Here is a 56,094-nt window from a genome sequence, read left to right on the forward strand (position 1 = left end):
GGGTTTTTTTTGGTGGGGGGGGGGGGGGGGGCCCCCCCCCCCCCCTACGGTTCGTGCCACGAAAAAAAACGGCAAGCCCTCGGGCTTGCCGTTTTTGCGTTCAAGAAGCCGAAGCTTAGAACGAGTGGCGCACGCCCACGTTGAACACCGACGGATCCGCGCCCAGCGCGGTCGACGGCGGCGCGAAGGTGCCGCCGGCCGAGCTCAGGCCGAAGGCCGCCAGGCTGTTGTTACGCACCTTGCCGTAGCTGCTGTACAGGTTGGTGCGCTTGGACAGGGTGTAGGTGTAGGCCAGCGAGAAGCCGTTGCCGCGCGCGCCCGATTCGATGCGCTGCTGGTGCACCGAGGCGTAGAAGCGGTTCGGGCCGGTGGTGTAGGAGCCGCCGATGGTGGTGAACTTGAACTCGTTGTTCGGACCGGTCAGGTCGGCCACCAGGTAGGCGGCGCGCAGGTCGAAGGCGCCCAGGGTGTAGCCGGCGCCGAAGGCGTATTCCTTGTCGTCGCCGGTGGCCAGGCGCTCGACCTGCTGGTAGCCCGCGCCCAGGTACAGCGGACCGTTCTTGTATTCGATCGCCGCGCCGGCCAGGTCGCCGGACGGGTCGTTCGAACGCTCGCCCGCGCTGTAGGCCGCCAGGACGGTGACGCCGCTGACCGGGTCGCTCTTGTAGTTGACCGAGTTCGACAGGCGGCGGGTCATGCGGCCGGCGCCGAAACCTCCCAGGGTCGAACCGTAGAAGCCGTGGCCCAGCGGGTCGGCCGATTGGGCGACGGCTGCGATTGGACCGTATTCGCGGCCGACGGTGATGGTGCCAAAGGCGCCCTGCAGGCCGACCACGGCGCGGCGCTGGAACAGGCCGGCCGCATCGCTTGCGCCGTTGTCGAGGGCGACGCCGGCTTCGAAGTTGAACAGCGCCTTCAGGCCATTGCCCAGGTCCTCGGTGCCGCGGAAGCCGACACGGCTGGTCGACTGGGTGCCCGAGCTGACGACGAAGCGGTTGTCTTCGCCTGGCGCATCGGTGTCCTCGATGCCGATCGAGGCGTCGGCGACGCCGTAAATCTGGACGCTGGTTTGCGCCTGGGCGAACAGCGGCAGGGTCGACACGAGTGCGGCTGCAAGAATCTTGAACTTCATGGATGTTCTCTCCAGTAGTTGGTTTTGATATTGCCTATCGATCATGACATGAAGGACGGCAGTTTGTCATTGTTCCGCCTGAGAGAGGGCGGACCGAGTTGCGAAAAAGTAAGCACTGCCCGTACCTTAACAGCTGAGCAATTGCTTAGCCAATAATCCTTGGCACTATGCTTATGCTAATTGTGTCTCCTCAAAACGGGCGTTGCAAATCGTATACAGAGTCGCTTACTACAAGCTTTCTAGCGATAGCGCTAACATCATTATACTCGGCCGATGATACTTAAATCGGTATCGGAACGGCGGAAAAATTGATTGGATCGTTCTCGGTGCAGCGCCTAACATTCCTCTCGAGCATGTAAAAAAAGCAGCCGCGAGCAGCCAGCGCCGGCGCATCAAAATAACGACAGAGGAGACGTATGAAACGCTTCGCATCGGGCCAAGCTGCGCCCACCCGTACCTTCATGTTGCGCGCCACCGTTGCTGCACTCGCCGGCGCCGGACTGATCAGCGCCGCCACGGTCGGCGCCCAGGAAATCTCCCCCACCGCGGCCACCGAAGCGGCGACGGAGCCGAGCGACACGCAGACCGTGGTCGTCACGGGCGTCAAGGCATCGCTCATCAAGAGCCTGACGAACAAGCGCCTCAACGACCAGGTCGTGGAATCGGTCGTTGCCGAAGACATCGGTAAGCTTCCCGATAACAATGTCGTCGAAGCGCTGCAGCGCGTGACGGGGATCCAGGTCACCAACCGCGCCGGCGGCGAAGTCGGCACCTTGTCCATCCGTGGCCTGCCCGACGTCCAGACCACCTGGAACGGCCGCAATATCTTTACCGCCTCGGGCACGCAGGTCGCGCTTCAGGACATTCCCTCGACCCTGGTGCGCCAGATCGACGTGTTCAAGACGCGCGACGCCAGCCAGCTGGAAACCGGCATTGCAGGCCAAATCGACGTCAAGTCGCTGCGGCCCTTCGATTTCAAGGGTTCGCAAGTGTCGATCTCGGCGCGCGAGACCTATCTGGATCCTGCGAAAAGGTGGAACCCGCAGCTCAGCGCCATGTTCAGCAACCGCTGGGAAACCGGCATCGGCGAAGTCGGCGCCCTGGTCAATCTTTCGGGTACCCAGACGAAATACCGCAACGAAAGCGTGACGCCGGGCGCCATGGTGCCGTTCACCAGCCCGAATGCCGCCGAAGTGCCGCCAGGCTACACGCCTTTGCAGCGCATCTTCGACAACAATATCTGGGCGCCCGGTACCCGTACCGGCTTGCCGATGGCAGCGGGTTCGACGCTGAATTTCAACGGCCAGGCGTATCCATACTACCTGGCGCGCGACGCCGTTTTCCAGAGCGACGTCCAGGGCGAACGCAAGCGCCCCGCCGCTAATCTCGCCTTGCAGTGGAAGCCGAACAGCGATGCGGTCTACACCTTCGAGTCGATGTACAACGGTTATCGCGACAAGGCCTTCAACCAGCTGCTGTTCAGCTTCGTCGACTGGTGGGGCGATCTCGGCAGCAATCCTGCGGGGACGATCACGACCTTCCCGGGAACGAACGTCATCAAGACCCGCCACGTCAATAACGTCTATGGCTTCAACAGCGGCGACTACACCACCTCGAAAACCGATTCCTACGTCTATGCGCTGAACGGCAAGTGGAATATCGGCGACCGCCTGAAGCTGGATGGCGATCTGTCGTACCAGACGAGCGAGTTCGACACGCAGTTCACGGCCACCCGGATCGATCGCGTCGCACCGTCCATCGACGTCGACTTCAATGCCGGCGGCGATACGGCCTTCCGTTTCAATAACAATGCCGACCTGGCCGACCCGAGCAAGTGGAATGTGGCGGAGTTCTACGATAACGCCAACCGCAACAAGGGCAGCGCCGCGACGGCCACCCTGGCGGGCGTCTTCGATGCCGGCTGGGGTGCGCTGGACACGCTCCAGTTCGGCGTGCGCCACGACGTGCGCAAGGCGTCGGAGGCCAACCGGACGCAATCGGCCTTCCTGGGCCGCAACCTCGCCTCGCTGGGTTCGCAGTATGCCATTACCAACTCGAACTTCGGCACGGACATCTCGGACGTTCCGCGCTCGTGGGTGGAGCCGAATGCCTACTATATCCGCGACAATATCGACGAGTGGCGCAAGCTCTATAACTCGGTTAACGGAAACTTCCTGACCACGGACAAGCTGAGTCTGCAGAAGACCTTCGAGATCGAGGAAAAGACGAGCAATCTCTACCTGATGGGGAATTTCCAGAGCGAGCTGTTCGGCAATCGCCTGCGCGCCAATGCCGGCGTGCGCTACACCAAGGTCGATACCGACATGGAGTTCTACAAGGTCGACGCCACCACCAAGGCGGTCACCACGTCCGGCGCCAGCAAGTCGACCAGCAAGTTCCTGCCCAGCCTGACCCTGACCTACGACCCGGCCAAGGACGTCGTGACGCGCTTCAACTTTGGCAAAACCCTGCGCCGTCCGAACTTCGGCGACCTGAATCCTGTCCTGCAACTGGCTGACGACGTGTCGCGGGTGGGGTATGGCTCGGGCACCGGCGGCAATCCGGACCTGAAGCCGACGCTGTCGACGAACTTCGACCTGACGGGCGAGTGGTATTTCCAGAAAGACAGCGCGCTCTACGGCACGCTGTTCAAGCGCAAGATCGACGGCCTGGTCGTGCCCCTGCGCCGCAAGATCCACGTCGACCCGGCGGACGACCCATTCCGCGACTCGACCTCGGGCGGCGACCATTCGAACGGCTACGACTACGTGATCAACTCACCGGTCAACGCTTCCGACGGCACGATCAAGGGTGTCGAGATCGGCCTGGTCTACTTCCCGAAGTGGCTGCCGGGCCCGCTGGAAGGCCTGGGGTTCCAGGGTAGTTTTACCCGACTCAGCTCGTCGCAGAACGTTCCTGAGGCCAATAGTGCCGGCGAGATCATCGCGCAGCTCGAGACGCCGTTCTTCGGAGTGTCCGACCGCTCCTATAATGCCACCCTGGCTTACGAAAAGGGCCCGGTCAGCGCGCGCTTGTCCTATGTCTGGCGCTCCGGCTTCCTGGCCGCCAACGAAGCCGCCTTGTTTGCGAATCCGATCGGTATCTGGCGTCATCCGGAAAAGAGCGTGGACATGCAGGTTTCCTACAAAATCAACGACAGGACCTCGGTCGATATCGCTGCGATCAACTTGACGAACGAAATGCAGCGGCAGTACTACCACTTCGGCAATGCGGGTAATGAGCAGTTGACCAATTTCGGTACGGTCCAGATCGGACGTTCGGTCTCGGTCGCCTTGCGCTGGAAGATGTAAGGCAAAGCAGCAGAACAGGGGCACTGCACGGTAGGATCCGGCAGTGCCCCGAATCGTTTGGAAGGGACCGCGAATCATGCAAACTCAAAAACTCTCCACCCTCGAAAAAGTGGGTTTCGGCGCAGGCGACATGGCGCTCAACGTGGTGATCTCGTCGATGATGCTGATCATCACTTTCTTCTACACCGACATCTACGGCCTCCGGACCGCCGACCTGGCGGCCTTGTTCGTGGCGGTGAAGGTGGTGGGAGCGATCGCCGACCTGATCATGGGGCAGATCACCGATGGCGTCCTGACGCGCTGGGGACGCTACCGTCCGTGGCTGCTGCTGCTCGCGGTGCCTTACGGCCTGAGCGTGTTCCTGGTGTTCTCGACGCCGGACTGGAACTACGACGCCAAGCTGGTCTGGGCCTATTCGACCTACATCCTGATGACCCTGATGACCGCGGGCGTGGGCATTCCCTACATCTCGCTGATCAGCGGCCTGACCTCGGACCCGCAGGAGCGCCTGTCGGCCAACGGCTACCGCCTGTTCTTCGCCAAGATCGGCGCCTTCATGGTGACCATCATCGTGCCGGTGCTGGCCAGCTGGTGGGACGGCGCCAACCCGGCGGCCGGCTACCAGGCCGCGATGGCGGTGATGGCGGCGATGGGCGTAGGCCTGTTCCTGTTCTGCTTCTTCACCACCACCGAGCGCGTGGTGCACAAGGTCGAGAAGCAGCCGCTGATGGAGCAGGTAAGGGTGCTGCTCAAGAACGACCAGTGGCTGATCCTGTGCGGCGTGTGCGTGACCGGCACCATCGGCTACGTGATCCGCGGCTCGGTCGCGATCTACTACGCCAAGTACTACCTGCACGGCGACACCGCCACCGTCTCGGCCTTCCTGTCGACCGGCGTGGCGGCGGCCATCCTGGCCATGGTGGTATCCACCTGGACCACCAAGTTCTATTGCAAGGTCAAGCTGTTCCGCTACACCCAGCTGATGGTGGCGGTGCTGAGCGTGATGATCTATGTGCTGGTCAAGCCGGGCGACATCGTGCTGGCCTTTGTCCTGTATTTCGTGCTGTCGCTGGTGGTGGACCTGCATGCGCCGGTGTTCTGGTCGGCCATCGCCGAGACCATCGACTACGGCCAGGTCAAGACCGGCAAGCGCGTCTCGGGCTTCGCCTTTGGGGGCATCTCGGTGTGCCAGAAGGCCGGCATGGCGATCGCGGGCGGCATGGTGGGCATCCTCCTGAACTATTTCGAATACCAGCCGAACCAGGAACAGTCGGCGCTGGCGCTGCAGGGCATCGCGCTGATGCTGTCGGTGATTCCGGGCGTCTTCCACTTCCTGATGGGGGCGCTGATGTTCAAGTACCGCATCAGCGACTCGTACTACGACACCGTCAAGAAGGACATGCGCACGCACGGATATGTGGCGACGTGACGCAGGTGAAGATTGAACGCGTCGGCGGCGAAGCCGCCAACCCTACCGTAGGGTCGGCGGGTCTCCCGCCGACGCGGTGATAGGCAAACTTTGAATCGAGACCGACCATGCAAGAAACCGTCCTGAAACCCCTGATCGAACAACGCGCCGATCCCTACATCTACAAGCACACCGACGGCTACTACTACTTCACCGCCTCGGTCCCCCTGTACGACCAGATCGAACTGCGCCGCGCCACCACCATCGAAGGCCTGGCCACGGCCCCCACGGTTACCGCCTGGACCAAGCCCGAGAGCGGCCCGTATTCCGAACTGGTCTGGGCCCCGGAAATCCACTTCAACCAGGGCGCCTGGTACGTCTATTTCGCCGCCGCCCCGAGCCGCGAGATCAAGCACAAGCTCTTCCAGCACCGCATGTACGCGATCCGGAATACCAATGCCAACCCGCTCGAAGGCGAATGGGAGTTCATGGGCCAGGTCGACACCGGCATCGACAGCTTCTGCCTGGACGCCACCACCTTCACCCACAAGGGCCAGCTCTATTACCTGTGGGCGCAGAAGGACTATGAGATCGAAGGCAACTCGAATCTCTACATCGCACCCATGAAGACTCCCTGGCAAATCGAAGGCAAGCCGATTCTGCTGAGCAAGCCGGAATACGATTGGGAAACCATCGGCTTCTGGGTCAACGAGGGGCCCTCGGTCCTGCGCCGCAACGGCAAGATCTTCATCAGCTACTCGGCCAGCGCCACCGACCACAACTACGCGATGGGCCTGCTGTGGGCCGACGAGGACGCCGACCTGCTGAACCCGGCCTCGTGGACCAAATCGCGCGAGCCGGTTTTGCGAACCTGCTACGATCATGGCATCTACGGCCCGGGCCACAATAGCTTCACCTACGCCGAAGACAACGACACCGTCATGCTGGTCTACCATGCGCGCACGTACACCGAGATCGTCGGCGATCCGCTGTGGAATCCGGACCGCCACACCTTCGTGAAGCCGCTGCGCTGGGATGAGGCAGGCATGCCGGTCTTCGGCCGGCCGTCCACCTATTAAGAAGGACAAGAACAACGTGCAAACCGGTATTACGCAAGCGCCCTTCGGCCAGCTGCCCGACGGCACGCCCATCACCCAGTTCACGCTCACCAATGCCAGGGGCATGGTGGCGAAGATCATCGACTTCGGCGGCATCATCACCGAGCTGCACGCGCCGGACCGCAACGGCAAGCTGGCCGACGTCGTGCTGGGCTTCGACACGCTCGAACCCTACCGCGGCGACAGCCCTTACTTCGGCGCCCTGATCGGCCGCTACGGCAACCGCATCGGCAAGGGCCGCTTCATGCTAGACGGCCGCGAGGTCCAGCTGCCGGTCAACAACGGCAACAACCACCTGCACGGCGGGCCGCAAGGCTTCCACAAGGTCAAGTGGCATGCCACGGTGGAGGGCGGCAGCCTGCGCCTGGCTTACCGCAGCATGGACGGCGAAGAGGGCTATCCGGGCAACCTGGACGTCACCGTGATCTACACGCTGAATGAGGACAACGAGCTGGTGGTGCGCTTCCATGCCGTCACCGACGCGCCGACGCCGGTCAACCTGACCCAGCACAGCTACTTCAACCTGGCCGGCAAGGGCGACATATTGGGGCACGAGCTCGTGATCGACGCCGACGCGTTTGTCGCCATCGACGCCGAATCGATCCCGACCGGCGAGCTGACCCCGGTGACGGGCACGCCCTTCGACTTCCGCATGCCGCGCCCGATCGGCGAGCGCATCGGCCAGCCGGACAAGCAGCTGCGCCACGGCCTGGGCTACGACCACAACTTCGTGCTGAACAAACCGAACGGCAAGTCCATGACCCGCGCCGCGCGCGTGGTCGAGCCGGAGTCGGGCAGGGTGCTGGAACTCTGGACCGAGGAGCCGGGCGTGCAGTTCTACAGCGGGAACTTCCTCGACGGCTCGCTCGAGGGCAAGGGCCAGAGCTACGAGCACCGCACGGGCTTTTGCCTGGAGCCGCAGCACTTCCCCGACTCGCCCAACAACCCATCCTTCCCGAACGTGATCCTGCGCCCCGGCCAGGTGTACGAGACCGAATCGCGCTTCCGCTTCGCGGTGGAGGAATGAATTCGATGGACTTGTTCATCGACGGCGGCCATGAGCTGGGCGAATGCGTGCTGTGGTGCGAGCGCACCAGACGCCTGCTGTGGACCGACATCCCGGCGGCCACCCTGTGGTCGCATTCGCCGTCCACCGGGCGCACCACCAGCTGGAAGATGCCGGAGCGCCTGTGTTCCTTCGCCCTGACCGGCAGCGACGACCGCCTGCTGCTGGGGCTCGCCTCCGGGCTGGCCTTCTTTACCTTCTCGACCGGGAAGGTGACGCGCATCTGCGATGTCGAACCGGATATTCCTTCGACCCGCCTGAACGACGGGCGCTGCGACCGCCAGGGTCGCTTCGTGTTCGGCATGTTCAACCAGGAGGAGAACCCGAAGCCGGCGCTGGGCGGCTTCTACCGCCTGAACCTGGACCTGACGCTCGAACGCCTGCCGATCGGGAACGCGGCCATCGCCAACTCGATCTGCTTCAGTCCCAACGGGCGCCGGATGTATTTCGCCGATTCGGCGACGCGCGCGATCCGCTTTGCCGACTACAACCCGTGTAGCGGGGAAGTCGGCGCGACCCATACTTTCGTCGCGGCCGATGTGGCGCCGGGAGAGCCGGATGGTTCCTGCGTCGATGCCGAAGGCTATCTGTGGACCACGCGCTGGGGCGCCGGCAAGGTGATGCGCTTCGCGCCGGACGGCCGCCTGGACCGCGTGCTGGAACTGGCCGCGCCGCAGCCGAGCTGCCCGGCCTTCGGCGGGCCGGATTTCTCCACCTTGTATGTCACTTCGGCGCATCTTGGCATGACGGCCAATGATCGCGCCGCCGCGCCTTTGTCGGGCGCCGTGTTCAGCCAGTCGCTCGACGTCCGCGGCTTGCCTGAAAACCGCTTCCTGCACGGCTGATCGGCCAATCTCCGTAGGGTGGGCGGGTCTCCCGCCCACGCGTTCAAACCCGGCGAGAGCAGCCCGCTCGGCTATTCAACCGATACCTACCACCGCGTGGGCGGGGAACCCGCCCGCCCTACGGATGGGTGCGTTGGAGAATCCGCCCACCCAGCAAGCATAAAGCCCTGTATTGATACTAAATCCGGTATCAATGATGCCTAAAAATTGATTGGAAAGTTATCTGGGCGCATTTTAGACTTCTTCATCGCTGATCGGGAGACACCAGGGTGGTGCCAACTACCCTAGGCCGTAGAAAAACGAGGAGAAACTAAGAATGTCCGAGCAAAAGAAGAAAACCACCTTGCGTTCCGCCGCGTGGTTTGGAACCCAGGACAAGAACGGCTTCATGTACCGGAGCTGGATGAAGAACCAGGGCATCCCCGACCACGAATTCCAGGGCAAGCCCATCATCGGCATCTGCAATACCTGGTCCGAACTCACCCCCTGCAACGCCCACTTCCGCAAGCTCGCCGAGCACGTCAAGCGCGGCATCCTGGAAGCCGGGGGCTTCCCGGTCGAATTCCCCGTCTTCTCGAACGGCGAATCGAACCTGCGTCCGACCGCCATGCTGACCCGTAACCTGGCGGCGATGGACGTCGAAGAATCGATCCGCGGCAATCCGATGGACGCCGTGGTACTGCTGGTGGGCTGCGACAAGACCACCCCGGCCCTCCTGATGGGCGCGGCCAGCGTCGACCTGCCGACCATCGTCGTCACCGGCGGCCCCATGCTCAACGGTAAGCTGAACGGCAAGGACATCGGTTCCGGCACCGCCGTCTGGCAGCTGCACGAGCAGGCCAAGGCCGGCCAGATCACGATGCACGAATTCCTGTCCGCCGAAGCCGGCCACTCGCGCTCGGCCGGCACCTGCAACACCATGGGCACCGCCTCGACCATGGCCTGCATGGCCGAGTCGCTCGGCACTTCGCTGCCGCACAACGCCGCGATCCCAGCCGTCGACGCGCGCCGCTACGTGCTGGCGCACATGTCGGGCATCCGCATCGTCGAGATGGTGCACGAAGACCTGAAGCTCTCGAAGATCCTCAAGCGCGAGAACTTCGAGAACGCGATCCGCATGAACGCGGCCATCGGCGGCTCGACCAACGCCGTGATCCACCTGAAGGCGATCGCCGGCCGCGTCGGCGTGCCGCTCGAGCTGGAAGACTGGACCACCATCGGCAAGGGCACCCCGACCGTGGTCGACCTGCTGCCTTCGGGCCGCTTCCTGATGGAAGAGTTCTATTACGCCGGCGGCCTGCCGGCCGTGATCCGCCGCATGGGCGAGGGCGGCCTGATTCCGCACAAGGACGCGCTGACCGTCAACGGCAAGACCCTGTGGGAGAACTGCCAGGACGCGCCGATCTACAACGACGAAGTGATCCGCAAGCTGGACAACCCGCTGATCGCCGACGGCGGCATCTGCATCCTGCGCGGCAACCTGGCGCCGCGTGGCGCCGTGCTGAAGCCGTCCGCCGCCTCGCCGCACCTGATGAAGCACCGCGGCAAGGCCGTGGTGTTCGAGGATTTCGACCACTACAAGCAGCGCATCAATGATCCGGACCTGGACGTGGACGAAAACTCGATCCTGCTCATGAAGAACTGCGGCCCCAAGGGTTACCCGGGCATGGCCGAAGTGGGCAACATGGGCCTGCCGCCCAAGCTGCTGGCGAAGGGCATCACCGACATGGTCCGCATCTCGGACGCGCGCATGAGCGGCACCGCCTACGGCACCGTGGTCCTGCACGTGGCGCCGGAAGCGATGGCCGGCGGTCCGCTGGGCATCGTCCAGGATGGCGACATGATCCAGCTGGACTGCTACAGCGGCTCGTTGAACGTCGAGCTGTCGGACGAGGAAATCAAGGCACGCCTGGCCGACCGCGCGGAGAAGAACAAGCCGGTGCAGCATAGCGGCTACCAGCGGCTCTACCTCGATCACGTGCTGCAGGCGGACGAGGGCTGCGACTTCGACTTCCTCGTGGGAAGCCGCGGTTCCGCGGTGCCCAAGCATTCTCATTGATCGATCGGGAGCTGAACGCGTCGGCGGGAAACCCGCCAACCCTACGTAGGGTTGGCGGCTCTGCCGCCGACGCGTTCAACGCACGTATCCTGACCTAACAACCCATAGGAGACCGGGCCATGCTGCTCGTACAATTTCTGACCGAATCCAAGGAACGCCGCGTCGGCATCCTGCACGACAACATCATCCGCGTCATCAAGGGCTACGCCACCACCCTGGACCTGGCGCGCGCCGCCATCGCGACCCAAGCAGGCCTGGCCCAACTGGCCGACACCTCGGCCAGCGCCGAGACCCTCGACTACGAAGACGTGGCGAAAGCCGGCCGCATCCTGCCCCCGCTCGACCACCCGGACGCCGCCCACTGCTACGTCACCGGCACCGGCCTGACCCACCTGGGCAGCGCCGATACGCGCGACGCCATGCACAAGAAGATCGGCGGCGACGTCGAGACCTTGAGCGACTCGATGAAGATGTTCCGCATGGGCGTCGAAGGCGGCAAACCCGCCGCCGGCACCGCGGGCGTGCAGCCGGAATGGTTCTACAAGGGCGACGGCTCGATCGTGCGCGCCACCGGCCAGGACCTGGACATGCCCGATTTCGCCCTCGACGGCGGCGAGGAACCGGAGATCGCCGGCCTCTACCTGATCGGCGACGACGGCCAGCCTTACCGCCTCGGTTTCGCGATCGGCAACGAGTTCTCGGACCACGTCACCGAACGCCAGAACTACCTGTATCTCGCGCACTCCAAGCTGCGCAACTGCGGCGTCGGCCCGGCCCTGCTGGTGGGCGAACTGCCGGCCCACGTCGAAGGCGTCTCGCGCATCTACGACAAGAGCGGCCAGGTGCGCTGGGAGAAGGCTTTCGTGAGCGGTGAGCAGAACATGTCGCACACCATCGCCAACCTCGAATACCACCATTTCAAGTACGGCCTGTTCAATCGTCCGGGCGACGTGCACATCCACTTCTTCGGCACCGCCACCCTGAGCGTGGCCGACAACATCGTGGTGGAAGCCGGCGAGACCTTCGAAGTCCAGTCGCCCACCTTCGGCCCGGCCCTGCGCAACAAGCTGGCCGTCCACGCCACCCCATTTGCGAAAGTGAAGACCTTATGAGCATTACCGGAGAAGCCATTATCGGCGGCGCCCAGGAACGCGGCGCCGGCGGTTCGTTCAAGGCCTGGGACCCGAGCCGCCGCGAATACCTGGAACCCGCCTTCCACATGGTCACGCCCGACCAGATCGACCGCGCCTGCCGCCTGGCTGGCGAAGCCTTTGACACCTTCCGCGCCACCAGCGACCAGGAACGCGCCCAGTTCCTCGACACGGTCGCCGAGCAGATCCTGGCCATCGGCGACGAACTGATCGAACGCGCGATGGCGGAATCCGGCCTGCCGCGCGTGCGCCTGGAAGGGGAGCGCATGCGCACCGTGAACCAGCTGCGCATGTTCGGCGCCCTGCTGCGCGAAGGCTCCTGGGCCGACGCCCGCCTGGACACCCCGCTGCCGGAACGCACGCCGCCGCGCCCGGACCTGCGCATGCGCCTGATCGGCCTGGGCCCGGTCGCCGTCTTTGCCGCCTCCAACTTCCCGCTGGCCTTCTCGGTGGCCGGCGGCGATACCGCCTCCGCCTTCGCGGCCGGCTGCCCGGTGGTGCTCAAGGCCCACTCGGCCCATCCCGGCACCTCCGAACTGGTGGCGCGCGCCGTCACCAAGGCCGTCCAACTGTGCGCACTGCCGGCCGGCGTGTTCACCCTGCTGACGGGCACCGGCAACGGCATCGGCCAGGCCCTGGTCGGCCATCCGGCAATCCAGGCGGTCGGCTTCACCGGTTCGCGCTCGGGCGGCACCGCCCTGATGGCCGTGGCCGCGGCGCGCAAGCAGCCGATCCCGGTCTACGCCGAGATGAGCAGCATTAACCCGGTGTTCCTGATGCCGAACGCACTGGAAAACCGCGCCGAGGAGATCGGCAAGCACTTCGCCGCCTCGCTGACCCTGGGCGTCGGCCAGTTCTGCACCAACCCCGGCCTGGTGCTGGCTGTGGACGGCCCCGGCCTGTCGACCTTCTGCAAGGCCGCGCTTGATGCCCTGCACGCCACCCAGGCGGCAGTGATGCTGAACCAGAACATCGCCGACAGCTACCGCAAGGGCGTCGACGCGCTGGCGAACAACGCGGCCATCACCACCCTGGCGCGCCTGGAGCACGAGGAAGGCAAGGGCGCCGCGGCGCTGTTCCGCGTCAGCGCGGAAGAGTTCCTGACCCGCCACGAGCTGCACGAGGAAGTCTTCGGCCCGGCCTCGGTGCTGGTGGTATGCCAGAACCTCGGGCAGCTGCACGAGGTGGCGGAAGTGCTGGAAGGCCAGCTGACCGCGACCCTGCAGATCGATCCGGAAGATTACGCGGATGCCAAGGCCCTGCTGCCTGTGCTCGAGCGCAAGGTCGGCCGCATCCTGGCCAACGGCTACCCGACCGGCGTCGAAGTGTCGACCGCCATGGTCCACGGCGGTCCTTTCCCGTCGACCGCCGACGGCCGCAGCACCTCGGTGGGCACCGGCGCGATCAGCCGCTTCCTGCGTCCGGTCTGCTACCAGAACATGCCGGCCGAGCTGCTGCCGGAAGTCCTGCGCGACGGTAACCCGCTGGGCACCTGGCGCCGCCGCGACGGCGCGTTGACCAAAGAGTAAAAACGGCCGCACAATAAGAACAGATGGAGACAGTGATGAGTCAGTTGGCGAAGTATCCCAGCTTGCGGGGCAAGCGTGTATTCGTGACCGGTGGCGGCACCGGCATCGGCGAGGCGATCGTGAGCGCCTTCGTGGAGCAGGGCGCCGCGGTGGCCTTCGTGGACATCGCCAGGCAGCCCAGCGAAGCCCTGTGCGCGAGGCTGGCGGCGGCAGGCCACGACGCGCCGGTGTTCCGCTATTGCGACATCACCGACATCCCCGCGCTGCAGCGCACGGTGGCCGAACTGGCCGCCCAGCTGGGCGACTTCGACATCCTGGTCAACAATGCCGCCAACGACCAGCGCCACGACATCAAGGATGTCTCGCTCGACTACTGGAACGAGCGCATCGCCATCAACCAGCGTCCGATGTTCTTCACCATCCAGGCCGTCCTGGAGGGCATGAAGAAGAAGGGCGGCGGGTCGATCATCAACTTCAGCTCCATGTCCTGGCATGCCAAGGGCGCCGGCTATCCGGTCTACGCCACCACCAAGGCGGCCGTCATCGGCCTGACCCGCAGCCTGGCGCGCGACCTCGGTCCGTTCGGCGTGCGCGTCAATACCGTCACCCCGGGCTGGGTCATGACCCAGCGCCAGATCGAGCTGTGGGTCGATGCGGCGGCGGAAGAGGAAATCAAGAAGGCGCAGTGCCTGCCGGGCAAGCTGATGCCGGAGGATGTCGCCAACATGGTGCTCTTCCTGGGCGCGGACGACAGCAAGATGTGCACGGCGCAGGATTTCGTGGTGGATGCGGGTTGGACTTGACGATGTAGTGCTCTAAGGGTTGGCGCTTTGCCGGCCCGTGTCGTATCCGTCCAGTCGTACCCGCCCACCTACCACCGTCATCCCGGCGCAGGCCGGGATCCAAGTTCGCAGCTTTGCCAGCAAACTTGGGTTCCGGCCTGCGCCGGAACGACGGGGTGTTTTGGAGTCCGCCATGAATGCATACTGCCGTATCCCGCTGGCCGCCATCGCCCTGCTGTGCACCCACGCGCACGCCGCGGCACTGACCAGCCCCGACCGCCACATCAGCGTCGACGTCGTCGTATCGAGCACCGGCACGCTGACCTACGCCGTTTCGCGCGACGGCAAACCCGTCATCCTCCCATCCGCCCTCGGCCTCCAGCTGAAGGGCGCCGACCTGTCCGGCAAGCTGAGCCTCGCGGCCAGCTCGCCGGTCAAGCCGGTACGCGACACCTACGAACTCGCCACGGCCAAGAAGCGCAGGATCACCTACAGCGCCAACGAGCAGACCCACACCGTCCGCAACGCGGCAGGGCAGGCGATGGACGTGACCTTCCGCGCATCGAACGACGGCGTGGCATTCCGCTACGTGGTGCGCGAACCGAAGCTGGGTCTTAAGCAATTCGTTTCCGAATCCACCAGCTTCGCCTTCGACCCCGCAAGCAAAGCCTGGCTGCAGCCGATGTCGGTCGCCCAGACCGGCTGGAGCAACACTAACCCGTCCTACGAGGAACACTACCAGCGCGAGATCGCGGTGGGTACGCCTTCGAAACTGGGCGCCGGCTGGGTCTTCCCGGCCCTGTTCCGCACCGGCGACACCTGGGTGGCCCTGACCGAAGCCAGCATGGACGGCAGCTTCCACGCCTCGCGCCTGGCTTCCGAGTCGCCGAACGGCGTCTACCGCCTGGCGCCGCCGGCGGCGCCCGAGGTCTTCACCAATGGTGCGCTGCTTGCCAGCGCGAAGGGTGATCTCGTTACCCCCTGGCGCATCGTCACCCTCGGCTCGCTCAAGACCCTGGTCGAATCCACGCTCGGTACCGACCTGGCCGCGCCCAGCATCTCCTTCTCCAAGGCGCGCGTCCAGCCCGGCCATGCTTCCTGGAGCTGGGCGCTGCTGAAGGACGACGGCACCGTCTTCGACACGCAAAAGCGGTTCGTCGACTTCGCCGCCGACATGAAATGGGACTACACCCTGGTCGACGCCGACTGGGACCGCAAGATCGGCGTCGACAAGCTGCGCGAACTGGTGAAGTATGCCGACGGGAAGAAGGTCGGCATCCTGGTCTGGTACAACTCGTCCGGCGCCTGGAACAAGACCGAGTACAGCCCGAAAGGTGCGCTACTTACGCCAGCCCAGCGCAAGAAGGAATTCGCCCGCCTGCGCGAGCTCGGCGTCAAGGGCGTCAAGATCGACTTCTTCGCCGGCGACGGCCAGTCGATGATCGCCTATTATGTGGATCTCCTGAAGGACGCGGCCGACGCCGGCCTGCTGGTGAACTTCCACGGCGCCACCTTGCCGCGCGGCTGGTCGCGCACCTATCCCAACCTGATGACGGTGGAAGCGGTGCGCGGCTTCGAGTTCGCCACCTTCGAGCAGGCCGACCAGGACGCCGTGGTCGCCCACGCGGCCATGCTGCCTTTCGCCCGCAACCTGTTCGACCCCATGGACTTCACGCCGATGGTCTTCGGCGACATCCCCAAGATCAAGCGCGCCACCCGCAACGGCTTCGAGCTGGCCGAGTCGGTGCTGTTCCTGTCCGGCATCCAGCACTTCGCCGAGCGTCCGGAAGGCATGGCCACCGCTCCCGGCTATGTGAAGACGCTGCTGCAGGACCTGCCGCGCAGCTGGGACGATGTGCGCTTCATCGACGGCTATCCCGGCCGCTACGCCGTCATCGCGCGCAGGAGCGGCGACAGCTGGTATGTGGCGGGGATCAACGCCGACGGCGCCGCGCGCAAGGTCGACCTCGACCTGTCCTTCCTCGGCGCGCGCAGCGGCACGCTGATCGCAGACGGCGACACCGAACGCAGTTTCACCCAGGCCCCCATCAAGGCCGGCAAGACAACGATTAGCATCAAACCGCAAGGCGGCTTCGTAGCCGTATTCAAGTAAAACACCAGGAGACACGCATGAACGTATTCAAGCCCACCCTCGTCGCCTTGGCCATGGCCGCACTGCCGGCCTTTGCCCAGGTGAGCGTCACGGTCGACACCACGAAGCCCGGCCCGGTCATCAACAAGAACGTCTACGGCCAGTTCGCCGAGCACCTCGGCACCGGCATCTACGAGGGCCTCTGGGTCGGTCCACAGTCCAAGATCCCGAACACCCGCGGCTGGCGCAACGACGTGGTAGGCGCACTGAAGGAACTCAAGGTGCCGCTGGTGCGCTGGCCGGGCGGCTGCTTCGCCGACGAATACCACTGGCGCGACGGCATCGGCGCGCGCAACAAGCGTCCGGTGAAGGTCAACACCCACTGGGGCGGGGTGGCGGAAGACAACGCCGTCGGCACCCACGAGTTCTTCGACCTGGTCGAGATCCTGGGCACCGAAGCCTATGTCAACGGCAACCTGGGTTCCGGTACCCCGCAGGAGATGGCCGAGTGGCTCGAGTACATGACCTCGGACACCAAGTCGACCCTGGCCGAGCAGCGCCGCAAGAACGGCCGCAAGGAGCCGTACAAGGTCGCCTTCTTCGGCATCGGTAACGAAGCCTGGGGCTGCGGCGGCAACATGAAGCCGGAGTACTACGCCAACCTGTACAACCACTACGCCACCTTCCTGAAGACGCCGCCGAATGCGCGTCCGAAGATGATCGCCAGCGGCGGCAACGACGACGATACCAAGTGGACCGAAGTGCTGAGCAAGGAAGCCGCGCGCGGCACCGACGGCATCAGCTTCCACTTCTACACCCTGCCGACCGGCGTGTGGGAGAAGAAGGGCGCCGCCACCGGCTTCCCGGAATCGGAATGGTTCTCGACCATGCAGCAGACCATGCGCATGGACGGCCACATCCGCCGCAACGTCGCCATCCTGGACAAGAACGATCCCGAGAAGAAGATCGGTTTCTATGTCGACGAATGGGGCACCTGGTACGACGTGGAGCCGGGCACCAACCCGGGCTTCCTGTTCCAGCGTAATACCATCCGCGACGCGGTCGTGGCGGCGGTCAACTTCAACATCTTCCACGCCCACGCCGAGCGCGTGCGCATGACGATGATCGCGCAGATGGTCAACGTGCTGCAGGCGATGATCATCACCGACAAGGAAAAGATGCTGCTGACCCCGACCTACCACGCCTACAAGATGTACATCCCGTTCCAGGATGCGACCTCGCTGCCGGTGGCGGTGGACAACGACGTGGCGTATTCGAGCAACGGCAAGTCGGTGCCGGGCATCAGCGCCTCGGCCGCCCGCGGCAAGGACGGCAAGACCTACATCGCCCTGGTCAACACCCACCCGACCCGCGCCAGCGACATCACCCTGAACGTGGGTGGGCAGAACGTGACCGGTGTCTCGGGCCAGATCCTGACCGCCGACGCGATGGACGCGCACAACACCTTCGAGAAGCCGCAGGCAGTCAAGCCGGCGCCGTACAGCGCGAAGGCGGCTGACGGCAAGCTGACCATGAAGGTGCCGGCGAAGGCGGTGATCGTTGTGTCGGTTGATGCGTAATAGTTAGCCCAAGCCCGTCGTTCCGGCGAAGGCCGGAACCCAAGTTGCACGCGTTGTCGAGACGCTAAACTTGGGTCCCGGCCTCCGCCGGGAGTCGTTACCGCCAGTGGCGGTAACGACGGTCTTAACTTCAACTCAGGATTACGCGATGTCTCTATTCATTCGCATCACGGCCGGCTTGCTCTCCCTCGCCGCAGTGCTCCCGGCACTCGCCGCCCAAGTCAGCGTCCACGACCCCGTCATGGCCAAGGACGGCAACAAGTACTACCTCTTCAGCACCGGTCCCGGCATCACCTTCTACAGCTCCAGCGACATGAAGACCTGGAAGCCGGAAGGCCGCGTCTTCCCCGGCGAACCCGCCTGGGCCAGGAAGGCCGCGCCCACCTTCAACGACCACATCTGGGCCCCGGACATCTACCACCACAACGGCAAGTACTACCTGTACTATTCCGTCTCCGGCTTCGGCAAGAACACCTCCGGCATCGGCGTGACCACCAACGCCACGCTCGACCCGCGCGCGCCCAACTACCGCTGGGAAGACCAGGGCATGGTGCTGCAATCGGTCCCGGGCCGCGACCTGTGGAACGCCATCGATTCGCACGTCATCGACGACGAGAAGGGCACGCCATGGATGTCCTTCGGCTCCTTCTGGTCCGGCCTCAAGCTGGTCAAGCTCGACGCCAGCCGCACGAAGCTGGCCGAGCCCCAGGAATGGCACACGATCGCCCGCCGTGACCGCCCGGCCTTCACCCCTGACGAAGAACCCGGCGCCGGCCATATCGAAGCGCCTTTCATCATGCGCAAGAACGGCTGGTACTACCTGTTCGCGTCCTGGGACCTGTGCTGCAAGGCCAAGGACAGCACCTACAAGGTGGTGGTCGGCCGCGCGAAGGCGGTCACCGGCCCTTACCTCGACCGCAATGGCGTCGACATGGCCAAGGGCGGCGGCTCGCTCGTGATCCAGGGCGACAGCGCTTGGCGTGCCCTGGGCCACAACAGCGCCTATACCTTCGACGGCAGGGACTACATGGTGCTGCACGCCTACGAGACCGCCGACAAGTACCTGCAAAAGCTGAAAGTCCTCGAAATGAAGTGGGACAAGGATGGCTGGCCGACGGTGGACCAGAGGGACCTCAACCGCTACCAGAGCAGCCTGCAGAAATGAAGATACGGATCGCGGCCTTGAGTCTCCTCGTCGCCGGCGCATGGGCGCAGGCGGCCGACCTGTTCCCCCTGGCGGACGTCAGGCTCAGGCCCGGTCCCTTCCTGGACGCCCAGACCACCAACCTGAACTACCTGATGGCGCTGGAGCCGGACCGGCTGCTCGCTCCCTTCCTGCGCGAAGCCGGCCTGGAACCGCGCAAGCCCAGCTACGGCAACTGGGAATCGACGGGACTGGACGGCCACATGGGCGGCCACTACCTGTCGGCGCTGGCGCTGATGCACGCCTCGACCGGCGACGGCGAAGTGCTGCGCCGGTTGAACTACTTCGTCGCGGAGCTCAAGCGCGCGCAGCAGGCCAATGGCGACGGCTACCTCGGCGGCATTCCCGGCGGCCGCCAGGCCTGGCGCGACATCGCGGCCGGCAAGCTGGAGGCGGACAACTTCTCCGTCAACGGCAAGTGGGTGCCCTGGTATAACCTGCACAAGGTCTTTGCCGGCCTGCGCGACGCCTACCGCTATGCCGGCAACGAGGATGCGAAGGCGATGCTCATCGGGCTGTCCGACTGGGCACTGGGGCTGAGCTCGCGCCTGTCCGAACAGCAGATGCAGCAGATGCTGCGCAGCGAGCATGGCGGCATGAACGAGATCTTCGCCGACGTCGCGCAGATGACGGGCGACCGCAAGTACATGGACCTGGCACTACGCTTCTCGCACCAGGCCATCCTCCAGCCGCTGGAGAAGGGCGAAGACAAACTGACCGGCCTGCACGCCAATACCCAGATCCCGAAGGTGATCGGCTTCAAGCGCATCGCCGACCTGACGCAGCGCGAGGACCTGGACAAGGCCGCCAGGTTCTTCTGGCAGACCGTCGTCGAGCACCGGACGGTGGCGATCGGCGGCAACAGCGTCAAGGAGCACTTCCACGACCAGAAGGACTTCGGCCCGATGATCAACGAGGTCGAGGGGCCCGAGACCTGCAATACCTACAACATGCTCAAGCTCACAGGCATGCTGTTCCAGTCGGAGCAGAAGGGCAGCTACGGCGATTACTACGAACGCGCACTGTACAACCACATCCTGTCGTCCCAGCGGCCGGGCGGCGGTTTCGTCTACTTCACGCCGATGCGGCCGAACCACTACCGCGTGTACTCGCAGGTGGACCAGGGCATGTGGTGCTGCGTGGGCTCGGGTATCGAGAGCCACGCCAAGTACGGGGAGTTCATCTACGCCCACGAAGGCGACGCCTTGTTCGTCAACCTGTTCGTGCCTTCGACCCTGAACTGGCGCGAACGCGGCGTCAAGCTGACCCAGAGCACGCGCTTCCCGGATGCGGACAGCACGCGCCTGACGGTGGACCAGGGCGGCAGGTTCACCATGAAGATCCGCTATCCGTCCTGGGTGGCGCCGGGCCGCATGCAGGTCAAGGTCAACGGCAAGGCGGTCAAGATCGACGGCCATCCGGGCAGCTATGTGAGCGTGGCGCGGGATTGGAAGAAGGGCGACCGCGTCGACGTCCAGCTGCCGATGACGACCCGCCTGGAGCAGATGCCGGACAAGTCGAACTACTATGCCGTCCTGCATGGCCCCGTGGTGCTGGCGGCGAAGACCCGCCTGTTCGCCGACGAAAAGCTCGACTCCCTGGCCGACGACTCGCGCATGGGGCATATCGCCAATGGCCAGATGTGCCCCCTGGAGGCGGCGCCGATGTTCGTCAGCGATTCGAAGGACTTTGTCCGCAAGTTCAAGCCCGTCAAGGGCAAGCCGCTGACCTTCACCGCGCCCGGGCTGGTGCATGGGGCGGATGGCGCCCGGACCGAGTTCATTCCCTTCTTCCGCCTGCACGAGTCGCGCTACACGATGTACTGGCAGCATTCGACGCCGGCTGGCCTGCAGCAGCTACAGGACGCGAACGCCGCCCGCGAGGCGGAGCGCCTGGCGCTGGACGCCCGCACCATCGACCAGGTGGCGCCGGGTGAGCAGCAGCCGGAGTCGGACCACTTCTTCAAGGGGGAGGGGAGCGAGGCCGGGATCAACAACGGTCGGCACTGGCGGCATGCGAGCAAGTGGTTCAGCTATGAGCTGAACGATCCGAAGCAGGAGGCGAAAGTGCTGCGCCTGAGTTTTGCCAAGGCAGATGCGGGGCGGCAGTTCGATGTGCTGGTCAATGGACAGCTGCTGGCGCAGGTGACCTTGACGGCGGAGGCGAAGGACGAGATCTATACAGTGGATTATCCGATTCCGGAGGCGATGCGGGCGGCTGCGCAGGGGAAGATGAGTGTGCGCTTTGTCGCGCGGCTGGGATCGGTGGCGGGTGGATTGTACGGGCTGCGCTTACTTCGTTAGCGATCACGCGCCTGTTTTCCACCCGCGGGGGGGGGGGCGGGGGGGGGGGGCCGGGGGGGGGGGGGGGGGCGGGGGGGGGGGGGGGGCCCGGGGGGGGGGTTCGTGTTCTTTGCCGAGCACCTGTCGCTGGCGCGGCTGGGGTGCATGGGGCTGATTTTTGTGGGGATCGCGGGGTTGAAGACCTTGGGGGTGGATTGAGCGTTACTTCAACTTGGGCCCCCGCCTTCGCGGGGGTGACGGTTTTAAGGGCAGTGATACTGTCAATCCTGCCACCACCCTACGCCCCGTCACCCCCGCGAAGGCGGGGGCCCAGGTTTGCCGAATCAGCCACTACCCTATCTACCCCCTCGGCGGCTTGTACTCCGGGAACATCTCCTTGTACAGGAACTGCATCAGCTCCTCCGTATCCTGCGGCCTTGCGCTCAGCTTCACGACACGCCCCAGGCGATGCGAATCCCACTCGAAGTCGCCGGTTTTTTCACGACGGATGAGTTCGATCATCTTCTTGACCACCGCCGTCTCGACATCCGGCTCGCTGCCCTGCTCCACGGTCACCTGCGTCAGCCAGCGCCGCTTGAAGTTGGGATTCCAGCCGCGGAAGCGCAAGTCCATGCTGTGGAAGGTCTTGTTCGACACCGAGAAGATGCCCCCGGTCTCGTTGCGGTCGTCGCGTCCGCGGCCGTTGATGGCGGCGATGTTGGCCAGCGCCCGGGCCTGGCCACGCGCGGCTTCGCTTTCCTCGCTCGGGGTGTCGCCGCCGGTCTGGGCGCCGCGCTGCCTGCGGCGCGCTTCGATCGCCGCGGCCATGTCCATCTCCGGCGGCGCCTCGGTCTTCGGTTGGGGCGTGGGCTTGGCGACTTCTTCCGGCTTTTCGTCCGGCAAGGTGATCGTGTCCGGCAAGCGCTGCACCTCGATCCGCTCGGGCTTCGGGCGCGGCGCGTTCTTGTTGGGCGAAGGCTTGGGAACCGGCTTGGGCGCCTGCTGGCGCGGCGCAGGCTTCGGCTGTTGCAGCGGGGCAACGTAGACCACTTCGCTCTCGCGCTCGGCCGCCGGGCGCGCCTTCTTGTCCTCGCTCTCGGGCTTGAACAGGTAGAGGGCGATCAAGAGCAGGTGCAGGCCGATCGTGCCCGCCAGGCCCAAGCGGTTCGGTCCCTGCCGGCCATAGGTCGGCGCCGGGCGCGACGATAGTGGCTGCCCGCAATGTGCGCACACATCGCTGTCTTCCTCGTAGGTATGGGAATGGTCACGCAAGGTCGTACGGTTTCCTGGAAGCGGCATCTGTAAAAGCGGCAGAGAAAGCGCAGTCTAACCGTTTTGGGTCCGCGGCGCACCTGATGTGCTGCACAGCTTGCCCAAGCGGACCTTGAAGGATGTTACAGAATGTTTCCAGCGGGCGAATACCGGCCGGCATGGAAACCCATGCCGGCCCTTTGCATTAATGCACGGCTTCGAGCTTGGCCAGCTGCTCGTCGGTCATGGGACCGGTGCCGCTGAACCTGTCGAGGTACAGATAGATGACTGGAGTGATGTAGAGCGTGATCACCTGCGAGAAGATCAGGCCGCCCACCACCGCCAGGCCGAGCGGCTGGCGCAGCTCGGCGCCGGCGCCGATGCCCAGCGCGATCGGCAGCGCGCCCATCATCGCCGCCAGGGTGGTCATCAGGATCGGACGGAAGCGCAGGATGCAGGCTTCGCGGATCGCTTCCTGGGGTTTCAGCCCATGGCTGCGCTGGGCCTCGAGCGCGAAGTCGATCATCATGATCGCGTTCTTCTTGACGATACCGATCAGCATCAGGATGCCGATCATGGCGATCAGGGTCAGGTCCATGTCGAACAGCCACAAGGTCAGCAGCGCCCCCACCGCCGCCGACGGCAGGCCGGCCAGGATGGTCAGCGGGTGGATGTAGCTCTCGTACAGCACGCCCAGCAGCACGTAGATGACGCCGATCGCGGCGACGATCAGGATCAGCTGGCTCGACTGGGTGTCCTTGAACACCGCGGCGTCGCCGCCGTAGTTGGTGATGATCGAGGCCGGCAGCTTCATCTCGCGCCCCATCTCCTCGATGGCGGTGGTGGCGTCGCCCAGCGGCACCCCCGGCGCCAGGTTGAAGGAGAGCGTGATCGCCTGCAGCTGGCCCTGGTGGTTGACGGCCAGCGGGCCGACCGTGCGCTTGACGGTGGCGAAGCTGGACAGCTTGACCAGGTCGCCATTCTTGCTGCGCACGGAGACCCGCGACAGCGCCTCGTCGTAGTAGCGGTCCGCGGCGGCCGCCTCCAGGATCACGAAGTAGCTGGCCGCGGTCGAGTAGATGGTCGAGACCTGGCGCTCGCCGAAGGAGGCGTACAGCACGGTGCGCACGTCGGCCATTTCCACGCCCAGCAGCGCGGCCTTGTCGCGGTCGATGTCGATGGTCGCCTGCAAGGCCTTGTTCTGCGAATCGCTGGTGACGTCGCGGAAGCGGTCGTCGGCGCGCATGCGCTCCAGGAACTGCTCGGCCCACTGGCCGATCTCGCCGCCCGACACGCTCTGCAGGGTGTACTGGTAGCGGCTTTTGCTCTGGCGGCCGCCCAGCTGCAGGTTCTGCACCGGCGACATGAACACCTGCACGCCGGCGACCTGGCGCGTGGCCTTGCGCAGCTCGTCGACCACCAGCGGCATCGGCGGACGCTCGCTGCGCGGCTTGAGCACCAGGAACATGCGGCCGGTGTTGCCGCCGCCGGTGAAGGAGGTGGTGTCCTGCACGTAGGGACTGGCGCGCACGATGTCGACCACCTTGCCGTGCAGCTCGGCCAGCTTGGCCGAGGAGGTGTCTTCCGAGGCCTCGACCGTCACGCGCAGCTGGCCGATATCTTCTTCAGGGAAGAAGCCCTTCGGCATGGTCATGTAGAGCACGGCGGTCAGCACGAAGGTGCCCAGCGCCAGCATCAGCACCAGGAAGCGGTGGCGCAGCGCCATGTCGAGGGTGCGGCCATAGGCGTCGCGCACGTTGACGAACATGGCTTCGAAGCGGCGGCCGACCCAGGACATCTCGTGCGGGGCGACGTGGCCGCCGCCCTTGAGCAGGCGCGAGCACAGCATCGGCACCAGGGTCAGCGACACCGCCGCCGACACCAGCACCGCCAGGCCGACGATGACGGCGAATTCGCGGAACAGCAGGCCGATCACGCCCGGCATGAAGAAGATCGGGATGAACACCGCCACCAGCGAGATCGAGATCGAGATGATGGTGAAGCCCATCTCGCGCGCGCCGACCAGGGCCGCCTGCATCGGCTTCTTGCCCATCTCCATGTGGCGCACGATGTTTTCCAGCACCACGATGGCGTCGTCGACCACCAGGCCGACCGCCAGGGTGATGCCCAGCAGGGAAATGTTGTCCAGGCTGTAGCCGAGCGCATACAGGAGCGACAGCGCGCCCAGCAGCGAGATCGGCACCGTCACCGCCGGGATGAAGGTCGCGGCCAGGCGGTGCAGGAACAGGAAGATGACCAGGATCACCAGCACCACGGTGCCGGCCAGGGTCAGGTTGACGTCGTGGATCGCCTCGCGGATCGAGGTCGAGCGGTCGTTGACCAGGTGGATCTTGATCGAGGCCGGCAGCTGCTGCTCGAAGCGCGGGATCAGGGCGCGCACCGCATCCACCACCTCGACCGTGTTGGCGTTCGGCTGGCGCTGGACCATCAGCGAGATCGAGCGTTCGCCGTTGAGGCTGCCCAGGGCCTTGACCGACTGGTAGCTGTCCTCGACCTCGGCCACGTCGCGCAGGCGCACCGGCATGCCGTCGCGGGTGGCGACGATCAGGCCGGCGAAGTCGCTGGCCCGCATCAGCTGGCCGCCGCCCTGGATGGTCAGGGTCTGGCTCGGGCCGTCCAGGATGCCCAGCGGGGTGTTGGAATTGGCCGCGCGCAGCGCCGTCGCCAGCTCGTCCATCGAGATATTGCGCGCGTTCATCAGGTCGGACTTGGCGCGCACCCGCACCGCGAAGCGTTTCTGGCCGTTGATGCCCACCTGGGATACGCCCTTCACGGTCGAGATTGCCGGCGAGATCAGGTTTTCGGCGTAGTCGTTCAGTTGCGACAAGTCCATCGACGGCGAGGTGATGTGCGCGAACAGGATCGGCGCGTCGGCCGGATTGACCTTGCGGTAGGACGGCAGGTCGGTCATTTCCTGGGGCAGCTGGCGCTGGGCCGCCAGCAGGGCGGCCTGGACGTCCACGGCGGCGCGGTCGACGTCGATCTTGGTGTCGAATTCCAGGGTCAGGTTGGTATTGCCCTGGGTGCTGGTCGAGGTGATCAGGTTGATGCCGGCAATGGTGGAGAACTGTTTCTCGAGCGGCAGCGCGACCGAGGACGCCATGGTTTCCGGGCTGGCGCCCGGCAGGTTGGCGTTGACGTTGATGACCGGCGTGTTATAGCTCGGCAGCGCGGCGACCGGGATGTGCAGGTAGGCCAGCACGCCGACCAGCACCAGGCTGATCGACAGCAGCACCACCATCACCGGCCGGCGGATACACAGTTCGGACAGGTTCATGCCGATTCCTTCTTGGCTTTCGGGCCCGCTTCGGCCTTGCCGCTCCCCTTGCCGCCCTGCTGGCCGGCCATCCGGATCTTGCCGCCCGGACGCAGGTTCTGCTTGCCCTCGGTGATCACTTTTTCATTGCCCGCCAGGCCGCTCACGGCGGCGTAGTCGCCAAAGCCGTGCAGGCGCTTGACCGGCACCTGGCGCGCCGCGTTGTCCTCGCCGGCCACGTACACGAAGGTGCCGCTGGTCGCGTTGATGATGGCCGCCTGCGGGATCACCACGGCGTCCTTCAAGGTCTGCACGGTGACACGGGCGGTCACGTACTGGCCCGGCCACAGGCTGGCGCCCGGGTTGGCGAACTCGCCCTTGACGCGGATGGTGCCGGCTTGCGGATCGACGGTGTTGTCGATGAAGCTCAGGCGACCGGCGACTTGCGGCGAGGCCTCGTTGACCTGGGCGCGCACCTCGACCTTGCCCTGCCGCTGCGCGGCCAGCAGCGAGGCCAGCGAGGATTCCGGCAGGGTGAAGGAGACATTGATCGGGTCGAGCTGGGTGACCGTGGTCAGCGAGGTGGTGGGCTGCACCAGGGCGCCCGGATGCACGTCGATGGCGCCCACCCGGCCCGACATCGGGGCGCGGATCGTGGTGTAGCTGGCCGCGACCTGGCTGGCGCGGGCGGCGGCGCTGTTACTCTGCACCAGGGCGCGCTGGGCTTCGACCTGGCTCTGCAGCGAATCGAGGGCGCTCTGGGCCAGGAATTTCTGGGCCACCAGTTCCTGGCTGCGCTTGAGCTGGCGCTCGAGGTCGGCCAGGGTCGCGCGGTCGCGCGCCACCTGGGCCTGGGCCTGGGCCACGGCGGCGCGGTCGGCGCGGTCGTCGAGCGAGAACATCAGCTGGCCTTCCTTGACGAAATCGCCTTCCTTGATGTGCACCTGGCGGATGGTGGCCGTGGTCTGGGGATGCAGGTCGACCGTGCGCAGCGGCGTGACGGTGCCGTTGGCGAGCAGCTCCACGCCCACGTCCTGGCGCTGCGGCGCCACCACGTTGACGGTGACCGGCGGCTGGCCGCCGCCGGGGCCGCCCTGCCCGCCCTTGCCACCCTTGCCATTGTCGGCATGGGCCCCGCCGTCCGAATTCACGTACCATGCGCCGGCCAGCGCCAGCGCGGCGATCCCGCCAACCACTGCTACATTCTTCTTTTTCATTCCTGTCCCTTGGCCGCCTGCCCAGGCGGCGCTGTCATATGGTGATTGGCGCGCCAACGCGGCCGGGCCGCATTCTCGCAAACCTTTATTACGAGCTTATTTGTTTGGATAATACTCCGGCAGCATGAGCGTGACTTCAAGCCCGCCTTCCGGATGGTTCGCCAGCGCGATGCTGCCGCCGTGCTGCTCGGCGATATTGCGGGCGATGGTCAGTCCCAGCCCGGTGCCGCCGGACTCGCGCGAACGCGAGGTCTCGACGCGGTAGAACGGGTCGAACACCCGCTTCATCTCGGCCTGGGGAATGCCCGGCCCGCTGTCGCGGATGCGCACGCGCGCGGCGCCGTTGATGCGGTCGACATTCACGCGCGCTTCGCGGCCGTACTTGACCGCATTGTCGATCAGGTTGCCCAGGCAGCGGCGCAGGTCCAGCGGCCGGCCCAGCAGGGCCATGCCGGCGCGGCCGTTCAGGTCCACCTGCTGGCCGGCGTCGACGGCGTCCGCACAGACGGCCTCGAGCAGCGAATCGAGATCGAGCATCTGCATCGTCTCGGTGGTGTCCATGCTGCGCGCCAGCTCCAGGCCCTCGCGCACCATTTGCTGCATCGCCGACAGGTCGCCGATCAGGCGTTCCTGGAGCTCGGCCTCGGACACCTTTTCCAGGCGCAGGCGCATGCGGGTGAGCGGGGTCTGCAGGTCGTGGGTGATGGCGGCCAGCATCTGAGTACGCTGGAAGATGTACTGGCGGATGCGCGCCTGCATGGCGTTGAAGGCGGCGCTGGCCTGGCGGATCTCGCTGGCGCCGGTCAGGTCGAGCGGCGCGCGGTTGATGTCCTGGCCCAGGTCCTGGGCCGCCTGCGCCAGCTGCTTGAGCGGACGCGTGGTCATGCGCGCCACCGCGTAGGCCAGGGCGCCGATGCTGAGCAGGAACAGGGCGATCACGGTGCGGTAGTCGGTCTCGAGCCCGGCGGTCGACGGACGCGGCGGCAGCACCGACAGGCGCATCTCGGCGCCGTCGCGCAGGCGCACGTTGAGCATCTCGCAGGCGCCGCGCCACTGGGCGTTGATCAGGCCGTACAGCACCGGCTGGCGGTTCGGCAACTCGCACGAGGGCGGACGGCTGGCCGCCGAGGTGATCGAATAGCCCTGCCCCAGGCGCGCGGCCAGCGAACGCGCGAACCAGGTCGGCGTACCGGCCAGCGGATGCGGCGTGCCGAGTTCCAGGCGCAGGCCGGGACGGTTGGCCACCGACAGATACACCATGCGCGCCGAGGCCGGCACGATCTCGGTCGCCATTACCAGCTGTTCGGCGCGCTCGAGCAGGTGCTGGTCGCGCTGCTGCTCGAACTGGCGCAGGCGCTCGTAGTCGGCGGCGAGCTGGGTCAGGGCGGCCGAGATCACCATGCCCAGCAGCAGCGTGATGAACACGCGGCCGGTCATGGAACCAAGGAAAGCCTTCACGCCGCGGGCTCCACCGTGACCTGGCCGGCCAGCACGTAGCCGCCGTTGCGCACGGTCTTGATGATTTGCGGCATGCGCGCATCCTCGCCCAGCTTCTGGCGCAGGCGGCTGATCTGGATGTCGATCGAACGGTCGAAGGGATCGGCGTCGCGGCCCTGGGTCAGGTTGAGCAGCTGGTCGCGGTTGAGCACGCGGTTCGGATGCTCGAGGAACACGCGCAGCAGGCGGAACTCGGCGCCCGACAGCATGATCACCACGCCCTGCGGATTGACCAGGTGGCGCGCGGTCAGGTCCAGGGTCCAGCCGGAGAACTTCATCTGCTGCACGTTCTCGGACGGCGAATTGGACGGCATGGCGTGCGAACGGCGCAGCACGCTGCGGATGCGCGCCAGCAGCTCGCGCGGCTCGAAGGGTTTCGGCAGGTAGTCGTCGGCGCCCATTTCCAGGCCCAGGATGCGGTCGAGCGGCTCGTTGCGAGCGGTCAGCATGATGACCGGCAGGGTCGAGGTGGCGCGCAGCTTGCGGCACAGGGTCAGGCCGTCGTCGCCCGGCATGTTGAGGTCGAGCACGATCAGGTCGGGACGCGCTTCGTCGAGCGCCTTCCACATGGCGGTGCCGTCGGCGGCGGCCAGGGTGCGGTAGCCGTTCGCTTCGAGGTAATCGGCCAGCAGGCTGCGGATGTCGCGGTCGTCGTCGACGATCAAAATCGTAGAGGGATTATCCATAACCGCAATTATCCGCATCTATGGCAAGGGTGGACAGCCGTTTTGTATCGGCATGTATAAGCCGATACCGGCGAAACATATTGATACAAAGTACCAGACAGGGGAAATCCCGCGGTTACAAGTTTTGGCGAAGATGGGTCCTGTGCAGCGAGCAGTTCAGTTGCACATCCAAACTGAACTCACCTGAAGGAAACACAATGAACACCATCCGCAAGAACATCGTGATCGCTCTCACCGCTTTCGGCCTGGCCGGCGCCGCCATTGGCGTGCAAGCCCAAACCCAGGCTCCTGCCGAAGGCCGCCATGGCCATGCCCTGAGCGTGGAACAGCGCCAGGCCAAGATGGCCGAGTCCAAGGCCAAGCGCCAGGCCGCCCGCGCCGAACGCCAGGCCAAGCTGCGCGACGCGCTGAAGCTGACCCCGGCCCAGCAGCCGTCATGGGACGCCTTTGTCGCCAGCATGACGCCGGCACAGAAGATGGATCGCGCCGCCCGTCCAGACCGCGCGCAGCTGGCAAGCTTGAGCGCACCGCAGCGCCTGCAGATGCGCATCGAGCGCCAGAAGCAGCGCACCGCCCGCATGGAAGCCCGCCTGTCGGCCCTGAACAGCTTCTACGCGGTCCTCACGCCCGAGCAGCGCAAGGTGTTCGACGAGCAGGCCAAGCAGCACCGCGGCGGCCGCCAACATCGTGGCCATGGCGGCCATGGCATGATGCACGGCTGATCGGCCTGCGGTCGCCAGCCGGGGACGCCTTCGGGCGTCCTTTTTTTTCAGGCCGCGCCTGTGCTCAGTCCCGGCGCGGCTTGAATTCGCTGAGCGCGGCGCGGGCATCGTTCAGGGACTGGAAAATACGCACCCCTCGCGGCACCTTCTCGAGGCCGGCGGCGCCCGCGCCTCCGGCCCACAATTGCACCTGGCCCGGAAGCCGCTGGCGCAGTTCGCGGAGGATGGATGCGATGGTCTTGCGCGGCAGCGAGGCGCTGAACGACAGTCCGACGACCTGGGTCTGGTAGGCCTCGGCCGCCGCGACGATTTCCGCCAGGGGCGACTGCGCCCCGAGGGAAATGCAGCGCGCGCCGGCGAGGGTGAGCACGGCTTCGACCATCAGGTTGCCGAGCATGTGCAATTCGCCCGGTGCCGTCGTCAGCAGCACGCGGGGCCAGCCGTGCGGCTGGTACACCGCCTGCACCGCTTCCCGCAACAGGGCCTGCACCATCTCGGTGTACAGGTGCTCTTCATAGACCGCGATCAGGCCCTCGGCCCAGGCATCGCCCACCAGGCTGTTCAGGTCCGGCAGGAGGTCCAGGACGAAGCCTTCCAGGCCCAGCCGGGCCAGCTCGGCATGCAGGTGCTCGCGCAAGCGATTCGGGTCCCTGGCGCGCAACAGTTCGACCAGGCGGCCATCTCCGGCGCCGGCCTGGACCGGCGGCCGGCTCATGGCCAGCAGCGCCTCCAGCTGCGCCTGCTCCAGCGGAACCACCGCACCTGGGCGCAGGCCCGTATCGAGCAGGGCCTTGATCAGCTTGAGGCGTTCAACCTGCCCCTCCGGGTAGACGCGCTTGTCCGCGGCATCCCGCCCGGGAACGGGAAATCCATACCGGTCTTCCCACTTCCTTAATACTTCCTTGGCAATACCTGTCTCCTCCGAGACTACAGATATCGGCACACGCATAGCCTTACCTCAAAATTATGTTTGTCTAAGACAAAACGCATGTTATAGTATTTTCCAGTCGGCAACAAACTTATTTCAACCGCCGTGATCGCTCTCCAGGACTCATCATGTACAGTAAATTAAAAGGTATGACCATCAAGGCAAAGGTATGCATCGGATTCGCAGCGATCCTGTTGCTGATGGTGGTCTTGACAGGGATCGGCGTCAGCCGGGTCAACAAGGTTTCTTCCAGCCTGATCACCATCGGCGACGTCAACAGCGTCAAGCAGCGCTACGCCATCAACTTCCGGGGAAGCGTACATGATCGGGCGATCAGCCTGCGCGATGTGACGCTGGTCGGCAGCGACACCGAACTGAAGGCGGCCGTGGCCGACATCGCGCGCTTGGCTTCCGACTATGAAAAGTCCGCCGTGCTGCTGGACAAGATGATTGCCGAGGGGAGCGACACCACCGCTGAAGAACGGCAAATCCTTGCCGGCATCAAGGACGTCGAAGCCCGCACGCTGCCGCTGGTGTCCCAGGTGATCGCCTTGCGAGAAGCGGGCGAACTCGACCGTGCGAAAGAAGTCATGCTCAAGGATGCCCGTCCGGCCTTCGTGGAATGGCTGGCCAGGATCAACCAGTATATCGACTTGAAGGAAAAGGCGAACCAGTCCGAATCGGCGCGCGCACGCGAGGTCGCGAGCGGGTTCGAGACGCTGATGCTGATCATGTGCGCAGCCGCCGTCATCACCGGGGTACTGGTGGCCGCAATCATCGTGCGCGCAATTTTGAGGGCGCTCGGCGGAGAGCCGGCGAAGGCCAGCGCCATTGCCAACAGCATTGCCGCCGGCGACCTGGCGGTGACGATCGACACCGACGGCAGCAGGCGCTCGAGCGTGTTGTACGCCATGAGCGAGATGCGCGACAGCCTCCTCCGGATCGTGGCGGAGGTCCGTCTCAGCGCGCAGGCGATCTCCGCCGCGACCGGCGAGATCGCCTCGGGCAACCTCAACCTGTCGTCCCGCACCGAGCTGCAGGCGTCCTCGCTCCAGGAGACTGCCTCGTCGATGGAACAACTGACCGCGACGGTCAGGCAGAATGCGGACAATGCGCTCCAGGCCAATCAGCTGGCCGTCTCCGCCGCCACCGTGGCGCGCAAGGGCGGCGAGGTTGTCTCGCAGGTGGTGGACACCATGGATTCGATCAATGCCTCGGCCAAGAAGATCGTCGACATTATCAGCGTGATCGACGGCATCGCGTTCCAGACCAACATCCTGGCGCTGAATGCGGCGGTCGAAGCAGCGCGCGCCGGCGAACAGGGGCGCGGTTTCGCGGTCGTGGCGACCGAAGTACGCAACCTGGCGCAGCGCTCCGCGGCGGCGGCCAAGGAGATCAAGGCGCTGATCGGCGATTCGGTCGGCAAGGTCGACGCCGGAAGCCGGCTGGTCGCCGACGCGGGCGCCACCATGGATGAAATCGTCACCAGTGTGAACCGCGTGACCGACATCATGGCCGAGATCACGGCGGCGAGCCAGGAGCAGAGCGCGGGTATCGAGCAGGTCAACCGCGCGATCAGCCAGATGGACCAGGTGACGCAGCAGAACGCGGCGCTGGTCGAGGAAGCCGCCACCGGGGCCGGCGCGCTGCGGGCGCAGGCGGAAAAGCTGGGCAGCGTGGTCGCGATTTTCAAACTGGGCGATGGCGGCAAGCGCGGCCGCCAGCCCGCCCTCCTGCACTGAGCGCAGTTCGCCGGCGGCGCGGGCCGGCTGGAGCCGGAGCCGGCATGACAAAGGACGCCCGCGGGCGTCCTTTGCCTTGTTGCGTTTTCCACGGTGCTCGGGCCGTGGCGGTGGGTTCGAATCGAGGAACTCGCATTCTTCGAACGACGTCGTCGGTATCGCCTGGCTGGAACAGCATTCCTGTCGTTCCGGGCGCTGCAGGAAAGGCGCTTCAGCCGCCGGCGCGCTTCGGCTGATGGCCGTGCTTCCTGAGGGTCTCCATCACCAGGTCGCAGTGGTCGCCCTGGATCTCGATCACGCCGTCTTTCACGGTGCCGCCCGCGCCGCATGCGGTGCGCAGCTGCTTGCCCAGGAGAGCCAATGCAGCGGCATCGAGCGCAAGCCCCTTGACGAGGGTGACGCTCTTGCCGCCCCGCCCCTTCGTCTGGCGCGAAACACGTACCACGCCGTTCCCGGTGGGCACAGCTTGTTCCTTGCACCTGCACGCCGCGAGGGGCTGGCGGCATCCGGGACACATGCGCCCGCCATCGGTGGAATAGACCAGGCCGCTGTTGGAATTGCTCTTCATTATTTGTTCAGGATTTTTTACGGGGCGGGCGTGCAACCCGATGTCATTCGCCGAGCCTGTCCAGCGATGCAAGGAACTTGCGCGCATCCTGGTAGCCTATCACCCGGCTATCGGGAATCTCGCGCCCGTCCCTGTCGAACAGGATAATGCCCGGCGGCCCGAACAGGCCGAAGCGCTTGAGCATCGCCTTGTCGTCCGCGTTGTTGGCCGTGACGTCGACCTGCAGCAGGATGGTGTTGGCCAGCTTGCCCTGCACCGCCGGGTCGATGAAGGTCAGTTTTTCCATCTCCTTGCAGGACACGCACCAGTCGGCGTAGAAGTCGAGCATGGCCGTCCTGCCGCCGGTGTTCGCCAGCACGGCGTCGAGCTCGGCGACGTTTTTCACCCGCTTGAATTCCAGGTGCTGGGGCGCGCCGCCGCGCAGATGGGCCAGCGGGGCCAGGGCGTCGCGCCCGCCGCTGGCCACGCCGACCAGCTGCATCGCGCCCAGCACGGTGAAAGCCGCGCCGGCGGCCATCGACGCCCAGTGGCGGTGACGGCGCAGCAGGTAGAAGCCGTAGCCGAACAGCAGCGCGGACCACAGCAGCATCTGGGCCGCGGCCGGGATCACCGGCGACACCAGCCACAGGGCCATGGCCAGCATCAGCACGCCGAACAGGCGTTTGACGCCTTCCATCCACGCGCCCGCGCGCGGCAGCAGCGAGCCGGCCGACACGCCCACCAGCAGCAGCGGAATGCTCATGCCGATCGCCATCGCGAACAGGGCGGAGCCGCCGATCAGCACGTCGCGCGTCTGGCTGATGTAGACCAGGGCGCCGGCCAGCGGCGCGGCCACGCAGGGGCCGACGATCAGGGCCGAGATCGCCCCCATCGCGAACACGCCGGCCAGCTTGCCCGAGGCCTGGCGGCCCGACACATGGGCCAGGCGCGTCTGGAAGGCGGCGGGGACCTGCAATTCGTAGAAGCCGAACATCGACAGGGCCATGCCGACGATCAGCACGGCGAACGCGCCCAGCACCCAGGGGTTCTGCAAGGCGGCGGCCAGGCCTTCGCCGACCAGGCCGGCGGCGATGCCGAGCGCGGTGTAGACGATGGCCATGCCGAGCGAGTACGCGAGCGACAGCACGAAGCCGCGCGAGCGGCGTACCTGCCCGCCTTCGCCGACGATGATCGAGGACAGGATCGGCACCATGGGCAGGACGCAGGGCGTGAAGGCCAGGCCCAGGCCGAGCAGCACGAAGGCCGGAATGATCGCCAGCAGGCGGCCGCCATGGAGGATCCCGGCGATGGTGGAGAGGTCGGATTCCGGGGCCGTGCCTGCTGGCGCCGGAGCGGGGTTAACCGCGGCGGCCGGTGCGCGCTCGGCAGCGGGCGTGGACGACAGGGGCACCGACATCGCCGGCCCCTCCCCGGCCGCGGCGCCGATCGGCAGCGGCGGCCGCGCCTGCGTTGTTCCCCCGGCGCCCGCGTTCAGGAAGGCCGTGTGCTCCTGCGGCGGATAGCACAGGCCCGCGTCCGCGCAGCCCTGGCTGGTGGCGGCCAGCGTGAAGTTGCCGCTTCCTTCGACCGGAATGCGGATCGTCAGCGTGCCCTTGTAGGTCTCGACCTCCTTCTGGAAGGTCTCGTCGAACTTGACTTTGCCTGGCGGGATCTGCGGCGTGCCGAGCGTGGCGCCGCTGGCCTTGAAGCCGAAGCGCTCGCGGTACATGTAGTAGCCGTCGGCGATCTGGTAAGTCACTTCCAGGGTCTGCGGATCGGCCATGCGGGCGGCGAAGCGGAAGGCCAGCGAAGGGTCGAGGAAGTCCTGCTCGGCGCGCGCGGGCGCTGCAAGGAGCAAGGCAAAGGCGGCGAACAGCGTCAGGCAGGCCTGCAGCAGGCCACGCACGGAGAAACGGGTCATGGTATCGAGTCAGTTGTTACAGCGCATCGGCATGGTACACCGGCTGGGCTGTGCGCGCCTGTGGCGAAGCTTAAATGCACCGGCGCGGGCGATGGCGGCGGCAGGGGCCGCCATCGAAGAGCACGCGGGAGATGACGGCCGCCGGCACGCCTTCCTGGGCCAGCATGGATTCGGCGCGCCGTACCGCGCCGCGCTTGAGGATGGTCAGGGCGGCGTTCACGTAGGCGGCGAAGACATGGTTGTGCCGGCGGCAGGCCGGGCCCCCATCGGACGATGGCTTGCTGCGCGCGGATTTCGTCCTCGAAAAATAGTGCCTGCGCCTGGCAGGCTTACCCAGCACGCGGGTGACGGTCTCCTGCGCGACACCGTGCCCGATCAGCTCCGCCGCCGCGCCGAACGGGCCGTGCGAGGCGGCCGCATTCAGCGCCGCATCGATGAGTAAAGCAGTCTGTTTGTCGGCCCGCCTGTTCATCGAGAAAGCATGTGCCATCGAAGAACGGTCACGTTTGACGAGTATCAATCGATTGGGTGGCCGACCACGCGGCCCCACAGAGGAAAAGAGAGCGCAAGGACGAAAAAAAAACCAGGCCGAAGCCTGGTTTCTTGAAGACCTGACTGATTACTCAGCGGTCGGTGCTTCTTCAGCGGTGCCCGGTTCCGGACGGTCCAGCAGCTCGACGTAGGCCATCGGTGCGTTGTCGCCAACGCGGAAGCCCATCTTCAGGATGCGCAGGTAGCCGCCATTGCGGTTAGCGTAGCGCGGGCCCAGTTCAGCGAACAGCTTCTGGACGATTTCGCGGTCGCGCAGGCGAGCGAAAGCCAGGCGCTTGTTTGCCAGGGTGTCGGTCTTGCCCAGGGTCAGGATCGGCTCGACAACGCGGCGCAGTTCCTTTGCCTTCGGCACGGTGGTCTTGATGGCTTCGTGACGCAGCAGCGAAACGGTCATGTTGCGCAGCATTGCCAGACGGTGGGACGAGGTACGGTTCAGTTTACGAAGGCCGTGACGGTGACGCATGGTAAATCCTTTCGAGTGTTTTCAATTCCAGTTCTTCGATCGTTCACGCTTGCGCGTGACCGCGGACCGGTTCGGGGGTTAAAACCGCCCGGACAAAGCGTCCAGGCGGGGTACTGCAAAACGGCGGAGATTACTTCTCGAGACCAGCCGGCGGCCAGTTTTCGAGTTTCATGCCCAGGGTCAGGCCGCGCGACGCGAGGACTTCCTTGATTTCGTTGAGCGACTTGCGGCCCAGGTTCGGGGTCTTCAGCAGTTCGTTTTCCGAACGCTGGATCAGGTCGCCGATGTAGTAGATGTTCTCGGCCTTCAGGCAGTTTGCCGAACGGACGGTCAGTTCCAGGTCGTCCACCGGACGCAGCAGGATCGGATCGACCAGCGGAGCGCGCGACGGTGCTTCCGCGGCGGCTTCGGTGCCTTCCAGGGCGGCGAACACGTTCAGCTGGTCCACCAGGACGCGTGCCGACTGGCGGATCGCTTCTTCCGGGGTGATCACGCCGTTGGTTTCGATGTTGATGATCAGCTTGTCCAGGTCGGTACGCTGCTCGACGCGGGCCGATTCCACGGCGTAGGACACACGGCGCACCGGCGAGAACGACGCGTCCAGGATGATGCGGCCGATGGTCTTGTTGGTGTCTTCCGACAGGCGGCGCACGTTGCCCGGCACATAGCCACGGCCCTTCTCGACCTTGATCTGCATGTCCAGCTTGCCGCCGGCGGTCAGGTGAGCGATCACGTGATCCGGGTTGATCAGTTCCACGTCATGCGGCAGGTCGATGTCCGAAGCCAAGACGGCGCCTTCGCCTTCCTTCTTCAGGGTCAGGGTGACGGAATCACGGTTGTGCACCTTGAACACAACGCCCTTCAGGTTCAGCAGCAGGTCGACCACGTCTTCCTGCACGCCGTCCAGCGACGAGTACTCGTGCACGACGCCGGCGATCGTCACTTCGGTCGGGGCATAGCCGACCATCGACGACAGCAGGACGCGGCGCAGCGCGTTGCCCAGGGTGTGACCATAGCCACGCTCGAACGGCTCCATCACGACTTTGGCGTGACCGGCGCCCAGTGCTTCGACATCGATGATACGTGGCTTCAACAGACTATTTTGCATGAAATGTCCTTTTCAATACCCTCGGCTCGTTACACCGATAAGGCTGATGGCATTAATGAGAACGCCTGCGGGGGGCAGGCGGTGATACGAAATCGGGTTTGAACGAGTGAGATGGAAGCTTGAAACTCTTTGCGGCGCCAACCCTAGGTTGCTGCGGCCGCACCACCGCACGTCGTTCCCGCGGAGGCGGGAACCCAAGTTCGTGGCTAAGCCGGCAAACTTGGGTCCCCGCCTTCGCGGGGATGACATTTTGGGCGACTCGCGTCGCCCAAAATGTCAATTAACGCGAGTACAGTTCGACGATCAGCGCTTCGTTGACGTCAGCAGCGATCTCGTTACGCTCCGGGAACGAACGGAAGGTGCCTTCGAACTTCTTGGCATCGACCGAGACCCAGCTCGGGAAACCGACTTGCTCGGCCAGCGACAGGGCTTCAGCGATACGCACTTGCTTCTTGGCCTTTTCGCGCACGGCGATGACGTCGCCGGTCTTGACCTGGTACGAAGCGATGTTCACGACGTTACCGTTGACGGTGAAGGCCTTGTGGCTCACCAGCTGGCGCGCTTCAGCGCGGGTCGAGCCGAAGCCCATGCGGTAAGCGACGTTGTCCAGGCGCGATTCCAGCAGCTTCAGCAGGGTTTCGCCGGTGTTGCCCTTGCGGCGCGACGCTTCAGCGAAGTAGCGGCGGAACTGACGCTCGAGCACGCCGTAGATACGCTTGACCTTCTGCTTTTCACGCAGCTGGTTGCCGTAGTCCGAGGTGCGGGCACCCGACTTGACGCCGTGCTGGCCTGGCTTGACGTCCAGTTTGCACTTCGAATCGAGCGAGCGGCGTGCGCTCTTCAGGAACAGGTCGGTGCCTTCACGGCGCGACAGTTTTGCTTTTGGTCCGATATAACGTGCCACGTTAGATACCTTTATAAATTAATCACGCCCCAGCGGCGCATAAACGCCCAGGCGCTAGTCCGGTCCATAGCTGGCCGGACGTGGCTTAAACAAATCGCCCGCCAAACGAAATGGCAGGCGACAAGAGCCGGGCAGTATACCCTATTTCGGGCAACTGCACCGGCATTCTTTGCAACACAACGGAGCGTTTGTTCGGTTCCCTCGTGTGGGAACCTCACCCCGCGCGTGTCGTATTAGATACGACGACGCTTCGGCGGACGGCAGCCGTTGTGCGGAACCGGGGTCACGTCCTGGATCTCGGTGATCTTGATGCCCAGGTTGTTCAGCGCGCGCACAGCCGACTCACGGCCCGGGCCTGGGCCCTTGATACGCACTTCCAGGTTCTTCACGCCCGACTCCTGAGCGACCTTGCCTGCAGCTTCGGCAGCAACCTGCGCTGCGAACGGGGTCGACTTGCGCGAGCCCTTGAAGCCGGCGCCGCCGGAGGTTGCCCACGACAGAGCGTTGCCCTGACGGTCGGTGATCGTGATGATCGTGTTGTTGAAGGACGCGTGCACGTGGGCGATACCCTCGGCAACGTTCTTCTTGACTTTCTTGCGGACGCGAGCTGCTGCTGCGCTGCTTTGTTGCTTGGCCATGGTCAGGTTCCTAGATTATTTCTTGAGCGATTGTGCGGCCTTGCGCGGACCTTTGCGGGTACGTGCATTGGTACGGGTACGCTGGCCGCGCACCGGCAGACCCTTACGGTGACGCATGCCGCGGTAGCAGCCCAGGTCCATCAGACGCTTGATGTTCATGGACAGTTCACGGCGCAGGTCGCCTTCCACGACAAACTTCGCAACTTCGTCGCGCAGCTTCTCGAGTTCGTTATCGTCCAGGTCCTTGACCTTCTTGTTGGTCGCGATACCGGTTGCGTCGCAGATCTTCTGCGAACGCGGACGGCCAATACCGTAGATCGCCGTCAGGCCGATAACAGTGTGCTGATGATTTGGGATGTTAACCCCTGCAATACGTGCCATTCGATATTCCTCGTATTAACCTTGACGCTGCTTGTGACGCGGCTCGACGCAGATCACACGGACCACGCCCTTGCGCTTGATGATCTTGCAGTTGCGGCAGATCCGCTTGACTGAAGCGTTAACTTTCATTTTGCACTCTCTTCGGTTCGTTTACTTGATGATTTTTTTACTTGGTGCGGAACACAATGCGGGCCCGGGAAAGGTCGTACGGGGTCAGTTCCACCGTCACCTTGTCGCCCGGGAGAATGCGGATGTAATTCATCCGCATTTTACCCGAGATATGTCCCAGCACCACGTGCCCGTTTTCCAGCTTCACGCGAAATGTCGCGTTCGGGAGATTCTCGAGAATCTCCCCTTGCATTTGGATGACGTCGTCTTTTGCCATTCGCTCTATGCACTCCCCGCTTATCGCGTCGGAATTCCGCCCTTGAAGTTAGCCTTGCGCAGCAGCGATTCATATTGCTGCGACATGACGTAGTTCTGCACTTGTGCCATGAAGTCCATCGTCACCACCACGATGATCAGGAGCGACGTGCCGCCGAAGTAGAAGGGAACCTTCCACTGGGCAGTCATGAACTCCGGCACCAGGCACACCAGGGTGATATAGACCGCACCGGCAAGGGTCAGGCGCATCAGGATCTTGTCGATGTAGCGGGCAGTCTGCTCGCCCGGACGGATGCCCGGAACGAATGCGCCGCTCTTCTTCAAGTTGTCCGCCGTCTCCTTGCTGTTGAATACCAGCGCGGTGTAGAAGAAGCAGAAGAACACGATCGCCACCGCATACAGCAACGCGTGGATCGGCTCGCCTGGCGCCATCGACGCTGCAAGATCCTTCAGGAACCCGATAACCGGGCCACTGGAGTCCTTGCCGCGCGTGAACCAGTCGACGATCGTTGCCGGGAACAGGATGATCGACGAAGCGAAGATCGGCGGAATCACGCCTGCCATGTTCAGCTTCAAGGGCAGGTGGCTGGTTTGGCCACCATAGATCTTGTTGCCGACCTGGCGTTTGGCGTAGTTAACCAGGATCTTGCGCTGGCCGCGTTCGACGAACACGACACCGAAAGTCACCGCCACCACCAGCGCGACGATCAGGATCGCCGAGAAGCTGCCGATCGAACCGTTCGACACCAGGGTGAACAAGCCGCCCAGGGCCGAAGGCAGACCTGCTGCGATACCGGCAAAGATGATGATCGAGATGCCGTTGCCGAGACCGCGTTCGGTGATCTGCTCGCCCAGCCACATGAGGAACATGGTGCCGGTCAGGAGGGTCGTCACAGTGACGAAGCGGAAGCCCATGCCCGGATCGAGCACGAGTCCCGGCTGCGCCTCGAGCGCGACCGCGATGCCGAACGCCTGGAACAGCGCCAGTGCCACCGTGAAGTAACGGGTGTACTGGGTGATCTTGCGGCGGCCAGCTTCGCCTTCCTTCTTCAGTGCCTCCAGTTGCGGCGAGACGATCGATGCGAGCTGCATGATGATCGAAGCCGAAATGTAAGGCATGATGCCGAGCGCGAACACGGTAAAGCGGGACAAGGCGCCGCCCGAGAACATGTTGAACATGCCCAGGATGCCGCCTTCGTTCTGCTTGAACAGCGACGCAAGCTGCACCGGGTCAATCCCGGGGACCGGGATATGAGCACCGATGCGGTACACGACCAATGCGCCAAGCAAAAACCACAGCCGGCCCCAGGGGAAGCCGGAAGCGGCGCTTTTACCAAGTTGTGAATTAGTCGCCAATTTTTGCTCCGATCAGGCAGGTCGCAATTAAGCGACCGAACCGCCAGCTGCTTCGATCGCCGCTTTCGCGCCGGCGGTCGCCTTCAGGCCCTTGAGGTTCACCGCTTTGGTGATCTCGCCGGACAGGATGACGCGCACGTCACGTGCCACGACCGGCAGGATGCCTGCCTGCTTCAGCACCAGGATGTCGACGTCGCCGACAGCCAGGGCGTTCAGGTCCGACAGACGCACTTCAGCCTTGAACGATGCGTTCAGCGACTTGAAGCCGCGCTTCGGCAGACGACGCTGCAGAGGCATCTGACCGCCTTCGAAGCCGACTTTGTGGAAGCCGCCCGAACGCGATTTCTGACCCTTGTGACCGCGGCCGGCAGTCTTGCCCAGGCCCGAGCCGATACCGCGGCCAACGCGACGCTTCGCGTGCTTGGCGCCGTCAGCTGGTTGAATGGTATTGAGTTCCATTGATTTCTCCGTACGTAAGCCGCGGCTTACGAAACAACTTTAACGAGGTACGCGACTTTGTTGATCATGCCACGCACGGACGGGGTGTCCTGCAGCTCGGAGACCGAGTTGACACGACGCAGACCCAGGCCGCGCACGGTGGCACGGTGATCCTGACGGGTACCGATCAGGCCCTTGACGAGCTTGACTTTGACAGTGTTTGCCATGTTTGTTCCCCTTAACCCAGGATGTCTTCAACCGACTTGCCGCGCTTGGCAGCGATGTCAGCCGGAGTGCTCATTTTTGCCAGACCGTCGAGGGTGGCGCGAACCAGGTTGTACGGGTTCGACGAACCGGTCGACTTGGCGACCACGTCGGTCACGCCCATCACCTCGAAGATAGCGCGCATTGCGCCACCAGCGATCACGCCGGTACCCGGCTTGGCCGGCGACATCATGACGCGCGAGGCGCCGTGACGACCGGTAACGGTGTGGTGCAGCGTACCGTTCTTGAGGGGCACCTTGATCAGGTTGCGGCGGGCTTCTTCCATCGCTTTTTGCACGCCGACAGGAACTTCCTTCGACTTGCCTTTGCCCATGCCGATGCGGCCATCGCCGTCACCGACAACGGTCAGCGCTGCAAAACCCATGATACGACCACCCTTGACCACTTTGGTCACGCGGTTGATCGCGATCATTTTCTCGCGCATGCCATCATCCGGCTTGTCGCTTGCCATTTTCGCTTGCATTTTTGCCATGACGATTCTTCCTTAGAACTTCAGACCGGCTTCACGCGCGGCTTCCGCCAGCGCCTTCACACGGCCGTGGTAACGGAAACCCGAGCGATCGAACGCAACTTCGGTGATTCCTGCTTTCAGTGCCTTCTCGGCGACGCGCTTGCCAACCAGGGCGGCAGCGGCAGCGTTGCCGCCTGCACCGCTCTTGCCTGCCAGTTCGGCGCGCACTTCCGCTTCCAGCGTCGAAGCCGACACCAGCACCTTTGCGTCCGGGCTGATCAGGTTCGCATAGATGTGCAGGTTGGTGCGGTGAACCGACAGACGGTTCACGCCCAGCTGGGCGATCTTGATGCGGGTTTGACGTCCGCGACGCAGACGCGATTCTTTCTTGTCCATCGTCAGCTCCGATTATTTCTTCTTGGTTTCTTTAAGCTTCACCACTTCGTCCGAATAACGGACACCCTTGCCTTTGTAAGGCTCAGGCGAGCGGTAAGCGCGCACTTCTGCGGCAACCTGGCCGACCTTTTGACGATCGATACCCTTGATCAGGATCTCGGTCGGGGTCGGGGTGACGGCAGTGACGCCTTCCGGCATCGCGTGCAGCACCGGGTGCGAGAAGCCCAGCGACAGGTTCAGGGCGTTGCCCTGCACAGCTGCCTTGTAGCCCACGCCCACCAGGTTCAGCTTCTTCTCGAAGCCCTTGGTGACGCCGGTAACCATGTTGTTGACCAGGGCGCGCAGGGTACCCGACATGGCGTTCGATTCACGCGAATCGTCCACCACGTCGAAGGTCAGCGTGCCGTTGTTGTTTTCCACTTTGACCAGGCCGTTCAGCGGCTGGGTCAGGGTGCCGAGCGGGCCCTTGACGGTGATCGACGACGCGTTGATCGCGACATCGGTACCTGCCGGGACGGCGATTGGCATCTTAGCTACTCGAGACATGTTTACTCCTTAAGCCACGTAGCACAGCACTTCGCCACCGACGCCGGTAGCACGTGCTTTGCGGTCGGTCATCACGCCCTGCGGGGTCGAGACGATTGCCACGCCCAGGCCATTCATGACCGACGGGATTTCATCCTTGCCCTTGTAGACGCGCAGGCCAGGACGGGACACGCGCTCGATGCGCTCGATGACCGGACGGCCGGTGTAATACTTCAAACCGATCTTCAGTTCCGACTTGCCACCTTCGGTGGACACGGCGAAATCTTCAATGTAACCCTCGTCCTTCAGGACGTTGGCAATGGCAACCTTGACTTTCGACGACGGCATTGCGACCGTGGTCTTCTGTACACCCTGTGCGTTGCGAATGCGGGTCAGCATATCGGCGATAGGATCGCTCATACTCATTGCTTATTCTCCTATTACCAGCTGGCTTTGGTGATACCCGGGATTTCGCCTTTCATGGCGAATTCACGGACTTTGGTGCGGGCCAGACCGAATTTACGGAAAGTGCCACGTGGACGGCCGGTGATGGCGCAGCGGTTACGCTGGCGGGTCGGGGCCGAGTTGCGCGGCAGCGCCTGCAGCTTCAGACGTGCTTCGTAACGCTCTTCTTCCGACTTCGACTGGTCGTTGATGATCGCTTTCAGAGCTGCACGCTTTGCGGCGAATTTCTCCACCAGGTCTGCACGCTTCTGTTCGCGGTTAATCAGTGCAAGTTTTGCCATGCTCTTAGTTCCTGAACGGGAATTTGAAGGCGGCGAGCAGCGCTTTGGCTTCTTCGTCGGTCTTAGCGGTGGTGGTGATCGAGATGTTCATGCCACGCAGCGCATCGATCTTGTCGTAATCGATTTCCGGGAAGATGATCTGCTCTTTGACGCCGATGTTGTAGTTGCCGCGGCCATCGAAGGATTTGCCGCTGACACCACGGAAGTCACGCACGCGCGGCAGGGCCACGGTGATGAAACGGTCCAGGAATTCGTACATGCGGGCGCCACGCAGGGTCACCATCGTACCGATCGGGTAGCCTTCGCGGATCTTGAAACCTGCGATTGCCTTGCGAGCCTTGGTGACGACCGGCTTCTGGCCGGCGATCTTGGTCAGGTCGCCGGTGGCGTGCTCGATGATCTTCTTGTCGGCGACAGCTTCCGACAGGCCCATGTTCAGGGTGATCTTGGTCAGGCGCGGCACTTCCATCACCGACTTGTAACCGAACTTCTCGGTCAGCTCGGCGACGACTTTTTCTTTGTAAATTGCTTGGAGACGGGCCATTGTTCTTACCCCTTCACTACTTCGCCGTTCGACTTGAAGACGCGGACTTTCTTGCCATCCACATCCTTGAAGCCAACGCGATCCGCCTTGCCGGTCGCTGCGTTGAACAGCGCGACGTTCGAGACGTGAATCGGCATAGTCTTGTCGACGATACCACCAGTGTTACCGGTCATCGGGTTCGGCTTGGTCGCTTTCTTGGCGACGTTGACGCCTTCGACGATGACGTGTTCAGCGTCTACACGCTTCTGAACGACGCCACGCTTGCCCTTGTCCTTACCGGCCAGAACGATGACTTCGTCGTTTTTACGAATCTTATCCATTGCGACTCCTTACAGAACTTCAGGTGCCAGGGACACGATCTTCATGAACTTCTCGGTACGCAGTTCGCGCGTCACCGGTCCGAAGATACGGGTACCGATCGGCTCCAGCTTGCTGTTCAGGAGCACGGCGGCGTTGCCGTCGAACTTGACCAGGGAACCGTCCTGGCGGCGCACACCTTTAGCGGTACGCACAACCACGGCGTTGTAAATTTCACCTTTTTTGACGCGACCACGCGGCGCAGCCACCTTGACGGTGACCTTGATGATGTCGCCAATGCTCGCATAACGGCGTTTGGAACCGCCCAACACCTTGATGCACAGAACTTCCTTGGCACCGGTGTTGTCGGCCACTTCGAGCCGGCTTTCGGTTTGAATCATAGTATTTTCTTTCCCAACTTAAGCCGTAGAAAACCCCACGGAGAACCGTGGGCCTGCGGTCAGTCTTGGTCCCGCCGGCACGCCCCTGCTGGAGCATGACGTTTGGGTGATTGGACTTTCCAATAACTTTCGCTACACAGGCCGCCGACATCGCGGGGACATACTGCGGCAACACATGAACGAAGCCCGCTAGTATCCCAGATACCAGCGGGCCACGCAAGACAAATTTTTAAGGCTTAGATGACCTGTGCTTGTTGCACAACACGGGTCACGGTCCAGGCCTTCGTCTTCGAGATCGGGCGACCTTCCGTGATCTCGACCGTGTCGCCGGTCTTGACCTGGTTGGTCTCGTCGTGCGCGTGGTACTTGTTCGAGCGCACGATGATCTTGCCATACAGCGGGTGCTTCACGTGACGCTCGATCAGGACGGTCACCGTCTTGTCCATTTTGTCGGACACGACCTTGCCGACCAGCGTACGCTTCAGCGCCGTTTTAGTGGTGTCGTTCATTTGGCTTCCTTCGAGTTCATCACAGTCTTCACACGCGCGATATCGCGACGTACTTTCTTGAGCTGCGCGGTGTTCGCCAGCTGCTGGGTAGCCAGCTGCATGCGCAGGCCGAACTGGGCCTTCAGCAGCTCATTCAGCTCCTTCTGCAGGGCGTCCTGGTCTTTGCCGCGGAGTTCCGATGCTTTCATATTCAACTCCTGTTATTGGCCGACTTGGCGCACCACGAAGGTGGTTGCCAGCGGCAGTTTGGCAGCGGCCAGGCGGAACGCTTCGCGCGCCAGTTCTTCTGCGACGCCGTCCATCTCGTACAGGACCTTGCCTGGCTGGATTTCAGCGACGTAGTACTCCGGGTTACCCTTACCGTTACCCATACGGACTTCGGCCGGCTTGTTCGAGATCGGCTTGTCCGGGAAGATACGGATCCAGATACGGCCGCCACGCTTGATGTGACGGGTCATCGCACGACGTGCAGCTTCGATCTGGCGTGCGGTGATACGGCCGCGGGCAACTGCCTTCAGGCCGAACTCGCCGAACGACACAGCGGTGCCGCGGGTGTGCGAAATGCCGGTGTTACGGCCCTTCTGCTCTTTACGATACTTTCTGCGGGATGGCTGCAGCATCTTTATTCTCCTGCTTTCTCAGCCGGCTTGGCAGCGGCGCGACGACCTGCTGGAGCGGCTCCTGGTTTGGCGCCCGGACGGCCACGGCCGGCTGGCTTGCCATCATCGCGGCGCGGGCCGCGTGGCTTCTTCTCGTCGGCCGGGACGTCGATCACAGGTGCTTCGCCCGTTGCCGAACGGTCGCCCTTGTAGACCCACACCTTGACGCCGATGATGCCGTAGGTGGTCGATGCTTCGCTGGTGCCGTAGTCGATATCGGCGCGCAGGGTGTGCAGCGGCACACGGCCTTCGCGGTACCATTCGGTACGTGCGATCTCGATGCCGTTCAGGCGGCCCGACGACATGATCTTGATGCCGACGGCGCCCAGGCGCATTGCGTTCTGCATGGCGCGCTTCATCGCGCGGCGGAACATGATGCGCTTTTCGAGCTGCTGCGAGATCGAGTCGGCGATCAGCTGCGAGTCGATTTCCGGCTTGCGGATCTCTTCGATATTGACGTGCACGGGCACGCCCATGATCTTCGTCAGCGACGACTTCAGCACTTCGATGTCTTCGCCCTTCTTGCCGATCACGACGCCAGGACGCGACGAGTAGATCGTGAAGCGTGCGTTCTTGGCAGGACGCTCGATGACGATGCGGCCGACCGAAGCGTTCTTCAGCTTCTTCTTCAGGAAAGCGCGCGCTTCCAGGTCTTCCTTCAGCATCTCGGCGAAGTTGCCGTTGCCAGCGTACCAGCGCGATGCCCAGTTACGGGTGACCGCCAGGCGGAAGCCGGTTGGGTGGATTTTCTGACCCATCGTATGACCCCTTAGTTACCGACAGTCACGTAGATGTGACAGGATTGTTTCGAAATGCGATCGCCGCGGCCCTTCGCACGTGCGGTGAAGCGCTTCAGGATCGGGCCCTTTTCGACGTAGATCTGGGTGACCTTCAGCTCGTCGATGTCCGCGCCATCGTTGTGCTCGGCGTTGGCGATTGCCGACTCGAGCACCTTCTTGATGATGGTCGCGCCCTTCTTCGGGCTGAACTGCAGAATGTTGAGTGCTGCGTCAACTTTCTTACCACGGATCAGGTCGGCAACCAGGCGGCCCTTCTGTTCCGACAGGCGCACGCCTTTGAGGATAGCTTTAGTTTCCATTATTTTTTCGCCTTCTTGTCAGCGGCGTGGCCCTTGAACGTACGGGTCAGCGCGAATTCGCCGAGCTTGTGGCCGACCATGTTCTCCGAGACGTACACCGGCACGTGCAGCTTGCCGTTGTGGACAGCGATCGTCAGACCGATGAAGTCCGGGGTGATCGTCGAGCGGCGCGACCAGGTTTTGACTGGCTTCTTGTCTTTGGTCGCTTGCGCGGCTTCGACTTTCTTCACCAGGTGGGCGTCAATGAACGGCCCTTTTTTCAATGAACGAGTCATGTTTTATCCCTTATTTCTTGCCGCGGCGCGAGACGATCATCGACGAAGTGCGCTTGTTCGAACGCGTCTTCTTGCCCTTGGTCTGCTGGCCCCATGGCGACACCGGATGGCGACCTGCTGCCGTACGGCCTTCACCACCACCGTGCGGGTGGTCGATCGGGTTCATGACGACACCGCGGACGGTCGGACGCACACCGCGCCAACGCATCGCACCGGCTTTACCGATCTTGCGCAGGCTGTGTTCGGCGTTGCCGACTTCACCCACGGTGGCGCGGCACTCGATGTGCACGCGGCGCACTTCACCCGAACGCAGGCGAACCTGGGCGTAGGTGCCTTCACGGGCCATCAGGACCACAGCGGCGCCGGCGGTGCGGGCCATCTGTGCGCCTTTACCCGGCAGCATTTCGACGCAGTTCATCACGGTACCAACCGGGATGTTGCGGATCGGCAGGCAGTTACCGGCCTTGATCGGCGCTTCCGAGCCGTTCATGACGGTGTCGCCCACAGCCATGCCCTTGGTGGCGATGATGTACGCACGGTGACCGTCGGCGTAGCACAGCAGAGCGATGTGCGCGGTACGGTTCGGGTCGTATTCGATACGCTCGACCTTGGCAGGAATGCCGTCCTTGTTGCGCTTGAAGTCAACCAGGCGGTAGTGCTGCTTGTGGCCACCGCCGATGTGGCGGGTGGTGATGTGACCGTTGTTGTTACGGCCGGCGGTCTTCGATTTCTTTTCAACCAGGGCTGCGAACGGACGGCCTTTGTACAGGCCCTCGGTCACAACTTTCACCATGCCGCGACGGCCTGGGGAGGTTGGCTTCATCTTAACGAGTGCCATTATTTAGCCTCCTCGACAAAATTGATTTCCTGGCCTGGCTTCAGGCACACGAAAGCGCGCTTGGTGTGGTTGCGGCGACCGTTGAAACGGCCCGAGCGCTTCTGCTTGCCTTCGCGGTTCACGGTTTGCACCGATTCCACTTCGACCTTGAACAGCAGCTCGACGGCAGCCTTGATTTCTGGCTTGGTCGCGTCCGGCAGAACCTTGAACACGATCTGCTCGTTCTTTTCCGCGACGAAGGTCGCTTTTTCGGAAATGATCGGAGCCAGCAGCACCTTCATCAGGCGCTCTTCGCTAAATTTGATTGCGGCGCTCATGCGTACATCTCCTCGATCTTGGCCAGAGCAGCTTTGGTGACCAGGACTTTCTTGTAGAACACCAGCGACATCGGGTCAGCAGCCTTCGGCTCGACGACCAGCACGTTCGGCAGGTTGCGCGAGGCGAGCAGCAGGTTTTCGTCGATGGTGTCGGTGATCACGAGGACCGACTCCAGGCCCATGCCCTGCAGCTTTTGCGACAGCAGCTTGGTTTTCGGAGCTTCGATCGACAGGTTCTCAACCACGTTCAGGCGGCCTTCGCGGGCCAGCTGCGAGAAGATCGAGCAGATACCTGCACGGAACATCTTCTTGTTGACCTTGTGCGAGAAGTTCTCGTCCGGGGTGTTCGGGAAGATACGACCACCGCCGCGCCACAGAGGCGACGACGACATACCAGCACGAGCGCGGCCGGTGCCCTTCTGGCGCCATGGCTTCTTGGTGGTGTGGCTGACTTCTTCGCGGTCTTTCTGCTTGCGGTTGCCGCTACGTGCGTTGGCGGCGTAAGCGACCACGATCTGGTGGATCAGGGCTTCGTTGTATTCGCGGCCGAACACGGTGTCGGCAGCTGCAACGCCTGCGCCAGCTTGACCTTGCTCATTCAGGAGCTGAAGTTCCATATTTAAGCTCCTTTCTTGGCTTTGGTTTTGACAGCCGGCTTGACAACCACTTGGCCGTTCTTGGCGCCAGGAACGGCACCTTTGACCATCAGCAGTTGACGCTCAGCGTCGATGCGGGCGATTTCCAGGTTCTGGGTGGTGACGGTAACGTCGCCCATGTGACCGGTCATGCGCTTGCCCGGGAACACGCGGCCCGGATCCTGGGCCATACCGATGGAGCCAGGAACGTTGTGCGAACGCGAGTTACCGTGGGTCTGGCGACCCGACGAGAAGTTGTAACGCTTGATGGTACCGGCGTAGCCCTTACCGATCGAGGTGCCTTGCACGTCGATTTTCTGGCCCACTTCGAACATCGAAGCATTGATGGTGTCGCCGGCTTTGAGTTCGGCGGCTTTGGTGGAATCGATGCGGAATTCCTTCAGCATCGTACCGGCTTCGACGCCAGCTTTGGCGTAGTGACCGGCGGCGGCCTTGTTCACGCGGGAAGCGCGACGCTGACCGAAGACGACCTGAACAGCGGTATAACCGTCAGTTTCAGGAGTTTTGACTTGCGCAACACGGTTGTTCGACACGTCCAGGACGGTGACAGGGATCGAATCGCCGTCATCCGTAAAGATACGCATCATGCCAACCTTGCGACCGAGAAGGCCCAGGCTCATTTTTTCTCCATTCCCACCTACGATTGGGCGGGGGTAGTTGAACTACTAAAAAATATGGGTCAAAAAAGATAGACCCATACCGAAGCCGGCTAGTATAGCGTGCAAACGACGACGGCGCAACAGAAGAATCGGGCGAGTAGCCGGGTCTGTTGCGTTTTTCGCATAATGGAGAGAGCGAGGAATCCGGACCTTGCTGGTCCGGCACAGAAAAGACACACCGCTGCATCTTTTCTCTGCAAGTTTCGAGAACTTGCGATCTGGAAGTCTGGTGGGCGGTGCAGGATTCGAACCTGCGACCCCTTGGATGTCGACCAAGTATTCTAACCAGCTGAACTAACCGCCCGGGGAGCCGCATTATACGAAGCTTGCTTGAAGTTTTGCAATAGCTTTTTTCATGCTGCGGCAATTTTTCGACATTCCCCCTCCGCCCTGCCCACCGTCCCCACCACGCCGTCCAATCGTGACGCGGGTTGTCGATGCCCATTTGAAATGCTATTGTACAAATGCACTTGGAGACGGGCGCCCTCCGGCGCGCTTGCACGCGGCCACTCCCGCGCTGCGTCCGCACTCTGTCTTTCCCCTTTCGCCCGGCGGCCGGGCGCCTCCTCCGCCCTTTGCGCCTGCAGCCCGCCATTGACCTGAAGAGACCAACATGAACCACATCATCCTCGGCAATCCCGTGACCGACTGGCTGATCGCCCTGGTTGCCGCCGTCGCCGTGGCGGCGGGCCTGGACGCGGTGAAGGCCATCCTGGTGCGCCGCATCCGCAGCCTGACCGCCGAGCGGGCCTCGCGCCCCCGCGGCGTGCTGGTGGCGGCCCTGTCCTCGACCCGCCTCCTGGTGCTGGCCATCCTCGGCCTGTACGCCGGCGCCAGCCTGCTGGCCTTGCCGGACAAGGCCCAGCTCTTCATCGGCCGCGCCGCCATCGCCGCCATCCTGGTCCAGTGCGCGATCTGGGGCGACCATGGGGTGCGCAGCTGGCTGGCGTCCACCCGCGCGCAGCAGGCCGACGATCCGGGCCGCGCCACCTCGTCCGCCGCGATCGGCTTCCTGCTGCGCGTGCTGCTGTGGGCGGTGGTGGTGCTGATGATCCTCGATAACCTGGGCGTCAACATCACGACCCTGGTGGCGAGCCTGGGCATCGGCGGCATTGCGGTGGCCCTCGCGGTGCAGAGCATCCTGGGCGATCTGTTCGCCTCGCTGTCGATCGTGCTCGACAAGCCCTTCGTGATCGGCGACTTCATCATCGTGGACAACGCCATGGGCACGGTGGAGCACGTGGGCCTGAAGACCACGCGCGTGCGCAGCCTGGGCGGCGAGCAGATCGTGTTCTCGAACGCGGCCCTGCTCAAGAGCCGCATCCACAACCTGCGCCGCATGGAAGCGCGGCGCGTGGTGTTCGGGCTGGAAGTGAGCCACGAGACGCCGGAACCAAGCCTGCGCGCCCTGCCCGGCCTGATCGAAGCCATCGTCGCCGCGCAGCCGCAGGTACGCTTCGACCGCGCGCACTTCAAGGGCATGACGGCGCCGGCCTTCAGCTACGAGGTGGTGTACTTCGTCGACACCGCCGACTACCGGGTGTTCATGGATGTGCAGCAGGAGATCTATTTGCGGATCGTGGCGATGCTCGCCGAGCAGGGAGTCAAGCTGGCGTTGCCGGCGCAGACGGTGCATCTGGCGGGCCGGCAGGCAGCCGTGCCGCAGCCCCTGCCGCATGTCGAGAAAGCCGCAGCCTGACAGGCCGGGCACCGCGCTCCGGCCATCGACGAACTTGGGCACCGGCCTTCGCCGGTGCGACGGTCTTGCCGCGCCTCAGGCCAAGGCTTCCTTGGCCGCTTCTTCCGGCGTCAGGCCGTCATAGAACTGGTCTGTGAACCACTCGACCTGCTCTTCGATATGTTCCTGCGCCTGCTTGACGGTGGCGCCGCCGGCAACCAGGAACTTCTCGACTTCAATGCACCAGTGGATGAATGCCAGGGTTTCCTCGTCCAGTTCTTCTTTCTTCGCCATGTCGTTTCCTTTCCTTGTTGCGCCTGGCGAATCGGTCGATCAGCCTTGTTGCCAATTCTAGCCTAGCGGGCTTGCACGGGCGGCGTCGCTGGCGCGCCACGCATTCATCCGGCCCGCACGATAGCCGTTTCTTAATGGCAATTTTAATATGATCTTGGGTTAGAATAGTGCCGCCGATACTGGCCCGCTTCGAGATTTGCCGCGTAGCCGGGTTCAACTGCCGAAAGTTCTTGTGCCGTCTTCACACCTGTCACCACTTCGCCTGACCATCGACCGCCGGCGCGCCGAATTTGCGGATCCGGAGTTCGAAGACCGCTTCGTCCGCCACTTCCTGCCGGAGCGCAATGCCCAGCTGAAGGCAAGCCTGCTGTTTTCGGCGTTCTTCTATATCGTCTTCGGCGTCACCGATCTCACCACCCTGGGCCTCACAGCCACCGCCTGGGTCATGGTCGCGCTGCGCGTGGTCGTTGGCATCGGCGCGCTGGCCGGCTATGTCGCCGTCTCCCGCAATCCGGATTCGGTGCGCGTCTCGATCCGGACCACCTGCGCCGTCCTGGTATTGGGCCTGGCCGTCTTCCCCGTGCTGTGCTGGTACCAGCCCAGCGCGATGGCCTGGAACCTCATGTCCTTCGCGCTGATCCTCATGGCGGTCTACGTCAACTTCCCGAACCGCTTCATGTATGCGGTGGCGATCGGGGTGGGCGCCAGCGTGGAATTCGCGGCGATGCTGATGATCCAGGACTCGCTGCTGCCGGAGGATCTGCTGGCGCTGGTACTGATGCTCATCCTCGGCAACGCCCTCGGCTATATCGCGGCCAGCCGCTTCAACCTGGCCCAGCGCGAGCAATTCCGCTCTTCCATGCTGTTGCAGCAGCTGGCCGACCGCGATCCCCTGACCGGCTGCTACAACCGCCGCGTCCTGCAAAGCGGCCTGCTGGACGCCGAACTGGCGCGCTCGCGCCGCTACGGCACCGCCCTGTCGGTGATCATGTGCGACATCGACCATTTCAAGCGCATCAACGACAGCTATGGGCATGCGGCCGGCGACCAGGTCCTGAGCGGCTTCGCCGGCCTGCTGCAGTCGATGGCGCGCGAGACGGACGACAGCGTCATCCGCTACGGCGGCGAGGAATTCCTGGTGGTGCTGCCGCAGGCGGAGCTGGCCGAAGCGCAATCACTGGCGGAACGCATCCGGCACGCCTTCGCCAACACCCCCACGCCGATCGGCGGCGGCGCGTATGTATCGGCCACCGCGAGCTTCGGCATCGCCTGCGTGCCCACCCTGCATGACGCCATGCCGGACAAGTTCGACGCCCTGATCGAGACCGCCGACATCCAGCTGTATGCAGTCAAGCGCGAGGGGCGCAATGGCGTGCGCGGAGCTGTCGTCGGCGCCACCGCCGACGCGCCGCCGGTACGCGCCTGACCGCACAGGCGGCGCTGGCCAGGCGGCCGGGCGCTCGGTATTTCCCCATGCGCTGCCCGGCCGCGGCAGCAAGGGATGCCGCCTATCCGGGTGCCAGGAACCGGGTCGACGGCCGGCCATCGGCGTTGTGCTGCACGATGCGCACTGGCCGCCCTTGCGCGTCGAGCCACACCTGGCCGATGCCGGCGCCATTCCAGACGCGCTCGCCGTGCTGGCGCCATTCGGGCAGGTAGGGCGTGAGGGCGAGATCGCGGCGCTGGGTGAACCAGTTCAGCGGCGAGCGCGGCGAATACAGCCAGCGATTGAGGCGATCGAGCCAGTCGAGCAGGCGGCGCGGGAATTCGTTCTTGATGCCGCTGCTGGTGATCTGCCAGATATGCGGCAAGCGGTCCGACTCGCGCACCTCGACATCGTAGGCGAAAGAGTAGTGCACATCGCCCGACAGGACCACGTAGTTGGCCGGGGCGCGCGAATGGCGGAAGATGTTCAGCATGCTGCTCGCCGTGCCGCGATGCGCCATCCAGTTCTCGGCGTCGACCGTCAGGGCCAGGCCGGCGAAGGTCGCGATCCTCTGCACCACCTCGATCAGCTTGACCCCGAACATGGGCGCCGGCGAGACGATGATGGCGGCCGTCTCGTCCAGCAGTTCGTGCTGCAGCTCGGTCAGCGATTCCCAATCCATCAGGCCCGATGGATGGCCGGGCCGGCGCCGGTTGCGCCAGCGCCGGGTGCGGGTATCGAGCACGATGATCGTGGGCTTGGTCCGTACGACGACATCCCACTGGCGGAAAGACATCAGGCGCTTGATCAGCGCGTCCTGCAGCGGCGCGTCCAGACGATGATCGGCAGCGGCAGCGCCCGTGGCGGCCAGTACCGTCATCTCGTCCAGCGCCGTCTCGAACACATCGGGGCGGTTGCCCCAGCCCTGGCACAGCAGATAGGCAATCAGCGCATTGCCCACGATGCGGCGCGCGAACGGGTGCTCGTAGACGGTGGTTTCCCACTTGGCCGACAGGTTCCAGTCGTCGGTGATGTCATGGTCGTCGAAGATCATCAGGGTCTGCACGTGCGCCAGCAGCCGCGCGGCCTGCGGCAAATCGCGGCCAAAGCCCGCCAGCGCCTCTGACTCGCGCCGCCAACGGTCTGCATGGCCAGGGTCGAGCGCGGGCGCCGGCGCATCCGCCACCAGCCGCCATGGCGCCGGCGACCAGACCAGCAGGTACATGGCCAACACTTCGGCCAGGGTAACCAGGTGGTTGTGGGCATTGGCCGTAGTGAAGATCGGCTTTTCGCTGCCGCCGAAGAAGCGGTCGCGCAGCGCATCGTTGGACTTAACCGCGGGCAGCAGCTCTACGCGCCGGTAATAGCTGGCCCGGTGGCGGTACAGCGCCTCGCTGTCGGCGACCACCGCGCCTTCCAGGTATTCGCCATACAGGCCCAGGCGCCGGATCAGCGCGTGGATCGCTGCCAGCATCGGGCCCGCCACATCGTCGGCATACACCTGGTCGCCGCACAGCATCAGCAGGGCGGGCCGCTCGTCGGCCCGTTCGACGTGATCGGCCAGCAAGGCGTCGGCGCGCGCCAGGCCGTCGCGCGCGGGATGATGCGGCTTGCGGCATGAGCCAAACAGGATATTGTCGCTGCGGCTGCGCAGCACCAGGTTCGGGCGCGTCGCGCCGGCATGCAGCAGGTGCGGCGCCCAGTGCGCAATGCCGGCCTCTTTGCCATCGCCCTGCGTGACGAGCAAGTCGTACTCGATGATGGTGTCTTGCGGCAGCGGCTCGGCCAGCGCGACATCGATCAGGTGCACGCAGGCGTGGCGGCCGACGCGGATCACACGGCAGCGGCGCCCGTCCAGGAGCAAGCGCCGGGGTGCGCCCGCCCTGGGCGCCAGCACCAGGGTCAGGTCGAGCGGCGCGCTGCCGACCAGCCAAAGCACCAGGCGGTCCGGCTCGAGACGGCGCAGGATCGGACCGGCAAGCACGGGCGGCAGGCCTTCGGGGGCAGGCGTCTGGATCAATCGGGGGAACTATGCTGGTTTAATGAACAAATCAGTGTAGCAGACACGCCGGACGGCTTGAGCACGCAAACGGCACAAGCGCCCGCACACGTCTGGCGAGGGTTTGCAACGCCACAGGGCGTTTTTTCCAGGCCAAGACCGCCGCCATGAATCAATCAGCTTCCTAGAACGCCTTCGCCAGGGCCCTGCGCGCCTGCGGACGGCTGGTCGACTGGCGCACCACCAGCCTGCCCTGCAGGCGCCGGCGCACACGCGCTTCACCTTCGCCCTCGCCGCGGATGCGCTGGAACAGCAGCTCGGCCAGCTCGCGCCCCATGTCGTAGGTCGGCTGGGCCACGGTGCTCAAGCGCGGCGCGGCGAAGGCGGCGCAGCCCAGGTCGTCACCGCCGATCACCGACAGCCGCTCCGGCACGTCGACGCCCGCTTCGCGCGCCGCGCACAGGGCGCC

The 56,094-nt window shown here is 64.1% G+C and carries 58 protein-coding genes and 1 tRNA gene (1 of these 59 only partly in view); 17 read left to right on the forward strand and 42 right to left on the reverse strand.

Annotated features, from left to right (window positions below):
* Positions 1-115: 115 nt before the first annotated feature.
* A complete protein-coding gene (locus tag KBW98_RS04960; protein ID WP_211519030.1) occupies positions 116-1,132 on the reverse strand; it encodes a porin in 1,017 nt (338 codons plus the stop codon).
* A 416-nt stretch (positions 1,133-1,548) separates the two neighbouring features.
* Between KBW98_RS04960 and KBW98_RS04965 the strand changes: the two genes are divergently transcribed.
* The 13 genes from KBW98_RS04965 to KBW98_RS05025 all read left to right on the forward strand — a co-directional run bounded on the left by KBW98_RS04965 (position 1,549) and on the right by KBW98_RS05025 (position 21,580).
* Positions 1,549-4,443: a TonB-dependent receptor gene (locus KBW98_RS04965; protein ID WP_211519031.1), complete on the forward strand. Its 2,895-nt coding sequence runs from the start codon at positions 1,549-1,551 to the stop codon at positions 4,441-4,443.
* A gap of 76 nt (positions 4,444-4,519) precedes the next feature.
* Complete coding sequence (locus KBW98_RS04970; protein ID WP_211519032.1) at positions 4,520-5,872, forward strand: MFS transporter; 1,353 nt, start codon at positions 4,520-4,522, stop codon at positions 5,870-5,872.
* Positions 5,873-5,979: 107 nt separating this feature from the next.
* Positions 5,980-6,930 (forward strand): family 43 glycosylhydrolase, encoded by a 951-nt coding sequence (locus KBW98_RS04975; protein ID WP_211519033.1) that lies wholly within the window; start codon positions 5,980-5,982, stop codon positions 6,928-6,930.
* Between the two features lie 16 nt (positions 6,931-6,946).
* The gene (locus tag KBW98_RS04980; RefSeq protein WP_373888904.1) at positions 6,947-7,996 is read left to right on the forward strand and encodes an aldose epimerase family protein; all 1,050 of its coding nucleotides are present in this window, start codon (positions 6,947-6,949) and stop codon (positions 7,994-7,996) included.
* Between the two features lie 5 nt (positions 7,997-8,001).
* Positions 8,002-8,880 (forward strand): SMP-30/gluconolactonase/LRE family protein, encoded by an 879-nt coding sequence (locus tag KBW98_RS04985; RefSeq protein WP_373888905.1) that lies wholly within the window; start codon positions 8,002-8,004, stop codon positions 8,878-8,880.
* Between the two features lie 316 nt (positions 8,881-9,196).
* Positions 9,197-10,939: an IlvD/Edd family dehydratase gene (locus tag KBW98_RS04990; protein WP_211519036.1), complete on the forward strand. Its 1,743-nt coding sequence runs from the start codon at positions 9,197-9,199 to the stop codon at positions 10,937-10,939.
* Positions 10,940-11,058: 119 nt separating this feature from the next.
* The gene (gene araD1 / locus KBW98_RS04995) at positions 11,059-12,051 is read left to right on the forward strand and encodes an AraD1 family protein (RefSeq protein ID WP_211519037.1); all 993 of its coding nucleotides are present in this window, start codon (positions 11,059-11,061) and stop codon (positions 12,049-12,051) included.
* Entirely contained in the window at positions 12,048-13,619 is a 1,572-nt protein-coding gene (locus KBW98_RS05000) for an aldehyde dehydrogenase (NADP(+)) (RefSeq protein ID WP_211519038.1), read from the forward strand. The genes araD1 and KBW98_RS05000 overlap by 4 nt, the downstream gene beginning before the upstream one ends.
* A 35-nt stretch (positions 13,620-13,654) precedes the next feature.
* Positions 13,655-14,422, forward strand: a complete 768-nt coding sequence (locus KBW98_RS05005) for an SDR family NAD(P)-dependent oxidoreductase (RefSeq protein ID WP_211519039.1) — start codon at positions 13,655-13,657, stop codon at positions 14,420-14,422.
* Positions 14,423-14,594: 172 nt separating this feature from the next.
* On the forward strand, positions 14,595-16,514 hold the full coding sequence (locus KBW98_RS05010) for a glycoside hydrolase family 97 protein (protein ID WP_211519040.1): 1,920 nt from the start codon (positions 14,595-14,597) through the stop codon (positions 16,512-16,514).
* 17 nt (positions 16,515-16,531) lie between these two features.
* The gene (locus KBW98_RS05015; RefSeq protein ID WP_211519041.1) at positions 16,532-18,073 is read left to right on the forward strand and encodes an alpha-N-arabinofuranosidase; all 1,542 of its coding nucleotides are present in this window, start codon (positions 16,532-16,534) and stop codon (positions 18,071-18,073) included.
* A gap of 148 nt (positions 18,074-18,221) precedes the next feature.
* The gene (locus KBW98_RS05020; RefSeq protein WP_211519042.1) at positions 18,222-19,238 is read left to right on the forward strand and encodes an arabinan endo-1,5-alpha-L-arabinosidase; all 1,017 of its coding nucleotides are present in this window, start codon (positions 18,222-18,224) and stop codon (positions 19,236-19,238) included.
* Complete coding sequence (locus tag KBW98_RS05025) at positions 19,235-21,580, forward strand: glycoside hydrolase family 127 protein (RefSeq protein WP_211519043.1); 2,346 nt, start codon at positions 19,235-19,237, stop codon at positions 21,578-21,580. The genes KBW98_RS05020 and KBW98_RS05025 overlap by 4 nt, the downstream gene beginning before the upstream one ends.
* A 339-nt stretch (positions 21,581-21,919) precedes the next feature.
* On the opposite strand, the gene KBW98_RS05030 is transcribed toward KBW98_RS05025, so the two are convergent.
* The 5 genes from KBW98_RS05030 to KBW98_RS05050 all read right to left on the reverse strand — a co-directional run bounded on the left by KBW98_RS05030 (position 21,920) and on the right by KBW98_RS05050 (position 29,487).
* Positions 21,920-22,831, reverse strand: coding sequence for a hypothetical protein (locus KBW98_RS05030; RefSeq protein WP_211519044.1), 912 nt, complete (start codon positions 22,829-22,831; stop codon positions 21,920-21,922).
* A gap of 184 nt (positions 22,832-23,015) precedes the next feature.
* Positions 23,016-26,108: an efflux RND transporter permease subunit gene (locus KBW98_RS05035; RefSeq protein ID WP_211519045.1), complete on the reverse strand. Its 3,093-nt coding sequence runs from the start codon at positions 26,106-26,108 to the stop codon at positions 23,016-23,018.
* On the reverse strand, positions 26,105-27,304 hold the full coding sequence (locus KBW98_RS05040) for an efflux RND transporter periplasmic adaptor subunit (protein WP_211519046.1): 1,200 nt from the start codon (positions 27,302-27,304) through the stop codon (positions 26,105-26,107). Before KBW98_RS05040 ends, KBW98_RS05035 begins: the two co-directional genes overlap by 4 nt.
* A gap of 96 nt (positions 27,305-27,400) precedes the next feature.
* On the reverse strand, positions 27,401-28,762 hold the full coding sequence (locus tag KBW98_RS05045; protein WP_211519047.1) for an ATP-binding protein: 1,362 nt from the start codon (positions 28,760-28,762) through the stop codon (positions 27,401-27,403).
* Positions 28,759-29,487: a response regulator gene (locus tag KBW98_RS05050; RefSeq protein ID WP_211519048.1), complete on the reverse strand. Its 729-nt coding sequence runs from the start codon at positions 29,485-29,487 to the stop codon at positions 28,759-28,761. Before KBW98_RS05050 ends, KBW98_RS05045 begins: the two co-directional genes overlap by 4 nt.
* 197 nt (positions 29,488-29,684) lie before the next feature.
* Between KBW98_RS05050 and KBW98_RS05055 the strand changes: the two genes are divergently transcribed.
* Positions 29,685-30,209: a Spy/CpxP family protein refolding chaperone gene (locus tag KBW98_RS05055; protein ID WP_211519049.1), complete on the forward strand. Its 525-nt coding sequence runs from the start codon at positions 29,685-29,687 to the stop codon at positions 30,207-30,209.
* Positions 30,210-30,273: 64 nt separating this feature from the next.
* On the opposite strand, the gene KBW98_RS05060 is transcribed toward KBW98_RS05055, so the two are convergent.
* Entirely contained in the window at positions 30,274-31,152 is an 879-nt protein-coding gene (locus KBW98_RS05060; RefSeq protein WP_211519050.1) for a cobalamin B12-binding domain-containing protein, read from the reverse strand.
* 185 nt (positions 31,153-31,337) lie between these two features.
* Between KBW98_RS05060 and KBW98_RS24130 the strand changes: the two genes are divergently transcribed.
* Complete coding sequence (locus KBW98_RS24130; protein ID WP_373888906.1) at positions 31,338-32,879, forward strand: methyl-accepting chemotaxis protein; 1,542 nt, start codon at positions 31,338-31,340, stop codon at positions 32,877-32,879.
* A 211-nt stretch (positions 32,880-33,090) separates the two neighbouring features.
* Here KBW98_RS24130 and KBW98_RS05070 read toward each other — a convergent pair whose 3' ends face one another.
* The 32 genes from KBW98_RS05070 to KBW98_RS05225 all read right to left on the reverse strand — a co-directional run bounded on the left by KBW98_RS05070 (position 33,091) and on the right by KBW98_RS05225 (position 50,532).
* On the reverse strand, positions 33,091-33,447 hold the full coding sequence (locus KBW98_RS05070) for a translation initiation factor Sui1 (protein ID WP_211519052.1): 357 nt from the start codon (positions 33,445-33,447) through the stop codon (positions 33,091-33,093).
* Positions 33,448-33,490: 43 nt separating this feature from the next.
* Positions 33,491-35,347: a protein-disulfide reductase DsbD gene (dsbD, locus tag KBW98_RS05075; protein ID WP_211519053.1), complete on the reverse strand. Its 1,857-nt coding sequence runs from the start codon at positions 35,345-35,347 to the stop codon at positions 33,491-33,493.
* 70 nt (positions 35,348-35,417) lie between these two features.
* Entirely contained in the window at positions 35,418-35,837 is a 420-nt protein-coding gene (locus KBW98_RS05080) for a hypothetical protein (RefSeq protein ID WP_211519054.1), read from the reverse strand.
* A 129-nt stretch (positions 35,838-35,966) separates the two neighbouring features.
* Positions 35,967-36,362, reverse strand: a complete 396-nt coding sequence (gene rplQ, locus KBW98_RS05085; protein ID WP_211519055.1) for a 50S ribosomal protein L17 — start codon at positions 36,360-36,362, stop codon at positions 35,967-35,969.
* Between the two features lie 130 nt (positions 36,363-36,492).
* Complete coding sequence (locus KBW98_RS05090; RefSeq protein WP_005663401.1) at positions 36,493-37,470, reverse strand: DNA-directed RNA polymerase subunit alpha; 978 nt, start codon at positions 37,468-37,470, stop codon at positions 36,493-36,495.
* A 280-nt stretch (positions 37,471-37,750) separates the two neighbouring features.
* Complete coding sequence (gene rpsD, locus KBW98_RS05095) at positions 37,751-38,374, reverse strand: 30S ribosomal protein S4 (RefSeq protein ID WP_211519056.1); 624 nt, start codon at positions 38,372-38,374, stop codon at positions 37,751-37,753.
* Between the two features lie 233 nt (positions 38,375-38,607).
* Positions 38,608-39,012, reverse strand: coding sequence for a 30S ribosomal protein S11 (gene rpsK, locus KBW98_RS05100; protein WP_005663404.1), 405 nt, complete (start codon positions 39,010-39,012; stop codon positions 38,608-38,610).
* Between the two features lie 15 nt (positions 39,013-39,027).
* The gene (gene rpsM / locus KBW98_RS05105) at positions 39,028-39,393 is read right to left on the reverse strand and encodes a 30S ribosomal protein S13 (RefSeq protein WP_036208931.1); all 366 of its coding nucleotides are present in this window, start codon (positions 39,391-39,393) and stop codon (positions 39,028-39,030) included.
* Positions 39,394-39,408: 15 nt separating this feature from the next.
* Positions 39,409-39,522, reverse strand: coding sequence for a 50S ribosomal protein L36 (rpmJ, locus tag KBW98_RS05110; protein ID WP_005663407.1), 114 nt, complete (start codon positions 39,520-39,522; stop codon positions 39,409-39,411).
* Positions 39,523-39,559: 37 nt separating this feature from the next.
* Positions 39,560-39,778 carry a translation initiation factor IF-1 gene (gene infA, locus KBW98_RS05115; protein WP_005663428.1) on the reverse strand — a complete coding sequence of 73 codons (219 nt, stop codon included), beginning with the start codon at positions 39,776-39,778 and terminating at the stop codon, positions 39,560-39,562.
* A gap of 20 nt (positions 39,779-39,798) precedes the next feature.
* Positions 39,799-41,133 carry a preprotein translocase subunit SecY gene (secY, locus tag KBW98_RS05120; RefSeq protein WP_211519057.1) on the reverse strand — a complete coding sequence of 445 codons (1,335 nt, stop codon included), beginning with the start codon at positions 41,131-41,133 and terminating at the stop codon, positions 39,799-39,801.
* 27 nt (positions 41,134-41,160) lie between these two features.
* Positions 41,161-41,592 carry a 50S ribosomal protein L15 gene (gene rplO, locus KBW98_RS05125; protein WP_211519058.1) on the reverse strand — a complete coding sequence of 144 codons (432 nt, stop codon included), beginning with the start codon at positions 41,590-41,592 and terminating at the stop codon, positions 41,161-41,163.
* A gap of 26 nt (positions 41,593-41,618) precedes the next feature.
* On the reverse strand, positions 41,619-41,798 hold the full coding sequence (rpmD, locus tag KBW98_RS05130) for a 50S ribosomal protein L30 (protein ID WP_036246278.1): 180 nt from the start codon (positions 41,796-41,798) through the stop codon (positions 41,619-41,621).
* Between the two features lie 11 nt (positions 41,799-41,809).
* Positions 41,810-42,328, reverse strand: a complete 519-nt coding sequence (gene rpsE, locus KBW98_RS05135; protein ID WP_026354944.1) for a 30S ribosomal protein S5 — start codon at positions 42,326-42,328, stop codon at positions 41,810-41,812.
* Positions 42,329-42,340: 12 nt separating this feature from the next.
* Positions 42,341-42,703 carry a 50S ribosomal protein L18 gene (gene rplR / locus KBW98_RS05140; protein ID WP_078034739.1) on the reverse strand — a complete coding sequence of 121 codons (363 nt, stop codon included), beginning with the start codon at positions 42,701-42,703 and terminating at the stop codon, positions 42,341-42,343.
* A 12-nt stretch (positions 42,704-42,715) separates the two neighbouring features.
* Positions 42,716-43,249 carry a 50S ribosomal protein L6 gene (gene rplF, locus KBW98_RS05145; RefSeq protein WP_211519059.1) on the reverse strand — a complete coding sequence of 178 codons (534 nt, stop codon included), beginning with the start codon at positions 43,247-43,249 and terminating at the stop codon, positions 42,716-42,718.
* A 9-nt stretch (positions 43,250-43,258) separates the two neighbouring features.
* Complete coding sequence (gene rpsH, locus KBW98_RS05150) at positions 43,259-43,654, reverse strand: 30S ribosomal protein S8 (protein WP_211519060.1); 396 nt, start codon at positions 43,652-43,654, stop codon at positions 43,259-43,261.
* 14 nt (positions 43,655-43,668) lie between these two features.
* Positions 43,669-43,974 carry a 30S ribosomal protein S14 gene (gene rpsN / locus KBW98_RS05155; RefSeq protein ID WP_211519061.1) on the reverse strand — a complete coding sequence of 102 codons (306 nt, stop codon included), beginning with the start codon at positions 43,972-43,974 and terminating at the stop codon, positions 43,669-43,671.
* A 4-nt stretch (positions 43,975-43,978) separates the two neighbouring features.
* Positions 43,979-44,518 carry a 50S ribosomal protein L5 gene (rplE, locus tag KBW98_RS05160; RefSeq protein ID WP_211519062.1) on the reverse strand — a complete coding sequence of 180 codons (540 nt, stop codon included), beginning with the start codon at positions 44,516-44,518 and terminating at the stop codon, positions 43,979-43,981.
* A 5-nt stretch (positions 44,519-44,523) separates the two neighbouring features.
* Complete coding sequence (rplX, locus tag KBW98_RS05165) at positions 44,524-44,838, reverse strand: 50S ribosomal protein L24 (RefSeq protein ID WP_211519063.1); 315 nt, start codon at positions 44,836-44,838, stop codon at positions 44,524-44,526.
* 9 nt (positions 44,839-44,847) lie between these two features.
* A complete protein-coding gene (gene rplN, locus KBW98_RS05170; RefSeq protein ID WP_211519064.1) occupies positions 44,848-45,216 on the reverse strand; it encodes a 50S ribosomal protein L14 in 369 nt (122 codons plus the stop codon).
* A 236-nt stretch (positions 45,217-45,452) separates the two neighbouring features.
* Positions 45,453-45,725, reverse strand: a complete 273-nt coding sequence (gene rpsQ, locus KBW98_RS05175; protein ID WP_027867253.1) for a 30S ribosomal protein S17 — start codon at positions 45,723-45,725, stop codon at positions 45,453-45,455.
* Positions 45,722-45,913 (reverse strand): 50S ribosomal protein L29, encoded by a 192-nt coding sequence (rpmC, locus tag KBW98_RS05180; protein ID WP_211519065.1) that lies wholly within the window; start codon positions 45,911-45,913, stop codon positions 45,722-45,724. The genes rpsQ and rpmC overlap by 4 nt, the downstream gene beginning before the upstream one ends.
* A gap of 12 nt (positions 45,914-45,925) precedes the next feature.
* Positions 45,926-46,345 carry a 50S ribosomal protein L16 gene (rplP, locus tag KBW98_RS05185; RefSeq protein ID WP_005663456.1) on the reverse strand — a complete coding sequence of 140 codons (420 nt, stop codon included), beginning with the start codon at positions 46,343-46,345 and terminating at the stop codon, positions 45,926-45,928.
* 2 nt (positions 46,346-46,347) lie between these two features.
* Positions 46,348-47,142: a 30S ribosomal protein S3 gene (gene rpsC, locus KBW98_RS05190; RefSeq protein ID WP_211519066.1), complete on the reverse strand. Its 795-nt coding sequence runs from the start codon at positions 47,140-47,142 to the stop codon at positions 46,348-46,350.
* 11 nt (positions 47,143-47,153) lie between these two features.
* Entirely contained in the window at positions 47,154-47,486 is a 333-nt protein-coding gene (gene rplV, locus KBW98_RS05195) for a 50S ribosomal protein L22 (RefSeq protein ID WP_174348348.1), read from the reverse strand.
* Complete coding sequence (gene rpsS, locus KBW98_RS05200) at positions 47,483-47,758, reverse strand: 30S ribosomal protein S19 (RefSeq protein ID WP_026354942.1); 276 nt, start codon at positions 47,756-47,758, stop codon at positions 47,483-47,485. Before rpsS ends, rplV begins: the two co-directional genes overlap by 4 nt.
* 10 nt (positions 47,759-47,768) lie before the next feature.
* On the reverse strand, positions 47,769-48,596 hold the full coding sequence (rplB, locus tag KBW98_RS05205) for a 50S ribosomal protein L2 (protein WP_211519067.1): 828 nt from the start codon (positions 48,594-48,596) through the stop codon (positions 47,769-47,771).
* The gene (gene rplW, locus KBW98_RS05210; RefSeq protein WP_211519068.1) at positions 48,596-48,913 is read right to left on the reverse strand and encodes a 50S ribosomal protein L23; all 318 of its coding nucleotides are present in this window, start codon (positions 48,911-48,913) and stop codon (positions 48,596-48,598) included. The genes rplB and rplW overlap by 1 nt, the downstream gene beginning before the upstream one ends.
* Positions 48,910-49,530 (reverse strand): 50S ribosomal protein L4, encoded by a 621-nt coding sequence (gene rplD, locus KBW98_RS05215; RefSeq protein ID WP_211519069.1) that lies wholly within the window; start codon positions 49,528-49,530, stop codon positions 48,910-48,912. The genes rplW and rplD overlap by 4 nt, the downstream gene beginning before the upstream one ends.
* Positions 49,531-49,532: 2 nt before the next feature.
* Positions 49,533-50,189: a 50S ribosomal protein L3 gene (gene rplC / locus KBW98_RS05220; RefSeq protein WP_211519070.1), complete on the reverse strand. Its 657-nt coding sequence runs from the start codon at positions 50,187-50,189 to the stop codon at positions 49,533-49,535.
* Positions 50,190-50,455: 266 nt separating this feature from the next.
* A tRNA-Val gene (locus KBW98_RS05225) sits at positions 50,456-50,532 on the reverse strand.
* 309 nt (positions 50,533-50,841) lie between these two features.
* On the opposite strand from KBW98_RS05225, the gene KBW98_RS05230 reads away from it, so the two are divergent.
* Positions 50,842-51,927: a mechanosensitive ion channel family protein gene (locus tag KBW98_RS05230; RefSeq protein ID WP_211519071.1), complete on the forward strand. Its 1,086-nt coding sequence runs from the start codon at positions 50,842-50,844 to the stop codon at positions 51,925-51,927.
* 75 nt (positions 51,928-52,002) lie between these two features.
* On the opposite strand, the gene KBW98_RS05235 is transcribed toward KBW98_RS05230, so the two are convergent.
* Complete coding sequence (locus KBW98_RS05235) at positions 52,003-52,200, reverse strand: hypothetical protein (RefSeq protein WP_211519072.1); 198 nt, start codon at positions 52,198-52,200, stop codon at positions 52,003-52,005.
* 232 nt (positions 52,201-52,432) lie between these two features.
* Here KBW98_RS05235 and KBW98_RS24195 point away from each other — a divergent pair, with 232 nt between their 5' ends.
* Positions 52,433-53,626 (forward strand): GGDEF domain-containing protein, encoded by a 1,194-nt coding sequence (locus KBW98_RS24195; RefSeq protein ID WP_211519073.1) that lies wholly within the window; start codon positions 52,433-52,435, stop codon positions 53,624-53,626.
* 82 nt (positions 53,627-53,708) lie between these two features.
* Here the strand turns inward: KBW98_RS24195 and KBW98_RS05245 are convergent, their stop codons facing one another.
* Both KBW98_RS05245 and KBW98_RS05250 read right to left on the reverse strand, forming a co-directional pair.
* Positions 53,709-55,610 (reverse strand): alkaline phosphatase D family protein, encoded by a 1,902-nt coding sequence (locus KBW98_RS05245; protein ID WP_211519105.1) that lies wholly within the window; start codon positions 55,608-55,610, stop codon positions 53,709-53,711.
* Between the two features lie 199 nt (positions 55,611-55,809).
* On the reverse strand, positions 55,810-56,094 hold the end of the coding sequence (locus KBW98_RS05250) for a LacI family DNA-binding transcriptional regulator (RefSeq protein WP_211519074.1). Its footprint extends 741 nt past the window's final position; only the last 285 of its 1,026 coding nucleotides appear in the window; its start codon lies off the right edge, out of view — the gene reads right to left on this strand; its stop codon occupies positions 55,810-55,812.

The sequence above is a fragment of the Massilia sp. ST3 genome (genome assembly GCF_018119405.1).
Lineage (GTDB): Bacteria > Pseudomonadota > Gammaproteobacteria > Burkholderiales > Burkholderiaceae_D > Telluria.

Excerpts from the sequence above, each read along its gene's own strand:
- rplB (WP_211519067.1), bottom strand. The coding sequence starts at position 48,596 with ATGGCACTCGTTAAGATGAAGCCAACCTCCCCAGGCCGTCGCGGCATG.
- rplE (WP_211519062.1), bottom strand. The coding sequence starts at position 44,518 with ATGGCCCGTCTCCAAGCAATTTACAAAGAAAAAGTCGTCGCCGAGCTG.
- rpmD (WP_036246278.1), bottom strand. The coding sequence starts at position 41,798 with ATGGCAAACACTGTCAAAGTCAAGCTCGTCAAGGGCCTGATCGGTACC.
- KBW98_RS05040 (WP_211519046.1), bottom strand. The coding sequence starts at position 27,304 with ATGAAAAAGAAGAATGTAGCAGTGGTTGGCGGGATCGCCGCGCTGGCG.
- araD1 (WP_211519037.1), top strand. The coding sequence starts at position 11,059 with ATGCTGCTCGTACAATTTCTGACCGAATCCAAGGAACGCCGCGTCGGC.
- KBW98_RS05235 (WP_211519072.1), bottom strand. The coding sequence starts at position 52,200 with ATGGCGAAGAAAGAAGAACTGGACGAGGAAACCCTGGCATTCATCCAC.
- rplD (WP_211519069.1), bottom strand. The coding sequence starts at position 49,530 with ATGGAACTTCAGCTCCTGAATGAGCAAGGTCAAGCTGGCGCAGGCGTT.
- KBW98_RS05010 (WP_211519040.1), top strand. The coding sequence starts at position 14,595 with ATGAATGCATACTGCCGTATCCCGCTGGCCGCCATCGCCCTGCTGTGC.
- KBW98_RS05090 (WP_005663401.1), bottom strand. The coding sequence starts at position 37,470 with ATGCAAAATAGTCTGTTGAAGCCACGTATCATCGATGTCGAAGCACTG.
- KBW98_RS24130 (WP_373888906.1), top strand. The coding sequence starts at position 31,338 with ATGGTGGTCTTGACAGGGATCGGCGTCAGCCGGGTCAACAAGGTTTCT.
- KBW98_RS05020 (WP_211519042.1), top strand. The coding sequence starts at position 18,222 with ATGTCTCTATTCATTCGCATCACGGCCGGCTTGCTCTCCCTCGCCGCA.
- KBW98_RS05230 (WP_211519071.1), top strand. The coding sequence starts at position 50,842 with ATGAACCACATCATCCTCGGCAATCCCGTGACCGACTGGCTGATCGCC.
- rplR (WP_078034739.1), bottom strand. The coding sequence starts at position 42,703 with ATGGACAAGAAAGAATCGCGTCTGCGTCGCGGACGTCAAACCCGCATC.
- KBW98_RS04990 (WP_211519036.1), top strand. The coding sequence starts at position 9,197 with ATGTCCGAGCAAAAGAAGAAAACCACCTTGCGTTCCGCCGCGTGGTTT.
- KBW98_RS05070 (WP_211519052.1), bottom strand. The coding sequence starts at position 33,447 with ATGAAGAGCAATTCCAACAGCGGCCTGGTCTATTCCACCGATGGCGGG.
- rpsC (WP_211519066.1), bottom strand. The coding sequence starts at position 47,142 with ATGGGTCAGAAAATCCACCCAACCGGCTTCCGCCTGGCGGTCACCCGT.
- KBW98_RS04965 (WP_211519031.1), top strand. The coding sequence starts at position 1,549 with ATGAAACGCTTCGCATCGGGCCAAGCTGCGCCCACCCGTACCTTCATG.
- KBW98_RS05005 (WP_211519039.1), top strand. The coding sequence starts at position 13,655 with ATGAGTCAGTTGGCGAAGTATCCCAGCTTGCGGGGCAAGCGTGTATTC.
- KBW98_RS05015 (WP_211519041.1), top strand. The coding sequence starts at position 16,532 with ATGAACGTATTCAAGCCCACCCTCGTCGCCTTGGCCATGGCCGCACTG.
- rpsN (WP_211519061.1), bottom strand. The coding sequence starts at position 43,974 with ATGGCAAAACTTGCACTGATTAACCGCGAACAGAAGCGTGCAGACCTG.
- rplO (WP_211519058.1), bottom strand. The coding sequence starts at position 41,592 with ATGGAACTCAATACCATTCAACCAGCTGACGGCGCCAAGCACGCGAAG.
- rpsQ (WP_027867253.1), bottom strand. The coding sequence starts at position 45,725 with ATGAACGACACCACTAAAACGGCGCTGAAGCGTACGCTGGTCGGCAAG.
- rplN (WP_211519064.1), bottom strand. The coding sequence starts at position 45,216 with ATGATTCAAACCGAAAGCCGGCTCGAAGTGGCCGACAACACCGGTGCC.
- KBW98_RS04975 (WP_211519033.1), top strand. The coding sequence starts at position 5,980 with ATGCAAGAAACCGTCCTGAAACCCCTGATCGAACAACGCGCCGATCCC.
- rpmC (WP_211519065.1), bottom strand. The coding sequence starts at position 45,913 with ATGAAAGCATCGGAACTCCGCGGCAAAGACCAGGACGCCCTGCAGAAG.
- KBW98_RS05050 (WP_211519048.1), bottom strand. The coding sequence starts at position 29,487 with ATGGATAATCCCTCTACGATTTTGATCGTCGACGACGACCGCGACATC.
- KBW98_RS04960 (WP_211519030.1), bottom strand. The coding sequence starts at position 1,132 with ATGAAGTTCAAGATTCTTGCAGCCGCACTCGTGTCGACCCTGCCGCTG.
- rplF (WP_211519059.1), bottom strand. The coding sequence starts at position 43,249 with ATGTCTCGAGTAGCTAAGATGCCAATCGCCGTCCCGGCAGGTACCGAT.
- KBW98_RS05025 (WP_211519043.1), top strand. The coding sequence starts at position 19,235 with ATGAAGATACGGATCGCGGCCTTGAGTCTCCTCGTCGCCGGCGCATGG.
- rpsH (WP_211519060.1), bottom strand. The coding sequence starts at position 43,654 with ATGAGTATGAGCGATCCTATCGCCGATATGCTGACCCGCATTCGCAAC.
- rpmJ (WP_005663407.1), bottom strand. The coding sequence starts at position 39,522 with ATGAAAGTTAACGCTTCAGTCAAGCGGATCTGCCGCAACTGCAAGATC.
- rplW (WP_211519068.1), bottom strand. The coding sequence starts at position 48,913 with ATGAGCGCCGCAATCAAATTTAGCGAAGAGCGCCTGATGAAGGTGCTG.
- KBW98_RS05080 (WP_211519054.1), bottom strand. The coding sequence starts at position 35,837 with ATGGCACATGCTTTCTCGATGAACAGGCGGGCCGACAAACAGACTGCT.
- rplQ (WP_211519055.1), bottom strand. The coding sequence starts at position 36,362 with ATGCGTCACCGTCACGGCCTTCGTAAACTGAACCGTACCTCGTCCCAC.
- rpsS (WP_026354942.1), bottom strand. The coding sequence starts at position 47,758 with ATGACTCGTTCATTGAAAAAAGGGCCGTTCATTGACGCCCACCTGGTG.
- rplC (WP_211519070.1), bottom strand. The coding sequence starts at position 50,189 with ATGAGCCTGGGCCTTCTCGGTCGCAAGGTTGGCATGATGCGTATCTTT.
- KBW98_RS04970 (WP_211519032.1), top strand. The coding sequence starts at position 4,520 with ATGCAAACTCAAAAACTCTCCACCCTCGAAAAAGTGGGTTTCGGCGCA.
- infA (WP_005663428.1), bottom strand. The coding sequence starts at position 39,778 with ATGGCAAAAGACGACGTCATCCAAATGCAAGGGGAGATTCTCGAGAAT.
- rplP (WP_005663456.1), bottom strand. The coding sequence starts at position 46,345 with ATGCTGCAGCCATCCCGCAGAAAGTATCGTAAAGAGCAGAAGGGCCGT.
- rpsE (WP_026354944.1), bottom strand. The coding sequence starts at position 42,328 with ATGGCAAAAATGCAAGCGAAAATGGCAAGCGACAAGCCGGATGATGGC.
- dsbD (WP_211519053.1), bottom strand. The coding sequence starts at position 35,347 with ATGACCCGTTTCTCCGTGCGTGGCCTGCTGCAGGCCTGCCTGACGCTG.
- KBW98_RS05035 (WP_211519045.1), bottom strand. The coding sequence starts at position 26,108 with ATGAACCTGTCCGAACTGTGTATCCGCCGGCCGGTGATGGTGGTGCTG.
- rpsK (WP_005663404.1), bottom strand. The coding sequence starts at position 39,012 with ATGGCCAAGCAACAAAGCAGCGCAGCAGCAGCTCGCGTCCGCAAGAAA.
- rpsM (WP_036208931.1), bottom strand. The coding sequence starts at position 39,393 with ATGGCACGTATTGCAGGGGTTAACATCCCAAATCATCAGCACACTGTT.
- KBW98_RS04985 (WP_373888905.1), top strand. The coding sequence starts at position 8,002 with ATGGACTTGTTCATCGACGGCGGCCATGAGCTGGGCGAATGCGTGCTG.
- KBW98_RS05055 (WP_211519049.1), top strand. The coding sequence starts at position 29,685 with ATGAACACCATCCGCAAGAACATCGTGATCGCTCTCACCGCTTTCGGC.
- rplX (WP_211519063.1), bottom strand. The coding sequence starts at position 44,838 with ATGGATAAGATTCGTAAAAACGACGAAGTCATCGTTCTGGCCGGTAAG.
- KBW98_RS05000 (WP_211519038.1), top strand. The coding sequence starts at position 12,048 with ATGAGCATTACCGGAGAAGCCATTATCGGCGGCGCCCAGGAACGCGGC.